At 38.7% G+C, this 57,671-nt stretch carries 43 protein-coding genes and 1 riboswitch (1 of these 44 only partly in view); of the genes, 27 read left to right on the top strand and 16 right to left on the bottom strand.

Annotation, left to right across the window (positions count from 1 at the left end; translation table 11 throughout):
• Positions 1-15: 15 nt before the first annotated feature.
• Positions 16-209, top strand: a riboswitch (cobalamin riboswitch).
• A gap of 171 nt (positions 210-380) precedes the next feature.
• From metE to P0Y49_12015, 16 genes are all read left to right on the top strand, one after another.
• On the top strand, positions 381-2,699 hold the full coding sequence (gene metE, locus P0Y49_12090) for a 5-methyltetrahydropteroyltriglutamate--homocysteine S-methyltransferase (GenBank protein ID WEK17536.1): 2,319 nt from the start codon (positions 381-383) through the stop codon (positions 2,697-2,699).
• 54 nt (positions 2,700-2,753) lie between these two features.
• Positions 2,754-3,776, top strand: coding sequence for a ketoacyl-ACP synthase III (locus tag P0Y49_12085; GenBank protein ID WEK17535.1), 1,023 nt, complete (start codon positions 2,754-2,756; stop codon positions 3,774-3,776).
• Positions 3,777-3,851: 75 nt separating this feature from the next.
• A complete protein-coding gene (locus tag P0Y49_12080) occupies positions 3,852-4,235 on the top strand; it encodes a hypothetical protein (protein WEK17534.1) in 384 nt (127 codons plus the stop codon).
• An 84-nt stretch (positions 4,236-4,319) separates the two neighbouring features.
• On the top strand, positions 4,320-6,626 hold the full coding sequence (locus tag P0Y49_12075) for a TonB-dependent receptor (protein ID WEK17533.1): 2,307 nt from the start codon (positions 4,320-4,322) through the stop codon (positions 6,624-6,626).
• A gap of 5 nt (positions 6,627-6,631) precedes the next feature.
• Complete coding sequence (locus P0Y49_12070) at positions 6,632-7,909, top strand: hypothetical protein (protein ID WEK17532.1); 1,278 nt, start codon at positions 6,632-6,634, stop codon at positions 7,907-7,909.
• A gap of 42 nt (positions 7,910-7,951) precedes the next feature.
• Positions 7,952-8,389: a hypothetical protein gene (locus P0Y49_12065; protein ID WEK17531.1), complete on the top strand. Its 438-nt coding sequence runs from the start codon at positions 7,952-7,954 to the stop codon at positions 8,387-8,389.
• Positions 8,386-9,024, top strand: a complete 639-nt coding sequence (locus P0Y49_12060) for an SCO family protein (GenBank protein ID WEK17530.1) — start codon at positions 8,386-8,388, stop codon at positions 9,022-9,024. Before P0Y49_12065 ends, P0Y49_12060 begins: the two co-directional genes overlap by 4 nt.
• Positions 9,025-9,346: 322 nt before the next feature.
• Positions 9,347-9,937 carry an RNA polymerase sigma-70 factor gene (locus P0Y49_12055; GenBank protein ID WEK17529.1) on the top strand — a complete coding sequence of 197 codons (591 nt, stop codon included), beginning with the start codon at positions 9,347-9,349 and terminating at the stop codon, positions 9,935-9,937.
• Between the two features lie 59 nt (positions 9,938-9,996).
• Positions 9,997-10,971 (top strand): FecR domain-containing protein, encoded by a 975-nt coding sequence (locus P0Y49_12050; GenBank protein ID WEK17528.1) that lies wholly within the window; start codon positions 9,997-9,999, stop codon positions 10,969-10,971.
• A 192-nt stretch (positions 10,972-11,163) separates the two neighbouring features.
• Positions 11,164-14,577, top strand: coding sequence for a SusC/RagA family TonB-linked outer membrane protein (locus P0Y49_12045; protein WEK17527.1), 3,414 nt, complete (start codon positions 11,164-11,166; stop codon positions 14,575-14,577).
• Positions 14,578-14,587: 10 nt separating this feature from the next.
• Positions 14,588-16,027, top strand: a complete 1,440-nt coding sequence (locus tag P0Y49_12040) for a RagB/SusD family nutrient uptake outer membrane protein (GenBank protein WEK17526.1) — start codon at positions 14,588-14,590, stop codon at positions 16,025-16,027.
• 11 nt (positions 16,028-16,038) lie between these two features.
• Positions 16,039-16,797, top strand: coding sequence for a DUF4843 domain-containing protein (locus tag P0Y49_12035; protein ID WEK17525.1), 759 nt, complete (start codon positions 16,039-16,041; stop codon positions 16,795-16,797).
• A gap of 5 nt (positions 16,798-16,802) precedes the next feature.
• The gene (locus P0Y49_12030; GenBank protein WEK17524.1) at positions 16,803-18,380 is read left to right on the top strand and encodes a PKD-like family lipoprotein; all 1,578 of its coding nucleotides are present in this window, start codon (positions 16,803-16,805) and stop codon (positions 18,378-18,380) included.
• A gap of 31 nt (positions 18,381-18,411) precedes the next feature.
• Complete coding sequence (locus tag P0Y49_12025; GenBank protein ID WEK17523.1) at positions 18,412-19,569, top strand: TlpA disulfide reductase family protein; 1,158 nt, start codon at positions 18,412-18,414, stop codon at positions 19,567-19,569.
• A 2-nt stretch (positions 19,570-19,571) separates the two neighbouring features.
• Positions 19,572-20,765: a TlpA disulfide reductase family protein gene (locus tag P0Y49_12020; protein ID WEK17522.1), complete on the top strand. Its 1,194-nt coding sequence runs from the start codon at positions 19,572-19,574 to the stop codon at positions 20,763-20,765.
• Between the two features lie 5 nt (positions 20,766-20,770).
• A complete protein-coding gene (locus P0Y49_12015; GenBank protein ID WEK17521.1) occupies positions 20,771-22,474 on the top strand; it encodes a trypsin-like peptidase domain-containing protein in 1,704 nt (567 codons plus the stop codon).
• A 54-nt stretch (positions 22,475-22,528) separates the two neighbouring features.
• On the opposite strand, the gene P0Y49_12010 is transcribed toward P0Y49_12015, so the two are convergent.
• Positions 22,529-24,310 (bottom strand): hypothetical protein, encoded by a 1,782-nt coding sequence (locus P0Y49_12010; protein ID WEK17520.1) that lies wholly within the window; start codon positions 24,308-24,310, stop codon positions 22,529-22,531.
• Between the two features lie 134 nt (positions 24,311-24,444).
• On the opposite strand from P0Y49_12010, the gene P0Y49_12005 reads away from it, so the two are divergent.
• The 4 genes from P0Y49_12005 to hemN all read left to right on the top strand — a co-directional run bounded on the left by P0Y49_12005 (position 24,445) and on the right by hemN (position 28,602).
• Positions 24,445-25,629 carry a PAS domain-containing sensor histidine kinase gene (locus P0Y49_12005; GenBank protein WEK17519.1) on the top strand — a complete coding sequence of 395 codons (1,185 nt, stop codon included), beginning with the start codon at positions 24,445-24,447 and terminating at the stop codon, positions 25,627-25,629.
• The gene (locus P0Y49_12000; GenBank protein ID WEK17518.1) at positions 25,630-26,688 is read left to right on the top strand and encodes a response regulator; all 1,059 of its coding nucleotides are present in this window, start codon (positions 25,630-25,632) and stop codon (positions 26,686-26,688) included.
• Positions 26,689-26,771: 83 nt separating this feature from the next.
• On the top strand, positions 26,772-27,260 hold the full coding sequence (locus P0Y49_11995) for a lactate dehydrogenase (protein WEK17517.1): 489 nt from the start codon (positions 26,772-26,774) through the stop codon (positions 27,258-27,260).
• Complete coding sequence (gene hemN, locus P0Y49_11990; protein ID WEK17516.1) at positions 27,238-28,602, top strand: oxygen-independent coproporphyrinogen III oxidase; 1,365 nt, start codon at positions 27,238-27,240, stop codon at positions 28,600-28,602. Before P0Y49_11995 ends, hemN begins: the two co-directional genes overlap by 23 nt.
• Positions 28,603-28,683: 81 nt before the next feature.
• On the opposite strand, the gene P0Y49_11985 is transcribed toward hemN, so the two are convergent.
• The 8 genes from P0Y49_11985 to P0Y49_11950 all read right to left on the bottom strand — a co-directional run bounded on the left by P0Y49_11985 (position 28,684) and on the right by P0Y49_11950 (position 36,948).
• Entirely contained in the window at positions 28,684-29,370 is a 687-nt protein-coding gene (locus P0Y49_11985) for a sulfite exporter TauE/SafE family protein (GenBank protein WEK17515.1), read from the bottom strand.
• Positions 29,367-29,792 (bottom strand): FixH family protein, encoded by a 426-nt coding sequence (locus P0Y49_11980; GenBank protein WEK17514.1) that lies wholly within the window; start codon positions 29,790-29,792, stop codon positions 29,367-29,369. Before P0Y49_11980 ends, P0Y49_11985 begins: the two co-directional genes overlap by 4 nt.
• A 3-nt stretch (positions 29,793-29,795) precedes the next feature.
• Positions 29,796-31,193, bottom strand: coding sequence for a cytochrome c oxidase accessory protein CcoG (gene ccoG / locus P0Y49_11975; protein ID WEK17513.1), 1,398 nt, complete (start codon positions 31,191-31,193; stop codon positions 29,796-29,798).
• A 1-nt stretch (position 31,194) separates the two neighbouring features.
• On the bottom strand, positions 31,195-31,992 hold the full coding sequence (locus P0Y49_11970) for a cbb3-type cytochrome c oxidase N-terminal domain-containing protein (protein WEK17512.1): 798 nt from the start codon (positions 31,990-31,992) through the stop codon (positions 31,195-31,197).
• Positions 31,989-32,156 (bottom strand): hypothetical protein, encoded by a 168-nt coding sequence (locus P0Y49_11965; protein ID WEK17511.1) that lies wholly within the window; start codon positions 32,154-32,156, stop codon positions 31,989-31,991. Before P0Y49_11965 ends, P0Y49_11970 begins: the two co-directional genes overlap by 4 nt.
• Before the next feature lie 22 nt (positions 32,157-32,178).
• A complete protein-coding gene (gene ccoN, locus P0Y49_11960; protein WEK17510.1) occupies positions 32,179-34,290 on the bottom strand; it encodes a cytochrome-c oxidase, cbb3-type subunit I in 2,112 nt (703 codons plus the stop codon).
• A 73-nt stretch (positions 34,291-34,363) separates the two neighbouring features.
• The gene (gene ccoS, locus P0Y49_11955; GenBank protein WEK17509.1) at positions 34,364-34,549 is read right to left on the bottom strand and encodes a cbb3-type cytochrome oxidase assembly protein CcoS; all 186 of its coding nucleotides are present in this window, start codon (positions 34,547-34,549) and stop codon (positions 34,364-34,366) included.
• Entirely contained in the window at positions 34,546-36,948 is a 2,403-nt protein-coding gene (locus P0Y49_11950) for a heavy metal translocating P-type ATPase metal-binding domain-containing protein (protein WEK17508.1), read from the bottom strand. The genes ccoS and P0Y49_11950 overlap by 4 nt, the downstream gene beginning before the upstream one ends.
• A gap of 186 nt (positions 36,949-37,134) precedes the next feature.
• On the opposite strand from P0Y49_11950, the gene P0Y49_11945 reads away from it, so the two are divergent.
• From P0Y49_11945 to P0Y49_11915, 7 genes are all read left to right on the top strand, one after another.
• The gene (locus tag P0Y49_11945; GenBank protein WEK17507.1) at positions 37,135-38,316 is read left to right on the top strand and encodes a DUF5706 domain-containing protein; all 1,182 of its coding nucleotides are present in this window, start codon (positions 37,135-37,137) and stop codon (positions 38,314-38,316) included.
• 22 nt (positions 38,317-38,338) lie between these two features.
• Positions 38,339-39,208 (top strand): SdiA-regulated domain-containing protein, encoded by an 870-nt coding sequence (locus tag P0Y49_11940; GenBank protein WEK17506.1) that lies wholly within the window; start codon positions 38,339-38,341, stop codon positions 39,206-39,208.
• The gene (locus tag P0Y49_11935; protein ID WEK17505.1) at positions 39,208-41,562 is read left to right on the top strand and encodes a GAF domain-containing protein; all 2,355 of its coding nucleotides are present in this window, start codon (positions 39,208-39,210) and stop codon (positions 41,560-41,562) included. Before P0Y49_11940 ends, P0Y49_11935 begins: the two co-directional genes overlap by 1 nt.
• A gap of 11 nt (positions 41,563-41,573) precedes the next feature.
• Positions 41,574-44,171, top strand: coding sequence for a hypothetical protein (locus tag P0Y49_11930; GenBank protein WEK17504.1), 2,598 nt, complete (start codon positions 41,574-41,576; stop codon positions 44,169-44,171).
• 84 nt (positions 44,172-44,255) lie between these two features.
• Complete coding sequence (locus P0Y49_11925) at positions 44,256-44,843, top strand: gluconate 2-dehydrogenase subunit 3 family protein (protein ID WEK17503.1); 588 nt, start codon at positions 44,256-44,258, stop codon at positions 44,841-44,843.
• A gap of 25 nt (positions 44,844-44,868) precedes the next feature.
• Positions 44,869-46,569 carry a GMC family oxidoreductase gene (locus P0Y49_11920; GenBank protein ID WEK17502.1) on the top strand — a complete coding sequence of 567 codons (1,701 nt, stop codon included), beginning with the start codon at positions 44,869-44,871 and terminating at the stop codon, positions 46,567-46,569.
• A 53-nt stretch (positions 46,570-46,622) separates the two neighbouring features.
• Entirely contained in the window at positions 46,623-47,072 is a 450-nt protein-coding gene (locus P0Y49_11915) for a thioredoxin family protein (protein WEK17501.1), read from the top strand.
• Positions 47,073-47,153: 81 nt separating this feature from the next.
• On the opposite strand, the gene P0Y49_11910 is transcribed toward P0Y49_11915, so the two are convergent.
• From P0Y49_11910 to P0Y49_11880, 7 genes are all read right to left on the bottom strand, one after another.
• Positions 47,154-48,428 (bottom strand): Calx-beta domain-containing protein, encoded by a 1,275-nt coding sequence (locus P0Y49_11910; GenBank protein WEK17500.1) that lies wholly within the window; start codon positions 48,426-48,428, stop codon positions 47,154-47,156.
• Between the two features lie 39 nt (positions 48,429-48,467).
• On the bottom strand, positions 48,468-48,659 hold the full coding sequence (locus P0Y49_11905) for a hypothetical protein (protein WEK17499.1): 192 nt from the start codon (positions 48,657-48,659) through the stop codon (positions 48,468-48,470).
• Between the two features lie 10 nt (positions 48,660-48,669).
• On the bottom strand, positions 48,670-50,046 hold the full coding sequence (locus tag P0Y49_11900) for a RagB/SusD family nutrient uptake outer membrane protein (GenBank protein WEK17498.1): 1,377 nt from the start codon (positions 50,044-50,046) through the stop codon (positions 48,670-48,672).
• Between the two features lie 9 nt (positions 50,047-50,055).
• Positions 50,056-53,430, bottom strand: a complete 3,375-nt coding sequence (locus P0Y49_11895; protein ID WEK17497.1) for a SusC/RagA family TonB-linked outer membrane protein — start codon at positions 53,428-53,430, stop codon at positions 50,056-50,058.
• A gap of 9 nt (positions 53,431-53,439) precedes the next feature.
• On the bottom strand, positions 53,440-55,746 hold the full coding sequence (locus P0Y49_11890; protein WEK17496.1) for a DPP IV N-terminal domain-containing protein: 2,307 nt from the start codon (positions 55,744-55,746) through the stop codon (positions 53,440-53,442).
• A gap of 69 nt (positions 55,747-55,815) precedes the next feature.
• Positions 55,816-57,417 carry a S8 family serine peptidase gene (locus tag P0Y49_11885; protein WEK17495.1) on the bottom strand — a complete coding sequence of 534 codons (1,602 nt, stop codon included), beginning with the start codon at positions 57,415-57,417 and terminating at the stop codon, positions 55,816-55,818.
• A gap of 191 nt (positions 57,418-57,608) precedes the next feature.
• Positions 57,609-57,671, bottom strand: the final stretch of a protein-coding gene (locus tag P0Y49_11880) for a S1-like domain-containing RNA-binding protein (protein WEK17494.1). It continues 786 nt past the right edge of the window; only the last 63 of its 849 coding nucleotides appear in the window; its start codon lies beyond the right edge, outside the window; its stop codon occupies positions 57,609-57,611.

Genomic DNA, 57,671 nt, shown 5'->3' with positions numbered 1-57,671 from the left:
ACAAGTTCTTTACTTTCTTCATCAACCGGTAATGGTTTTACTTAATTGTAGATTAATAGGGAATCGTGTGTAAATCACGAACTGTCGCGCAACTGTAAGTAACACAAAAAAGTTTTTACCCTTAGTATATCCACTGTTTTTATAATGAAATGGGAAGGATGGTAAAAATGTTACAAGTCAGGAGACCTGCCTTTATCGAATTGACAATGCTTTCGCGATATGAAGCACGAGTTAAGTTTGATGCATTTTTAAATACAGACATTTAATGGAATGCCTGTGTCCGTGCATTTCTATTTTTCTTATTTTTTATATCCGGCAGCATTGCGAAGTTCAGCAAAAGAGCTTTTAACTGATTTTTTCATCAATTAAAAAGCAAGAAAATGCTAACAAACAATCTGGGCTACCCGCGCATTGGTAGTAAAAGAGAACTCAAAAAAGCCTGCGAGCAATATTGGTCAGGCAAATCAAGTATTCAAAATCTGGTCCAAACCGGCCGGGAAATTCGTCGGCATAACTGGGAACTGCAAAAAAAAGCTGGTATAGATCTGATCCCATCCAATGATTTTTCATTCTATGATCAGGTGCTGGATTTATCCCTTACTGTTGGCGCTATACCTAAGCGTTATCATGAAGTCATCTTAAACAAAGGCAACTCGGAGCTTGATCTTTATTTTGCAATGGCGAGGGGCTACCAAAAAGATGGATTAGACATTACTGCAATGGAAATGACAAAATGGTTGGATACGAATTATCATTATATCGTTCCCGAATTTTTCAAAGACCAGCAGTTTAAACTGTTTTCAACTAAGCTGTTAGATGAATATAATGAAGCGTTAAGGTTAGGTCTTAAAACCAAGCCGGTAATTATTGGGCCTGTTTCTTATTTGTTACTGGGCAAGGAAAAAGAAAGCGGGTTTGACAGGATAGATCTGGTTAAAAATCTATTACCGGTTTATATTGAACTACTTAAAAAGCTGAAAGAACAGCATGTGGAATGGGTGCAGTTTGATGAACCTTTTCTGTCGTTGGACCTTAGGGATAAGGATAAAGTAGCTTTTAAATACGTTTATGTAGAGCTTAAAAAGCAATTCCCTAAACTAAAAATATTACTGGCTACTTATTTTGGCGCGCTACAAGATAATGCTGAATTGGCGACAACACTACCGGTTCATGCTTTACATATTGATCTGGTACGTAGTCCGGAGCAATTGAAAACGATTTTAGAGCTGATCCCTGCCAATATGAGTCTATCTGTAGGGGTGGTTGACGGAAGAAACATCTGGAAGAATGATTTCAAAAAGTCTTTGGGATTAATTGAAGATGCACTTGAGTATGTGGGAGACCATAGGCTAATCATTAGTCCATCTTGTTCGCTAATCCATTCGCCATGCGATTTAGATCTTGAAACAAATGGGGATACTTTACCCCCGGAAATTAAGGATTGGATGGCATTTGCTAAGCAAAAGGTTGATGAGGTAGTTGTATTGAAGCAGTTGGCTAACAAAGAAGCCGCTGCCGCCTCAAAGTTAGGTGCAAATTTTGATGTAAATGAAAAACGCAGATCCTCTGCTTTGACTCACAATCATGTTGTAAAGCAACGTATAGCAGATATTTCGGCAACAGATGATCAAAGAGCTAATGGGTTTTCTGTTCGCCAGAAGTTACAAGGAAAATCGTTAAAATTACCTTTGTTCCCCACCACAACAATTGGTTCATTTCCGCAAACACCAGAGGTGCGGGGCTGGAGAGCAAAATATAAAAAGGGCGATTTAAGTTTGGCTGAATACGATTTGTTAATAGAAAAGGAGACTGCTGAAACGATCCGTTTTCAGGAAGCTACCGGCATAGATGTGTTGGTTCATGGCGAATTTGAACGGAACGATATGGTCGAATATTTCGGAGAACAGCTTGCTGGTTTTGCCTTTACTAAAAATGGTTGGGTGCAAAGTTATGGTAGCCGCTGTGTAAAACCACCCGTAATTTATGGAGATGTATATCGTCCTGCAGCAATGACGGTAAGGTGGTCTGCCTATGCACAATCCTTAACCAATAAATGGGTTAAAGGAATGCTTACAGGTCCTGTTACGATGTTGCAATGGTCTTTTGTGCGGAATGATCAGCCACGATCGGAAACCTGTACACAAATTGCACTTGCAATTAGAGATGAGGTGGTCGACCTTGAAAAGGCTGGTATCAAAATCATTCAGATTGATGAACCCGCAATAAGAGAAGGGTTGCCATTGCGTAAAGAAGATTGGCAGATCTATTTAGAATGGGCTGTTCGTGCTTTCAGGATCTCTGCAAGTGGGGTAAAAGATGATACCCAAATCCATACCCATATGTGTTATTCTGAATTTAATGACATCATCCAGCACATTGCAGATATGGATGCAGATGTGATCACGATTGAATGTTCGCGCTCGCAGATGGAATTGCTCGATGCATTTGCTGATTTTAAATATCCTAATGAAATTGGTCCCGGTGTTTATGATATTCATTCGCCTCGTGTACCGGCTAAGGAAGAAATGGTTTCTCTGCTGGAAAAGGCTAAAAAAGTTATCCCTGCAAGTCAACTTTGGGTAAATCCTGACTGTGGTTTAAAGACCAGACATTGGGAAGAAACAAAAAAAGCTTTAATAGAAATGGTTGCTGCTGCAAAAGTACTGCGGGAATCTGTGGAAGAAGCTGTAACTTTGTAAAAAAAAGAAGGCAGGTGGCATACCTGCCTTCTTTACAGAATTACGTACGCACAAATGAGAATAAGGAAAAATGCGGTGATTACCGCGGTTGGAGGTTATGTTCCAGATACGGTTTTAAGTAACCATGACCTCGAAAAAATGGTGGATACCAATGACGATTGGATAGTTGCAAGGACAGGGATAAAGGAGAGAAGGATTGTAAACGACCCGAATATTGCTACTTCAGATATGGCCACGTTTGCGCTGAAGAGATTAATGGAAGATGGTGATGTTAATCCGGATGAAATTGATTGTGTAATCGTATCAACTTCTACACCTGATTATGTGATGGTAAGTACAGGAAGTATGGTATGTGAAAAAGCGGGTTTAAAAAATGCCTGGGGAATTGACACTAATGCAGCCTGCAGTGGCTTTTTATATGCTTTAACACTTGGTGCAAGTATGATTGAAAGCGGTCGCTGTAAAAAGGTGATTGTAATTGGCGCTGATAAGAACAGTGCTATAGTTAATTATACAGATCGTAATACTTGCATCCTTTTTGGTGATGGTGCGGGAGCAGTCTTATTAGAGCAAACGGAAGAGCCGGTAGGCTTGATGGATAGTTTTTTTAGAACAGATGGTACAGGTAAAGAAAATCTGATCGTTACTGCCGGAGGCTCAAAATTTCCTGCATCTCAGGCTACGCTGGATGAAAAGCTACATTATGTACGTCAGGATGGAAGGGTGGTATTTAAAGCTGCTATTCAAGGGATGACAGATACCTGTAATGAGGTTCTGAAGTCAAATGATCTGGTGAGTGCACAAATCGATTACTTGATTCCACATCAGGCAAATTTAAGAATCATACAATCTGTAGGTGATTATCTGGGTTTATCTGCGGAGCAGGTAAAGGTAAATATCGACCGCTATGGCAATACAACTGCTGCAACGATTCCTTTGTGCTTATGGGACTTTAAAGATGATTTTAAATACGGCGATAAAATGATATTGACTGCGTTTGGTGCCGGGTTCTCCTGGGGCGCAACGTATTTGAAGTGGGGGAAACTTCGCCAGTCTAAAAAAAGCCGACTTCTATAATTAAGTAGAAGGACGGCTTATTTTTTTGCATTTTATGCCACATTCATCAAGGATGATACTTATCTTTGCGCCGAAATGTTACTGAAACCAATTTCTGTATTGTTGCTGTTTAGCTTGCTGAGTGCAAACTTTGCGAACCTGTTTGTTTTTGCAGGGTTTGAGCTCAATCAGAAATATATTGCTGCAGAACTTTGTGTAAACAAGAATAGACCTGAGTTGCATTGTAATGGTAAATGTTACCTGATGAAAAAGCTAAAGCAGGCTCAGGATAAAGAACAAAAGCAGGAACGCCAGGCTCAGAAAACACAAATTCAAGATGCCGTAGTGGTAAATCCACAAGTATTTAAACGGTATGCATTAGCGGAAACAAAACTTCATATCCCTGGTTCAATGGGGATGCCGCAAAGTATTAAAAATTCTATATTTCACCCTCCTCAGGAAAAAAGCAACCTTTCTTAAGTCGCTATTTCTTACAGGCTCTACATACTGCCTGGAGTATCGACTAGTAATTTTCCTTTTTAGAATTTTTATATCATTTAATTAATGAGCCCATACAGATATTTTATTTTATCTATTGGCTTGGTGTTTTGCTTTTTGCATAGCCAGGCCCAAACACAGCCTATAAAAGGCCATATTTATGACTCTCAGACACGTGCACCACTTGCCGATGTAATAATCCTGAACGGGTCTAAGCAACAACTCGCAAAATCAGATGCAAATGGCTATTTTGTGATTAATGATTATCAATCGCAAGAGCTTGTACAAGCAGTTTTAGTGGGATATAAAGAACAAAATATAAAACTAAATCCTGATGATCGTGACCTCAATGTGCAACTAGATGCCGATGGAGTAAGTTTAAACGAAGTTAGGGTAGCAGGGTATAATAGCAATAAAACCAGTAAAGAAACTGCAGGTGCAATTGCGGTGATTACTGCAAAGGATATTAATCGGGGCAGTGCAGTCTCCCTGCAATCTGCATTAAATGCAATACCTGGTGTTCGCATGGAGCAGAGTACGCTTTCCGAGGCACGTATTTCCATCAGAGGAAATGGCGTTAGGTCAGCTTATGGTATTCGGAATATTAAGATTTATGTCAATGAAATTCCTGTTACAGAGGCCGATGGTACTACCCGAATTGAAGCGTTGGATGTAAATAGCATTGGACGTGCCGAAGTGATCAAGGGACCGGCTTCGAGTATTTATGGTGCAGGAACTGGAGGAGTAATTAACTTCCAATTACAACGTTCCCCTTATCAGGAACAAAGTCTGGAGGCTTCCGGATTAATAGGCGCCAATGGCTTACATCGTTTAGCAACTACTTATCGTAGTGGTGGTGACAAGGTGAACAGTTACGTTTCTTATGGATGGCAGGAGTATGATGGCTATCGGGAACACAGTAATGATATGCGAAGGTTTCTGACAGGAAACTTTCAACTCTTCCCAAGTGATAAACGAATTATTACCTTGTTGGTGAATAGAACTACACAACATTCGCAGATTCCCGGCTCCCTTACTGCTGATCAGGTAGCTGCAAATCCATTACAAGCTAATGCCACTAATTTGGATAAAGAAGCCGGTAGGTATCAAACCTGGACAAGGATAGGGTTAGGGCAACAGTATCGTTTTAATGATCAGTTTTCAAATACAACCAGTGTATTTACTTATTTCTATGATTTGAACCACCCACTTCCTTATGCTTATATCCGTAATTTTTATCAAAGTTATGGAGGGCGTACGCGTTTCTCTTATGATCCTGGTTTTAGTACTTTCCCTACGCGTTTTACCGTTGGAGCAGAATTCAATGAAGGATTAACAAAAGGTACTCAGTATGTAAACAATCAAGGTAAGGAAGGGGCTATTAATGGCAATGTAGATTATCAGAACACACAATATTCAGTATTCTATCAGTCAGAGACAGCATTAACTCCAAAGACTACTTTAACACTTGGATTGAGCTACAATAGCTTGCGTTACGATGTAAATGATTACTTAAAGCAAAATCAGAGTGGTCTTAAAAAGTTCAATCCACAGGCAACGCCGCGTATTGCATTAAGCCATACATTTAGTCCGGAGCTAAGTCTCCATGCAAGTGTAAGTACAGGATTTTCTCCACCCTCAAGCTCAGAGATCAAGAACGTGGACGGTTCCATTAATCCAACGCTACAGGCCGAGAAAGGGATAAACTATGAGCTAAATGCTAAAGGAAATCTGTTAAAATCCCGTCTGGAATATGATTTGGCTATATTTAAAATGGATATGAAGGGCGAGCTAATTGCCCAGTCTATACAGCAGGGAATTACGATTTACAATAACGCCGGAAAAACCAGTCATAATGGTGCGGAGTTATCCTTGTCATATCAAATCTTAAAACCGGAGGATCAAAATGAGGTATTAAGTCTGCGGCCTTTTGTAGCTGTTACTTATTCTGATTTCAAGTTTAAGGACTATAAAACGTTAAATGCGCAAAATGAGGTTACAGCAATCTATAATGGAAATAAGTTGACTGGTATCGCTCCCTGGGTATTTAATGCAGGGGTAGATATGGAAACTAAAGTAGGTTTGTATTTTTATGGAAGCTACTATTATAGCGACCGTTTGCCTTTAAATGATGCCAATTCAGCATATAACCCTTCTTATGAGGTTGTAAATGCGAAGCTGGGGTATAAGAAACAAATCTTTAAGTGTTTAGAAACAAATCTGTATGCTGGTTTGGATAACATCCTGAATAAAAGCTATAGTTCTATCGTTTCCTTAAATGCGGTAGGATTTGGCGGTGCACAACCTGCTTATTTTAATCCGTCACCTAAAAGAAACGGTTATGCCGGTTTAAATGTTAAATATATATTCTAATGAACATGAACAAGATATATTTTTCTTTGGTTATAGTTACTATGTTACTGGCTGCTTGTAAAAGCAAGCCGGTAACAAATGAACCTAAAATGCTAAATACTGCTGGAATAGCAGCTGTTGGGCCCTATTTTACTACGGATCATAAAGGAAATCCGGTATTGTGCTGGTCTGAACAAGACGGAAAGGATTCATTATACCGATTGAAATATGCGGTATATGATCAGCAGAAGGATGCGTTTGGTGAAGCGCTCACAGTATCCACTTCTGCCGGTTGTGGTGTTTCTGCAGAGAGTATGGCTAAGGTCGCTTTTAAAGAAGATGGTACTGTAATCGCCATTTTCGCTAAAAGATTTCCCGATGAAAAGAATCCGTATGCCGGAGCAATTTATTATAGTATGACGGAAAATGGTGGTAAAAATTGGTCGGATGCCAAATTTTTACATTCAGATACCAGCCACGCTTATGGGCGTAGTTTCTTTGATGTCGCCAAATTGAAAGATGGTGAATTAGCTGCAATATGGCTGGATGGGCGTTATGGTAAGTCTGTTAAAGGTTCAGCCTTATTTTTTAACCGGACAGAAAAGGGCAAGGGCTTTGCTACAGATACTTGTTTGGATAAAGGTACTTGCGAGTGCTGCAGAACAGATCTTTTAACCGATAAGGATGGAAATTTACACTTGGCTTATAGAAGTATTATGCTCCCGAATGTACTTGCGGGCAAGCAAGTCCGGGACATGGTTTATAAATTATCTACAGATAATGGTCAAACATTTACTCCTGCAAAGGTGATTAGTAACGATAACTGGGAAATTGATGGCTGCCCGCATTCAGGTCCTACGCTTGCTGTTGCAAACCATACGCTTCAGGCGGTTTGGTTTACTGCAGGGGGAAGTCCCGGTTTATATGGTACATCAGCTACTGATTCTGGTTTTCGTCGTCGTAATCTGATTACTGCATCTGGTAGACATCCTCAAATGGTGGCATTAGCAGATGGAAAAGCGGCTATGGTTTGCGAAGAGGTTGAAGAGATGGAACATGAACCGATGAAGATGGAACATTCACATTCAAAAGGAGGAATGATGAGTCATGCTCCAGCAGGTATGTCGAAGATTATTTTGAGAATTTTAAAAGATGGCAATCCGGAAAAAAGCATAGCGCTAACTAATGGGAAGCAAGCAGATCATCACGCTGTTTTAACTACTGTTAATAATGGAATGCTCATCGCTTGGGTACGAGAAGGAGAAAAAGGGTCAACAATATATTACACTGGTTTAAAGCAGTAATTGTATTTATTAAAAACACGTATTTTTAAACAAAAATCAAAAATGAAGAAATCAATTGGAGCACTAATTATCGCTATTGCAGCAGTAGCCTGTACGCAAAAGGCAGATTACAAAGTGGTACGCGATGAAGTTATGAAATTTCATGATGTAGTGATGGCTGATCATGGTAAAATCGTAAACAACCAGATGGCATTGGATACGATGCTGAAAGATATTAAAGGGCTTAAAAATAAGTTCCCAGAAGTTGATACCCTAAAAGAAAAAACAGAAATCACAGCTTTATTGAGCAAGTTAACAGTGGCAGAAGATAGCATGAACGATTGGATGCATAAATTTGAACCCGATGTAACCGGTAAATCAAATGAGGCAGCTGTACAGTATTTTGAATCAGAAAAATCTAAAATAGCTGCGATTGATAGTCTGTATAAAGTTGAGATCAAATTATCGGATGATTATTTAAATAAATTCAAGAAAAAATGAAGTGGTCCGGGCTATATTTAGTGTTATTGAGCCTGGTTCTTTTTAGCTGCAAGGACAAGCCAAAACGTTTGCCATTCTTACAACTGGAAACTACTGAGCGGACGGTTGAGGGTAAAAAAGTAATAGATTCTACCTTCAGGACCATACCGACTTTTAAACTGTTAAACCAGGATAGTACTGTAGTTACCGAAAAGAATTTTGACGGAACTATTTATGTAGCGGATTTCTTCTTTACTTCATGTCCAACTATTTGTCCGGTTATGCATAGGAATTTGCTAAAGGTATACCAAAAGTATAAAGGTAATCCGGAAGTTAAATTGGCTTCTCATACAATTGATGTAAAATACGATACCCCTTCAAGAATGAAGACTTATGCCAGAAAACTGGGCGTAGAGGGTACACAGTGGGAATATCTATGGGGTAGTAGGGATGAAATTTATGCTTTGGCAGAACGTAATTACCTGGTTGCAGCACAGGAAGATAAAAATGCTCCGGGAGGATTTGTTCATCAGGGTTATTTAGTGCTTGTCGACAAAGAAAAACGCATCAGGGGGGCGTATGATGGTACCCAAGATAAGGATGTGGCTCAATTAATGAGTGATATGGATGTGCTGTTAAAAGAGTATAAAAACTAATTTGAGGTTTTTTTAAAATTAAGCTGCTAGCGGTTGATTTTGTTAGCGTAAAAGGTCATTTTTAAAAAGTAAAAGCTTTATTTTGATGTGGATGTCAAGATAAGAACTTCGAAATTTAAGATTGGCCTTTTTTATTTGAAAATTTTGCTTTACTAAATGATTGACTTTGGTTTTTTTATAAAAAAGAACTTAAATTTAATTATTAAATCTTAAGTTGGCATTTATATACGAATATTTGAATTTAATCTACTAATTTAGTGGACTAATTTGCGGGGAATAAAATTAGCGCTCATTAATAGATTATATCGTATTTAATAGAGTAATGAAGGGGAATACAGATTTTTCAGAATTATCAGATGAAGAGCTTATCGGATTGATGAAGGCGCATAATCAAATTGCTTTTGTTTGTATTTACAAACGATATTGGTCTGAATTATATCGCTGTGCTTTTAAAATATTTCCAAATCAGGAAACCTGTGAAGATCTTATCCACGATGTTTTCTTGTTTTTATGGAACAAAAGGGCTTCTGTGGAGCTGAAATCGCTAAAAGACTATTTATACATTGCAGTCAAAAACAGAACACTTAATAAAATACGTTCTGAAAAAAACCTTTTAAAAGCAATAAGTGCTCAACCTGTGCCAGTTTCTTCTGAATCACTCACAGAAGATGAGTTCAATTCTAAAGAACTTGATAAAGTGTACAATTTAGCTCTTGATGGGTTGCCAGAAAGATGCAGGACCATCCTGCTGATGAGTAGAAAGGAACACCTCTCCAATAAGGAGATCGCTTCTAAATTAAACATTACGCCGAAAACTGTAGAAAACCAAATTACGATAGGTTTGCGCCAACTGCGTATTAAACTGGGTGATTTTCTGCTATGCTCAGGACTTCTATTTACTATTTTTAAATAAAAATCAAAATCCTTTGGGGGATAGCCCACTTTACTGTGTCTTTATATCAAAAGAATAATATGATTTTCTCATTTTTTAAAAGTAATAATCAAAAAGAACAGGATAAAGCAGCAGATGCGCAGAAACTGTATGATGTTGTTGATGCTTTTAAAAAAAATCCGGACTCATGGAATGAGAAATCGATGGGTGATGAAGAAGCGGCAGAAGAAAGAATACTAAATCGACTGCTTTTAAATATAAATAAAGAAAGTAAAAACAGACTTATCCTAAAAAGAATAGCTGTACTGTCCACTGCTGCTGTGCTTTTAGTTGGGATTTCAATAGGGTTTTTATTTAAAGATGAGCTACTGGATCAGCTGATTACCTATCCCCAGATTATTGTAGCAACAAAGAATGCTGAGCGTGAAAAAGTAACTTTACCGGATGGTTCTGTTGTTCTTTTGAATGCGGGTACCAGATTGAGTTATCCTGAGCAGTTTAAAAGTAAAGTGCGTGAAGTGGTCCTACTGGAAGGCGAAGCCTATTTTGATATCAGACATGACTCCAAGAAGCCATTTATTGTAAAGGCAGATAAAACAAAAACAACGGTACTTGGAACGGCTTTTAACATCAGGGCTTACAAATTTAACCCTAATGTTATCGTTACTGTATCGAGGGGGAAAGTATCTGTAGACAACCATTCTGCTGATTCAGGTCGTCAGCAATATTTTTTATTGCCAAATCAGCAAATTACTTACGCTAAAAAATCGGGCTTCATGCAGAAGAATGATGTAGAGGCTAAAGATGCATTAGGCTGGATGGATGGTAAACTGTTATTTGTGAATGAAAGCTTCAGTCAGGCAGCCAGTTTACTGGAGAATAAATACAATGTAAAAATCGATTTTGAAGATGAATCCATTAGCGATTATCACTTTTCCGGTGCATTTGAAGCATCAGAAAACCTATATGATGTGCTCAATCAGCTTGTTTTAACCAAAGGCCTGCAATATCATGTTGAAAATAAAAACATAAAAATATTTCACCGTAAACCATAACCACTGCAACAACCAACCAAACTATTGTAAAACTAAACCAAAAACTATGATTTAAAAAGCTACTTCAAACAAAAAACCGGAAAGTTAGTTCCTTTCCGGCTTCCAAGCTAAATCAGTAGGTAACGCCAATCACTATACTGATCTATTATGCTTTATCAATGTCTTTTTTAATAAAAAAACACCATCAAAGGTATGAAAAATTATGCTCGCAGTTTACTGCTTGTTTGTAACCCCCTGCGCGTCTTTCGGCGAAGTTCACTCAGTCTTTTATCTCTTTTATTGATTTTATGTCCATTTATATCTTCTGCGCAGAAATCAGAAGACACGAAGATCAGTGTAAGTTTTAATAATATCACTTTAAAACAGGCATTTTCGGAGATAGAGAACAAAAGTAAAATAAAGTTTATCTTCAATGAAGAAGCGGTTTCTCCTTATCGCGTGACCCTTAAATCAAAGGATGAATCTGTTAAACAGGTGCTTATCAACCTGCTTAAAAATACCAAACTCGATTTCCAGTTTAAAGAGAACAAATGCATTATTCTTGATAAAAAGAGCGTGAGTTCGGTAAAAATGGGGAGTACAGTAACTCCCCCTGGTCAGGTTCCAATGGCTACTGTGTCTATACGTAAAATACATGGTAAAATTATTGCATCAGATAATAACCTTCCTCTTCCCAATGCTACATTGGTTATCAAGGAATTTGAAGCGATAAGTACACAGTCGGATAGTAAAGGAGAGTTCTCCATCAATTTTCCGGCAAATGCAAAAACAATAGTAATTACGCATATTGGTTTTCTGACCAAAGAAGTTCAGATCAGCGCTTCCAATGAATATACTATTGTATTGGAAGTCGTTCAGCAAGATCTGAATGATGTAGTTGTAATTGGGCCATTTACCAGAAAAGCTGAAAGTTTTACTGGTTCGGCCGCTACATTTAGCCAGGAGCAATTACGTTCTGTAGGTAACCAAAACATCATACAAAGTTTAAAAGTGCTGGATCCTTCTTTTATCCAGATTGAGAATAATTTAGCCGGTTCGGATCCAAACACATTACCGGACATTCAAATTCGGGGCGCGAATAGTTTGCCGGGTTTAAAGGGCGACTATTCAGGTAATCCTAATGTGCCGCTATTCATCCTGGACGGATTTGAAACAAACCTGCAGAAGATCTATGACCTGGATATGAATCGCGTTGCGTCGGTAACTATATTAAAAGATGCCTCTGCCAAAGCCATATATGGTTCAAGAGCGGCCAATGGTGTTGTAGTGGTGGAGACCAAGCGCCCTGAAGCAGGTAAATTACGTGTGAGTTATACAGCGGATATCAATTTAACCCTTCCTGATCTTAGCAGTTACAGTTTAACCAATGCTGCAGAGAAGCTTCAGGTAGAGTTAGATGCCGGCAGATATAAGTCTGTATATTATTATTCTGATCAGCTTTTGGCAGAGCAGTACAACCGTACGAATACAGATATTGCCAGGGGAGTAGATACCTATTGGTTGTCCCAACCTGTGCGGACAGGCATTGGTCAGAAACACACCCTATCGATAGAAGGTGGTGACCCTTATTTACGTTACGGCGCTGATTTTACTTACAATAACATCCAGGGGGCGATGAAAGGTTCAGATCGCAAAACAACTTCCGGTAATATATTTCTTTCGTACCGTTTTAAAAATCTAATGTTTAAAAATACGCTGACGGTTGGTTTTAATAGGAGTGATGATTCTCCCTATGGTAATTTTTCTGCTTACACGAGGCTAAATCCTTACTGGGCACCTTATGATGATAATGGTCAGTTGAAAAAGGTATTGGGACAGTTCAGTACCGGATTCGGAACACCTATAAGTTATTACAACCCGCTTTACAATGCAAGTATCGGCACTAAGAACTTTTCAAAATATACGGATATAACCAATAATTTCCAGGCAGAATGGTCTCTCAGTCAGGCATTTAAAATTATAGGTAAATTTGGCTATACAAATCAGCAAAACTCAAGGGAGGATTTTTATCCCGCCAGTCATACCCGTTATATTGAGTATGCCGAAGCAGACTTTTTTAAACGGGGTGATTACACCATTACTGATGGTAATGATATTTCTATAAAATCGGAGGTAACCTTAAATTACTCTAGACAGTTGGGCAAACACTTGTTCTTTTTAAATGCCGGATGGAACCTGTACGAAACAAGTAACCAAACACATGGAACACGTGCGCAGGGTTTTTTGAACGACAGAGTTGACAATATCAATTTTGCCCTTCAGTATGCAGAAAATAGCCGTCCACTAGGTTCAGATGCCAAAACCAGGGAAACAGGATTGCTTTCTGCATTGAATTATTCTTACGACGATCGCTTTTTGGCCGATTTGTCTTTCCGTAAACAAGGATCAAGCGTATTTGGGGCAAATAACCGCTGGGGTAATTTCTGGTCGGTAGGTATTGGATGGAACCTACACAAAGAGTCTTTCTTAGAAAAATTGGAATGGCTTAACCAGTTGAAGCTAAGAACCTCAACAGGTTATACAGGAAGTCAGAATTTTAATCCATATCAGGCTATGGCAACCTATAATTATTATACGGATACTTATTATGATAATATTGTTGGTGCAAAATTAATGGCTCTGGCCAATAATGAATTGAAATGGCAACAAACACAAGATTATAATTTTGGTGTGGATCTAAGGGCATTGGAACGACTAAGTTTAAGGTTTGATTACTACATTAGTAATACCAATAACCTGCTTACTGATCTGCCCTTACCTGGATCAACAGGCTTTAGTACGATTAAGGAAAACCTTGGGGAAGTTCAGAATAAAGGGATAGATGCAACTGTAAGCTATAAAGTATTAAGCAATCCAAAAAATGGCTCCTTTTTAAGTCTGTTTTTCTCGGCTGGTACGAACAAAAATAAACTGGTTAAGATCTCCAATGCGCTTAAGAGCATAAATGATGAGCGGGAAGCAGCAAGGGCTGGAGCAGGTAATACCGCACCATTTATCAGGTATAAAGAGGGGGAGTCTACTACAGCCATTTACGTGGTGCCTTCCCTGGGCATCGACCCAACAACCGGAAACGAGATCTTTTTAAAAGCAAATGGAGAGAAAACCTACGTTTGGAATGCGAATGATCAGGTTTCGGTTGGAGATGCAACACCAAAAATAAGAGGGAGTTTCGGATTTAACTCACAATATAAAGGTTGGGGCTTAAATTGTGCATTTAGTTACAGACTTGGGGGAAAATACTATAATCAAACGTTAGTTGACCGTATAGAAAATGCCGACATAGAGTACAATGTTGACAGTAGGGTATTTACGGGTACCTGGAAACAACCAGGTGATGTAACCTATTTCAAACGTATTTCCGTTAAACCCAATAAAACCTATCCAACCTCCCGTTTTGTTCAGGAGATGAACGAATTGCTAATGTCATCATTAAATACTTCGTATGATTTTAAAGATGCTGCATTTTTGAAGAAAAGCGGATTACAGCGCTTAAGGGTTACACTTTTTACCAATGATATCTTTAGGATTGCTTCCGTAAAAACAGAACGGGGACTTGATTTTCCTTATGCACGTTCCCTTTCATTTTCTGTTCAGGCCACATTTTAATATGATTCAAATGAAAACAAAATTACTAGTTTTAAGAACCACTCTATCATTCTTGTTGCCGCTTACTTTATTATCCTGCAATAAGTGGTTGGATGTAAAACCAGATTCACAGGTTAAGGATACCGAACTTTTTTCTACAGAAACGGGCTTTAAGGAAGCCTTATCAGGTGTATATAGTTCCCTGACTTATGAACCACTTTATGGAAGGGAATTGACTTTTGGACTAATGGGTGTACTGAGTTACGAGTGGGATTACGCCAGTAGCAATTATGATTCTGATAAAACTTATACCTATAAAACCAACACCAATTCATTAAACAGAATAGATGCCATCTGGAATGGGTTATACAATTCTGTGGCGAATGACAACAAAATCCTCGAAGAAATTGATGGCAAGAAATCACTTTTTACAGGCGATAACTACAGTATCATTAAAGGAGAATCGCTGGCGCTACGTGCCTTTATTCATTTTGACCTGCTGCGGACATTTGGCGCTAGTTATGAAGAAAATCCAGCTAAGATTTCTATTCCCTACGTTACGGCAAGTTCCAAGAAGATCTTTCCACAACTTAAGGTTTCAGAAGTTTTAGATCAGGTGATTGCGGATCTTAAGGTGGCTGAAGAGTTGTTAAAGGTTGATCCTATACTTACAGGTAGGGCAGTAACTACAGCAGACGATAATGGCTATTTGATTAACAGACAGGTACACCTGAATTATTATGCAGTAAAAGGCTTGTTAGCCAGGGTATACCTGTATAAAAAAGACTATGTGAATGCACTGGCAAATGCGCTGGTGGTGATGCAGACAACTAAGTTTCCATGGGTTACACAAGCTAGTCTGGCCAACAGGGATATAGCCGATCTTACTTTTTCCACAGAACATCTTTTTGCATTGAATGTAGTGAGGATGAAATTAATTTCCGATAATGCTTTTACTTCAACTGGTAGCAGTACTTTTTACATTACCAGGGCCAGCTTGCTGGATTATTATAATAGTTCTCAACAGGATTATCGTTTTCTGTTTCACTTTACTGTTAATAATGATGGCAACTATTATCTGAATAAATATACACAGCTGACCAGTGCAAATTGGCCCGCCTCATATAAAAACAAACTGCCTTTGTTAAAGCTATCAGAAATGTACTTTATTGCTGCAGAATGCTTAAAAAATACAAATTACCCACAGGCGGTAACTTACATCAATGCAGTTCGAAACGCCAGAGGTTTAGCTGCTTCGTCAATCGCTGAAGCTGACTTTGAGACTGTACTGGCTGCTGAATATCGGAAGGAGTTTATTGCGGAGGGACAGCTTTTCTTTTATCATAAGCGTAAGAACAACGCCACCATACCAAAAGCTATAGGGCTGGATCTCGTAGCACTTAAAGCATATAAACTTCCAATTCCTTTAGCAGAAATGGAAAATGGAGTAGGAAGAATTGATAATCAATAAAATATAAGAACATGAAGACAAACATGATTTATCTACTGCTAATTTCAGTGACCTCACTGTTCTTCTCTTGCAAAAAAGCGACTGAATTGAGGTATTCTGATACGGATGCTATAAATGTATGGCTAGGTGTGAATGACTCCAGGCCTGATAGTCTGGAGTACAACTATGCATTTAAATCGCTGAATGAAGTGGATTCTATTCTTTTTAAAGCGAAGCTAACTGGGAAACTCGCTGATCACGACAGGACTTTCTTTTTAAAAGCAATAGCTGGAGATACTACCCGATTGAGGCCTGGTACGCATTACACTTTTGGTAAATATGTGATCAAAGCCAATACTTATCAGGCTATTTTTCCGATTTACATCAAGCGGTCTGCTGATTTTAAAACCCGGTCTGCAAGGATCGTTTTTGCAGTGTCTGATCAGGGGGAGTTGAAAAAAGGTCTGACTGAAATGACAACAATGACTGTGGTATTTAAGGATGCTTTTGCCAAACCGGCAAACTGGGATGTGGATATTTACCCATATACTAAACTGTCTACCTATTTTGGTGCCTACAGCAACGTGAAATTTCAGTTTATTACCACGGCAATTGGGCAGCCCCCAATATTTAGAGTGCTTAGCGCAGGTACCCCGGCATTAGGGGAGGTCAATTTTACAGAAGTTAAGTTTTATCAAAACAGCTGTAAACAACAACTAGCCGTATACAATGCGGCCCACCCAACAGACCCGATGAAGGATGAAAATAATCAAATTATCACTTTTCCATAATGATCATGAAAAGAACTGTATATATAGCCAGCCTATACTTAACATTGCTGCTACTATTTGGCGCCTGCTCTAAAGATAAAGGCAATTATGTCTATACTTCACTGGATAAAGTTACCATTGATGTAACCGGACTGGCCACTTCCTATTCGCTACTTCGTTTTGATACCCTTAGGATCAAACCCGTTGTGAAATACAGAGGAGAAACAATAAACCCGGATGCCCCGCAGTTTAAGGAATTGAGCTTCACCTGGGAAATGTATCCCACCCAGATCAGCAGAACTATCCAGGAAAAATATACCATTGGTAATACTATACCATTGAAAGTGGCTTTGGATGAAAAAGAGGCAGTTTGGGAAGTCTTGCTAACAGTAACCAATACCAATACAGGGGTAAAGGAATTTGCCAAATTTACAGTAGCAATAACACCTTCGCTGGCCGAAGGCTGGATGGTAATGTATGAAAAAGATGGTGGCACAGACGTAGGGATGATTGTAAATAATGAAATCTCTAAAACCAATACCAGTGAAAGAGTTTTATATGATCTTTATTCAGCTTCTAACAATGTACCACTCGAAGGCACACCCGGATCTATTATTTCTTCTTATGCCAGTGGGCCAGCTACATTAAAAATATACGCCCAAACCAGCGCAGACGTTGTTTCCATAAACCCGACCACATTTCAAAAGATTGACGATTTTTCTACCATTTTCTGGAGCAAACCTTTGGTTAAAGCACCTCAAATGATAAAGGCCACAGAAAAACGTAAGGAGTTTGTCATCAATAACAATAAATTGCATATCATAGATTACCTTATTTTAGGTAATGGTCGACGGGCTTTTGAAAATCCTTTAAGTGGCAATTACGGTACGCTGGCCCCCTGGGTAGCTAGTACAACTACTGCATTTGATGCCGTAGTATACGACCAAACCAATAAAAAGTTTATGAAAGTGATTGCAGGTGGTACTGAAATTATTCCTATTGCCACTACGCAAACTCCTGCTGCGATAGGATTTGACGTTAACAATGTGGGGATGGAATTTGAAATGGCAGATCTGGGTTATTCCACTATTGCAAATAGTGGCTGGGAAAACATGATCATGAAAGATGCTGCAGGTAAGCGATTTTTGACGATCGCAGATTTTAAAACCGGTGAAATTTCTACAATAGGAAAGGAAAAGTATGACATGAGTAACTGCCCTGAAATTGGTGCCATCAATTCTATTACCGCAAGTATGAGCTCCAGGGTATTTTATTATAGTTCCCCAAGCCATGTTTACCAGTTTGACTATACGGCAGGCCTTACGCCGGTAAGATGGAATGCTCCTGGAAATGAAAAGATCACTAATATTGCCTTGCAAAAACATTACAATACCAATGCCGCTTTAGGGGTAGTCCTCTACAATCCTAAAAATTTCTGTAAGATCCTGTATGTTGCCACCTACAACGAAACTACTAAAATAGGATCCGTATACCAGATGGAAATAAATCTTACAAGTGGGGTGATCACGCCGGGAACAGAAAAGAAATATACCGGTTTTGGAAAAATTAAGGCTATGGCATGGAAACCATACTTTATCCTTTAATGCGATAAATCATACATCATATAATAAATACATGAAACACAGAATAACATTAACATTGGCACTGGCCTGTTCATCTTTAATGAGCACAGCGCAGGAAAACTTTACCATTAAAGGTAATTTACAAGGACAAGGTAGCGAGAAAATCACTTTAAGAGGTCCTCAGGGAAATATAGAAATCGAAGCAAAGAACAATGTTTTCGAATTATCAGGGCCTGCGGGGAAAGAACCATTTGTAGGGTTTATGGATACCGGTGTTGACCGAAAGCTTTATCTGGGTGCTGGTAAAACAGGAATGTATATGCCGGCCCAGCCTCTGGATGTTGTATTAACTGCAGGGACCAAATTGACGATTACAGGAACAGCGGAAGATCTGAACCTGGCCAGTGTAACAGGCGATCCACTAAATGATAGTTTCACGCTATACCGTAAAATATTGGAAAAGGATTTAAGAGAGATGCAGTCGCTGCAAAAACAAATGATAGAGATCCGTATTATGGGTTTAAAAGATGGTCAGCAAGAAATCATGCAGAAGATGGTAGAAAATAGAAAGGCCATTACCGCGAATCGCAAGAAGTTTATTAAAGAGCATCCCGATGCATTTTCGAGCCTGTATTATTTATCTATCGGGGGTAAAGAGTATTCTATAACAGAGTTGGAAGAAGCTTATAACGGATTGTCTGCTACCTACAAAGGAACACGATATGCCAAATCAATTAAAGACAGAATTGAAGCCGGAAAAGTTATATCATCAGGTGGACCAGCACCTGATTTTAGTAAACCTGACGCAAATGGCAAAGTGGTTAGCCTCTCACAATTTAGGGGGAAATATGTATTGCTGGATTTTTGGGGTAGCTGGTGCGGACCTTGTCGTGCTGCAAACCCTCATCTTAAAGAACTATACAAAATGTATGCAAGTAAAGGCTTCGAAATTTTGGGTGTAGCGAGTGAAAAAGTAAGTGTTCAGGCACAGGCGGAAGATATGTGGAAAAAGGCGATTGAGAAAGATGGCCTTACCTGGACAAACGTATTGAATAATGAAACGTCTATGAAACAGGATGTAGTACAGATGTATGCTATTGAGGGGTATCCAACTCAAATTTTATTGGATAAGGATGGAAAGATTGTAGCAAGATGGCTTGGGGCAGCAGGTAAAGCCTTGGATGATAAGTTAAAAGAAATTTTCAACTAACGATGAAGCTAACAGTTAAAAAAAAGATAGTAGCCGTATTTTTCGGCTTGCTAGGTTGTGGTATCCTTACCGCACAGGCACAAGTAAAAAAAGAGATATTGATTAAAGGCAAAGTAGCAGTACTTAATCCGGAAGTTTTCAAAAAGTACAACATGGTCTGGTTGTATAAAGGAATTGGTAAAGGGAAAAGGATAGTGGATTCCGTAGCTGTAAATGCAGATGGTAGTTTTAGCCTGCGCGTACTGAAGCCAACAACTCCGGCATTGTATCAATTGGATATTTTAAAATGGCAAACCGCTTCCTTTTGGTCAGATGAAGATGTTTATATCAGTGCCAGAGGCTATGATACAGCTAGAGTGAAAACCAAAAATTCCGGTTACATTGCCGTCGAAAGTAAGTCACATGCCACACAACTGATCAATTCAGTAGTTTATAACCAATATCTTGCAGAAAAAGAAATGAACCTGCTTACGGAGGAGAGTTATGCTGCTTTTAACCACAAAGCCAAAGATTCTACCTGGCTTTATTATTTGCGTTCAAAGGGCTTAATCAAAAGCAAGAATGAAAATGAGGCGCTTCGGTTAAAGCAAATGATCAAATCAAATGAAGACAATCCAGCTTTGGTCTATTTGGTAGCGATGTTGCCAACAGAAAAAGATAATACTTTTTTTGAAACCACTTTGAATAAGCTGATCGTTCGTTATCCACAGATGGAAGAGGCAAAACAATTGAAAAAGGAATACCTGGATAAAAAAGCCATTCGTAATTCTTTAAAGACAGGTAGTGAAATACCCACAATTGTTTACAATAATCCTGATGGTAAACCTGTAGACGTTAAGTCTTTTAAAGGTAAGTATGTACTGATAGATTTTTGGGCTAGCTGGTGCGGTCCTTGTAGAAAAGCGATTCCAGAAATCAAAACACTTTATAGTCAATATAAGGAAAAGGGATTTGACGTGCTAAGTGTTTCGATAGACACGGATAACGCAGCATGGAGAAAAGCGATGTCTGAAGAAGATATGCCCTGGACGCAGGTTTTGAGTCCTGATAAAAATAAAACACTGGCAGATTTTATGATTATGGGTGTTCCGACACTTTTCCTTGTAGATAAAGAAGGTAAAATTGTAGAAAAGTATACCGGATTCAGTGCCAAGCTAAAAACACAGCTCGAGGATATCTTTAAAGATAAAATTTAAGGTTTGTGAAAAAACAGTATTTGTATATTGTGTTTGTCTTGCTGATTACATGTTGTCATACAGCATCCTTTGGACAAAATTTTAACAGAAAAGAGTTTGAAGCTACTATTCGGAAGGGCATCGAAAAGGCATATGGTGCATCGGTAAGAATATGGGGCATAGATACAGTAACAAAACGACAAAATAGTGCGCAATTTAGTGGTGTTGTTGTAGATACAATGGGACATATTTTAACTGCAGCACATGCAATTGTTCCCGGTAAAAGATATAAAGTTATTTTTCCAAGCGGAAAAGAATTCCTGGCAGAGGGGATGGGAAAGATGGGGTTTGAGCCCAAGACAGGAAGGCCAGATGCTGCTATGATAAAGATCATAGAAAAAGGAAGTTGGCCCGTAGCAGAAATGGGTTGGTCATCCAGCCTGAAGGTAAATGAACCTTGTATCAGCATTGCCTATCCAACAACGCTAAACCAGCCTTTACCAACTATCAGAGTGGGCAGAATTTCAAATCCGCTCACACCATGGGGTTTTGTGGAGTCTAGTTGTAAGATGGAACCTGGAGATTCAGGAGGCCCGTTGTTTGACTACATGGGGCGGGTGATAGCATTACATAGCCGAATTGATAAGTCAGAACTGATAAACTTTGAAATTCCGGTGGATACTTATCGGAAGTATTGGACGGCTTTAAGTGTTGCTGACACATACGAAGCTTATCCTAGTCGGGAAGATGGCATTAAGAATGATCCCTTATCGGGAAATATCATCAGTTTTGAGGAACTGGAAAATCTTACGACTACTTTTTCGCGGCCAGGAGCCCAGTTCGAAGGAAAAGACTTACGTGTTAAAAGCATGTTAAAAGGTGAAGAACAACAGATTTTTAGCACCGTTATTTTGCCGGAGGGGAAGGTGTTTAAAGATTTAGCTAAAGAGGGTAGTATCTTATTGAGTAAAAGTTCTATGGTAGGTGAGCAAATCATGGTAGCACAGGGCACTGAATGGGTTAAGGCTACTGTTATTGCAAGAGATAAGGAAAGTGATCTCGTATTGCTGAGGATTGCTAAAAGACTAAAGAATGGTATTAAGTTGACATCTGCAGATACTTCCGGATCGGCTTTCAGTGATTTGGGGAGGTTTTTAATCTCTCCTTTAAATGGGCAGGATAATAGGGTCAGTGTATTGGGAAGTGGCTATTTTAAACAACCTATAAAATTCAGTTCCGGATATTTCGGTGCATCGGCGAATTTTAAAAATGAACAAATTATTCTGACCAGGATCAATCCTGATAGTCCTGCTGAAATCGCTAAATTACAATTGGGCGATCAGATTACCGGCATTAATGGAATACCCATTAATAAGCCTGAACAATATGGAGCTGAACTTATGAAATATGCCCCCGGTGATACAATAACTATTCAAGGCATACGCGAAGGTAATAGCTATAATTTAAATGTGGCTTTAACAAAAATGCCTGTGCGTTTTACAGTTCATCCTGCAGATCAGTTTGACGGTGGGAAAAGCTTTAGACTAGATGGATTTGAACAGGTTTTTGCGCATGATGCAATTCTTAAACCAGAAGAATGTGGTGGGCCGGTTTTTGATTTAGATGGAAAGTTTTATGGTATAAATATCGCAAGATTTAGCAGAACATCATGTTTGGTTATATCCCCTAAAACGATCTATGATTTTGCACTTAAAAGTTTGCAAAACTAGAAAGTGATAGTAAATCCGGGTATTAATGCGGTATGGATCATACCCGGATTTACTTTATATTTTACAACCAGCCAGGCTATTTTCTGCCTGTTTCAATTGTTGTTGCATTTCGCTGATGGCGATGTTACTTTGTTTCTTTAATTCCGGTAGCAGTTCTTTATAATAGGCAATTCCATGCTGCAGCTGCTCTTTAAATTTAACAAAGTATTTAGATTTTTTAGCACTTAGCTCATCCAATTGCGAGGAAATGTCTTTCTTTAAATAATCAATATAAAGGTTTAATTCATTGATGAATAGGTTTGGTCGGTTTACAGTGCTCAGTAAATCAGCTCGTCCGTAAATATGGCTTACCATTTCTTTCAGACTGTATTTTCCGGAGAAATAGGCGAGGTTAGGACCTGGACAGATACTAACAGCTTTGCTCTCTTTAGGCTTCAGCATATCATTTTTTAGATAAGCAGAAGCACATAAACCTTCACACAAGCAAACTTTTTCAGTAATGGCTCTAAATTGTTGTTGATAGGCCGTTTCAGACAAATCCTGTTGTTTCAATTGCTTAATTTTTTGGTGTTGGTATTCCCGGGAAGCCGTGCAAATAGGTAATGTTGTAAATTCAGTATTGGTGCACAAAAACTTCTTGGTACATGGACTACCCGGTCTACCTTTTTCTATTCGTTCCAGTCGCTGTTGCTCAATGCTGCTATTTTTAAAATTGTTAAAAAGTACGCCAAGAGGAGATGAATTACTCAAGTAGAAATCATCCTTTCGGGCATTTGCGAGGCTGTTTAGTGTAACATCATCAACATTTGTGGCCTCAGGAACCAGTAAAAATGGACTTCCCCAACCGGCAGCATCCAGCTGATAATAATTGAGCAAAAATTCATGCTCATCAGCTGTACCAATGCCACCCTGAGCCGTAATTCTTTGTGCAGGGTTAATTTGCGGAATTATGTCTTTTATAGTAAGTGCAGTACAGTAAATAGAATAGAGTTCAAGATATAATTCAGCGCGTTTTTCTTTAAATTCTTCAAGGATAGGTCCCAATAAAAAGCCTTCGGTCGCAAAAGCATGTCCACCGCAGTTTAAACCAGATTCAACTCTAAATTCGGAGACCCACAAGCCTTTTTTTGCCAGCATTTTTGCCTGTATAGTTGCCGAGCGGAAATCACTTACTTTAAGGATAATGCTTTTACTGATTTTGCCGGATTTATCTGGATAAAATCCAGTACATTTTTCCATATAAGTATAAAGCCTTGGGTTTAATCCTGCAGAAATAATCACGGCCGAATTTACATTGCTGTTGGCAAAGCCGCGCATGGCAGCCAGGGCGTCTGTATAATCATCATCAAGATACTCATCATCCGTATTGTAATTGGCTTTGTCTACTTTCGACATGATATTTACATCAATACTCCCGGGTTTAATAGCAGATTTAAGGATATCTTCAGCCAGTTTTTTCTGCGTGACATCGGTTATTTTCAGCATGTCAGTAAACATTCTTTTTAAGGAAGAGGTATCAGGCAATAATTCAAAATATCGGTTTAAATCACTACCAGTTTCAAAAATCCCCTGCTTTAATATTGCAAATTGCTGATTAACCAGTTTGTTCAGTAAATTTAAGTAAGCCGTAATTCTTAAAGCCCGGCTGTCTGGTTCTTTTTTATCGATTATAACGTAACTTTCATTGTTCTTTTCCGAGTGGAATTTTCGCATACGTTCGGTAAGCTCATCGTCCACAATAGAAACGACAGAGGAAATACCATATTTAGCAACTTTTAAAGGGGTGTCTATTGAATAACCCAGTCCCAGTACTGGAATATGAAAAGTATGGTTCATGAAATTTATGAATGATTTAGGCTACAAATTAGCGTACTATTTTTAGCTTAAAATATGATTTAGATCACTTTTTAATCTGATTTGCGCGATAAGTTCATGATTGATAAAATTTATATATTTGTGAAAATAAGGTTATGGAGCAACTCAGGTTATTAGAAGCAATTATTGAAACAGCTATTGATGGTATAATTACTATCGATAAACGTGGAAACATTGAAAGCCTGAATCCTGCGGCGCTTAGACTTTTTGGTTATACACTGGAAGAAGTAAAAGGTCGAAACATAAAAATGTTAATGCCCGAACCGGACCAAAGTGGACATGATGGTTATTTAAACAGGTATCAGACCACAGGAGAAAAACGTATTATTGGCAAAGGTAGAGAGGTACGTGGCTTAAGAAAAGATGGTGGAACATTTCCTTTCAGACTTGCTGTAAGTGAGGTTCAGTACGATGACCGTATAATTTATACAGGGTTTATACACGATCTTTCCAAAGAAAAAGAGGCTGAAGAGCGGTTAAGAGAGTATGCTGCCGAATTGGAAGAACTGGTTGAGGAACGAACCAAATCTTTAAGAAAAACAGTAAGGGCATTAAGTGAGGCTAAAGAAGAAGTAAGTTTATCTTTAGAGAAGGAAAAGGAACTGAATCAAATGAAAAGCAGGTTTGTATCTATGGCTTCCCATGAGTTTAGGACACCGCTAAGTTCTGTTCAACTTTCTTCATCGTTGATTGAAAAATATGCTCTGCCATACAGTAATGTAAACATCAGCAAGCACGTAGGTAAGATTAAAAATGCAGTAGGTAACTTAACTACAATTTTAAACGATTTCTTATCGCTCGAACGCCTGGAAGCAGGAATAGTTGAACCTACTTTTGTTCCGTTTGATTTGGTAAAGTTATCGGAAGAAGTCACCGAGGAAATGCAGATGATTGCGAAGCAGGAGCAACATATTATTTATCAGCATACAGGCTTGGAAAGTATAGTAAGCCTGGATCAGAATCTGATCCGGAATTGCATGATCAACCTGATTTCTAATTCCATTAAATATTCAGGTGAACATACATTTATTGAGTTCAATACAGAGATCAATGATCATCAATATATCATCACAATAAAGGACAATGGGATCGGAATCCCTGAAGCTGATCAGAAGCATTTGTTTCAGCCATTTTTCAGAGCCAATAATACAGGCAATATACCGGGTACAGGGCTTGGATTGAATATTGTGCTCAGATATGCTACTTTAATGAATGGAACGCTTCATTTTGAAAGTACAATTAACAAGGAGACTACTTTTAAACTATCTTTTAATAAATAGATGAAGAAGACGAGGATACTGATCATAGAAGATAACGAAGACATCAGAGAAAGTATTGCAGAAATATTAGAACTTGCAAACTATGAAGTGTTTCAAGCCCAAAATGGGAAAGTAGGAGTTGAAATAGCCACTGCAAATTTTCCTGATCTGATACTTTGTGATATTATGATGCCTGAACTGGATGGTTATGGCGTTTTGTATCTTTTAAATAAAAATCCTAAAACTGCAGCAACACCTTTTATTTTTCTTACAGCAAAGGCAGACCGTGTCGATATGAGGAAGGGAATGGAAATGGGGGCCGATGATTACCTGACCAAACCTTTTGATGATGTAGAATTATTGAATGCCATTGAAAGCCGGTTAAGTAAGAAAGATAAGCAGGAGATTTTTTATAGTCAATCGTTGGAGAAGCTTACTAGTTTGGTTAGTCATACATCAGGTATTGCCGAACTCGAAAAAATGATTGCTGACCGGAAGGTACGGAATATAAAAAAAGGACAGGTCATTTATTACGAGGGTGATGATGTTCTGGGTGTTTATCTGGTATTGGCTGGAAAAGTCAAAACAGTGAAAATGAGCCTGGATGGCCGGGAATTTTTGACAGGTATTTATGGAATGGATGAATATTTTGGAATCCCCTCACTGATTAGCCAGGAACCTTATAGCGAAACAGCGGAAGCGTTGGAGGATGCGACAGTATGTCTGTTACCTAAAGAGATGGTTGAAGAACTATTAAATAAGTACCCGGATGTGACCAGACAGTTTATTCATATCCTTTCTAATAATTTACTCGAAAAAGAAGAACAATTGCTGCAACTCGCTTACCATTCGGTAAGAAAACGTATGGCGGATGTATTGGTGAGACTATGCAGGCAGGAAAAACAAGCTGAGGAAATGAACTTAAAAATTTCCAGAGATAACCTTGCTGCTATGGCTGGTATGGCCACTGAAACGGTAAGCCGAATACTTGGTGACTTCAGAGATGAAGGGATTGTGGATAAGAAAGGAAATCAGATTGTTATATTGGATGAACCACGGTTGCAGAATATGAAAAACTGACGAAGATCATTTTTCGTACTGACTGATATCATTCCCTGAAGGAGAATTGCGCGTTAAATTTGATTATTAATAATCAAATTTGCATGAAAGTCGTTGCCTACAGTATAAAATTATTTGAGAAGGAACCCCTGGCAATTGCCAATCATAAAAAGCACGAAATAACCCTGATTTCTAATGTGCTGAATGCCGATACTGTAAGCTATGCTACAGGAAAGGAAGCTGTAATTGTATTTGAAGATGATGATGTATCTGCAGCTGTGATCAATAAGCTTGCAGATATGGGAGTGAAGTACATTGCTACTCGGTCCACTTCGTCTGATCATATTGATCGGACAACCGCCACTGCCAGAGCCATAAGAATTGCAAATGTCCCATCAATGGCCTTAACCGGTCTCACTGAGGCAGAATTGCCAATGGCACTCGCTGAAGAAACTATCTTAAATCTGGACAAATGGCAGCAGAAAAAATGCCTTGGCTTAGCTTGCGTTTGTTCAAGATCCTGTGATCAAGTAAACCATTCATCCTTAAATAATCAAAATCATCATTCTCATGAAAACAAACACGCTGATTGAAAAGTATCACGTGGCTGCACCACGCTATACCAGCTACCCAACAGTTCCTTATTGGAACGAGCATAGTTTTGATATAGACAAATGGAGCAAAACAGTAGTCAATGCATTTAATGAAAGTAATTTTGATGATGGCATTAGTTTGTACATTCACTTGCCTTTTTGTGAAGATTTATGTACTTATTGCGGATGTAATACCCGGATTACTAAAAATCACGACGTAGAAAAGCCTTATATTGATGCTTTACTTAAAGAATGGCAGCTTTATCTCAACCTTTTTAAAAGTAAACCGTTGATCAGAGAACTCCATCTTGGCGGTGGTACACCAACATTTTTTAGTCCTCGCAATCTCGACTTTTTAATTAGGGGGATATTGAGAGACGCCCAGTTACATAAAAATGCAGAGTTTAGCTTTGAAGCTCATCCAGGAAATACATCGGAAGCACATCTTTTTACACTGAGTAGATTAGGGTTTAAAAGATTAAGTCTTGGTATTCAGGACTTCGATCCTAAGGTTCAATTGGCAATCAACAGGGTACAAACAGTGGCTCAGGTCGATGAGATTACACAATTGGCACGTCAGACCGGATATCATTCTGTTAATTACGATTTGATTTACGGATTGCCACACCAAACGTTTTCGGGGCTGACTGATACACTGGAAGAAGTGTTGAGGTTAAAGCCTGATCGTATTGCTTTTTATAGCTATGCACATGTACCATGGATTAAACCCGGGCAACGAAGATATACAGAAAATGATCTGCCTTCACCTGAATCTAAACAGGAGTTATATGAGCTAGGTCGGAAACTACTGAAAGAGGGTGGATATACGGAAATTGGTATGGATCACTTTACATTGGCTACAGATAGCCTTTACCAGGCCGAAAAGACAGGTACATTACACCGCAACTTTATGGGGTATACCCATCAATACAGCAAGATGATGCTCGGTTTAGGTGTTTCTTCAATTAGCGATACCTGGAATGCATTTGCGCAAAATGTAAAAACAGTAGAGAACTATATGGAAATGGTAAATAATGGCGAGTTTCCTGTATTTAAAGGCCATATTCTAAGCGAAACCGATTTGTTGATCCGTAAGCATATTCTAAATATCATGTGTAAAGGACATACTTCGTGGACAGTATTGGATCTGGAAAATGAAGCTTTTGCAGAAGGATTGAAAAGAATGCGTTGGCTTGCTCAGGATGGATTGGTATTCCTTTCTGCCAATGAGCTACAAGTAACCCCATTAGGTAAAAGATTTCTTCGAAATATATGCATGACGTTGGACGTACGTTTATGGGAAAAACAGCCGGAAACTCAATTGTTCAGTATGGCTGATTAAGGTCAATACTCTGCAAATTTAGTGTTCTCAGATTCCTAATCTTACAGGCTGGTCTTTCGACTGGCCTGCTTCATTTTATGACTATTTACAAATGCTGGTACCTTTTTCTGAACCAGCAGGGCTTAAATAAGGGATATCCAGTGTCAAGCCTCTCAATATGAACCATACGCCAATAAAAAGCATCAGGTAAGGAATAGCATGGTTAAGCTTTCGTCTAAATACCGTTCCGGTAAAGCCCAGCCCAAGGGTAGCAATAAACATCAAAGGTAATGTGCCCATTCCAAACCAAAACATATAAGTAACCGAGCCTTGAACACTTTCCGTATTTAATGCACCTGCGAGAGCAATATACACAAAGCCACAAGGCAAAAAGCCATTGATAAAACCTATAATGAGATGATTAGCTTTATGCTTAAGGGCATAATTAAACATACGGTTAAATGGAGCAAGTATAAAAGATGGATTGTTCCTTAAAAAACTAAGCTTAAACAATCTGGAGCAAGCTGCCATGATAATTAATATACCACTTAAAATACTGATCCCTTGCTGAAAACCGGCAAGCCAGATCTGTTTGCCTATTAAACCAATTACAATTCCTAAGCTACAATAAGCAATAACGCGTCCTAATTGATAGATGAGTTTGTCTACCACCAGAAAAAGCCCACCTTGCTTTAATGATGGAACAGCAAAAGCCAGGGGGCCACACATGCCAATGCAATGTACGCTCCCTAGCAGCCCAATCATAAACACAAGTTTTTCAGTGTTCATGGTATAATGACCTCCTGTTCATTTAAGTAAGCTTTACCTTCATTTGTCCAGGATATAATCAATCGCCATTGGCCTTTTTTTATTCCTTTTAAAGGAATCTTTACGGTATTGGTAGCATCTGTTTGTATGGAAACCTTTTTGTCCATTTTCTGATCAGCGTTCCGTACCAATTTAATATCCCCATCCGCTTTGCTTTTAAATAGAAGGATGATGCTATCATCTGTAATACTTATCGAAGGAGCAGCATTATCGATTTTTACCTGTTCTTTACGGCTATAGTCCTTATCATAATCTAAGCCTTTTTCATAATAATCAGTATCCACCAGCGCATCGGTTTTGCTGTTGATCATCAATACCGAAAGCACAATAATAAAGCTCATAAAGCAAAGCATTCCAATTACTAATTTTGTTCCCCAGTTCATTTTTTAATTGTTAGGTGGTGCAATAAATGTGGTTTTAAAGTGGTCAACAAGTTTGCCATCGGCAACCAATTTAAAGCCAATTTCAGATTTATATGTACTGATCTCATTTTGTGGAAGTATGACAAAGAAGGTGAGTTTAGCCGACCCTCCGTAGGCAATAGAATCCGGTTTCTGGATGTATTGTATCTTTGCTTTTGGATTATTGGGTACAACTTCGAATTTGATGTTTCTGTTTGTTTTGTTGATCAACTCTGCATTGTATAAGTTGCTGACTGTTTTTTCTTTATCTCTTAACTGATACAGTGTTCCTCCAGCCCTTAAAATCGTGGTTTTTACATCACTTCTGGTCATTAATAAATAGGATAAAACGCTAATCAGAATAACTAAAACAGCGGAATAAGCATAGATACGCTTGTTGATATGAAAAGGTTGCTTGGTCTTGATTTCATCTTCCGATTTAAAGCCAATCAACCTTGTCGGGCGGTTAATCTTTTCCATTACCATATCGCAGGCATCAATACACGCAGTACAGTTAACACATTCCATTTGTGTGCCGTTGCGGATGTCGATACCTGTAGGGCAAACATCTACACATAGTTTACAGTCGATGCAGTCGCCCGCCAGATTTTCTTCTCCTTTAATACGTTTTGCTCTAGGTTCACCGCGCTCATAATCATAGGCTACGATGATGCTTTGGTTATCTAATAAAACACCCTGTAACCGACCATATGGACAAACTACAGTACACACCAATTCACGTACCCGGGAAAACACGAGGTAGAAGACAAATGTAAAGACAGAAATGGACAGAAATCCAGACAGGTGCAGGGAAACCGGTTCTGTAATGATGATGCTCAAGGCATCAGCTCCAATAATGTAAGCAAGAAAAATATTGGCGATGAGAAAAGATATGCAAAGATAAATGCCATGCTTTAATGTCTTTTTAAAGATCTTTTTAGCATTCATGGGGCCTTCATCCAGTTTTTTCCTTTTTAGATGGTCGCCCTCAATCCATATTTCAATTTTGCGGAAAACCATTTCCAGAAATATGGTTTGCGGGCAGGCCCAACCACAAAATACTCTCCCAAATACAACCGTAAATAAAACGATGAACACCATAAAAGTGAGCAAAGCCAGTACAAACAGATAGAAGTCCTGAGGCCAGAAAACGACCCCAAAAAGTACAAACTTCCTTTCCAAAACATTGAGCAGAATCAGCTGTTCGCCATTAAATTTGACAAATGGGGCCGCAAATAATAAGGCTAGAAAGAAATAGCTAAGTACTGATCGATATTTATATAGCGTTCCTTTTACTATCCTTGGATAAATCCATTTGCGGCTTTTCCCATCATCCGTTAAGGTCGAAATCTGGTCTCTGAAATGATTTGGACTTTGCGACATATTATTCTTTTTTACCCTGAGGAGCTTTTGCTCCCGGTGGGTTACTTCCTTTTAATGACATTACATAGCTGGTGATGTCTGAGATCTGTTTTGCATTCATGGATTTCTCCCATGCGATCATTCCTTTTTCCGGAACGCCATATTTAATGGTTTTAAAGATGTCCTTCACTGTTCCGCCATGTAGCCAGTAATCATCAGTTAAGTTTGGTCCAACAATACCCTCACCATGTTCGCCATGACAAGGTGTACATACATTTTTAAATAAGGCACCTCCAGCTTGTAATACAGCCTTATCTGTCGATGCTTCAACATTATTCTCGTTGATTTTATTGGCGCCACCACCGCCAGGTTTTTGTAGCAGAGCAATGCGGTCTTCTTCAGCTTGCTGCAGCTCTGTCGCATATTCTTGCTCCTGGGATTGGCCCCAGCCCATCACATGGTAATTAAACATATAGCCTACAGCAAACAGTATCGTTCCATAGAAGAGGACCATAAACCAGGCAGGAGTGGGGTTATCCAGCTCTGAAATGCCATCAAACTCGTGTTCCATAACCAGATCTTTCTCTTCAGAAAGTGGTCTAAGTCCCAATAGCCAGGTCCACAAGGACTTTTTCTCCGGTTGTGCAGCTGCCAGCTCTTCCTGTGCCAGCCGATGTTTTTCTCTTTCCTCTGCAGTAGCGAAGTAGGTAGGGTTTAGGCTTTGCTGCACATAGATTTTGATTACCCTCAAAACCAATATGGCAGCTATTAGTATGCTTACTGCAACAAACAGTAAGGCCCAGATTAATATATCATTCATTGTACATCATCTTTTAAAGGGAGTTCGCTCATATATTTAACTTCTTCCTTTTTCATATTGAGCAACAATATGGCTACCAGGATGAAAAAGAGCATGAAAATTCCAAGGGAAGTCAGTAAATAGACCTGGTTTCCGCTGGTTTGATTTAAAAATTGTTTAAACATGGTATTATAGGTTAGAGATGTATTACTTTGCTTTAATATCTGTTCCAAGTCGCTGTAAATAAGCGATCAATGCAATAATCTCTTTGTCGCTTTTTACCTTAATGTTATTCTTTTGCAGATCTTCAGCGATTTCTTTAGCCTGTATGTCCAGATCACGGTTTGCTTTATGCTCATAACCTTCGGCATAAGGTACACCCAGCGTACGCATCGCATTGATCTTGCTGCGGGTAGTTGTTGTATCTAAAGTTTGTGTAATCAGCCATTCATACGGAGGCATAATACTTCCTGGCGACATGGTTTGTGGATCGAGCAGGTGATTAAAGTGCCATACGTTACCATATTTACCACCTTCACGCTGTAAATCAGGTCCGGTACGTTTTGAACCCCACAAATGTGGATGATCATATACAAATTCACCCGCCTTGCTATATTCACCATATCTTTCGGTTTCGGAACGGAATGGACGGATCATCTGAGAGTGGCAGCTTACACAGCCCTCTTTGATGTAAACATCGCGACCTTGTAGTTCCAGCGGTGTATATGGTTTTACGCTACTGATGGTAGGAATGTTAGACTTAATGGTAAACGTTGGCATCATTTCGATAACTCCACCAATAAGGATAACGATTAATGAAAGCACCAAAAATACCATTGGTTTACGCTCCAATACGCGGTGTAGTTTTTTATCAGAACCCTGAGCAACATATTTTTCGGGCAATGGCATAGCTTCTGCAGGCTCATTGGCTAATAATTTGCCTGTACCTACAGTTTTGAACAGGTTATAGGTCATCACAATCACACCGATCAGGTATAGTGCACCACCTATTGCCCTTAATACATACATCGGAACAATTTGTAGTACCGTTTCCAGAAAGTTAGGGTACCTTAGCATACCTTCTTCCGTAAATTCTTTCCACATTAAGCCTTGTGTAAATCCGGCGAAATATAGCGGAACGGCATAGAATATAATACCCAATGTACCTATCCAGAAGTGGAAAGAAGCTAGCTTTTTAGAGTATAATGATGTTCTGTAAATTCTAGGAATCAGCCAATATAAGATACCAAATGTAAGGAAGCCATTCCAGCCAAGCGCACCTACATGAACGTGTGCTACTATCCAGTCAGTATAGTGTGCAATCGCATTAATTTGCTTCAAAGCCAGCATTGGACCTTCAAAGGTTGCCATGCCATAAGCCGTTAAACCAACCACCATAAATTTAAGGGTAGCGTCTTCACGAACTTTGTCCCACGCACCGCGTAGAGTAAGCAAGCCATTGATCATACCACCCCAGCTTGGTGCAATCAACATAATAGAGAATGCAACACCTAAAGATTGCGCCCAACCCGGAAGTGAGGTATACAGCAAATGGTGTGGACCTGCCCAGATGTAAATGAAAATGAGCGACCAGAAATGGAGAATACTCAGCTTATACGAATATATAGGTCTTTGAGCCATTTTAGGCAGGAAGTAATACATCATACCCAGGTAAGGGGTAGTTAAAAAGAAAGCAACAGCATTGTGGCCATACCACCATTGTACCAGTGCATCCTGAACCCCTGCATATAAATAATAACTTTTAAAAGCTGATATAGGGAGCTGGAAAGAGTTTACAATATGTAGTACCGCAACAGTAACAAAGGTGGCAATGTAAAACCAAATGGCTACATACATGTGCTTTTCTCTTCGTTTGATGATGGTACCAAACATATTTATCCCAAATACTACCCAGATGACAGTGATTGCAATGTCGATTGGCCATTCCAGCTCGGCATATTCATGGGAGGAGGTAAAACCTAAAGGAAGTGTAATCACAGCAGAAACAATGATCAACTGCCAGCCCCAGAAATGTATCTTACTTAATACATCACTAAACATCCGTGCTTTAAGCAGGCGTTGTAAAGAGTAATAAACCCCCATAAAGATGGCATTACCTACAAATGCGAAGATGACCGCATTGGTATGCAATGGTCTGATCCGTCCGAAAGTGGTGTACTGTGAGCCCATGTTTAATGCAGGCTTAAAGAGTTGCATGGCAATGAGCAATCCAACCGTCATGCCTATAATACCCCATACAATGGTGGCTATGGCAAAGTTTCTGACGATCTTATTGTCGTAGTAGAATTTTTCTGTCATGTGAAATTAATGAAAGGTTTGTGGATGTAAAATTACCCGGGAGCCTGGGTTATTGGAATGATGGATATTTGAGTTAAATATGATCTTCGTCAGTTTTATCAATTACTTTTTGCTCGCTAATGTCATCGTCAAAAAGTATCCGGACACCAGGCGTATAAGTGTCGTCATGTTGTCCGGTTTTGCTGGCCCAGAAAAAGGCCGCAAGGAAGATAAGCGCCAGTAAAATACTACAGCCTATCAGAAAGTAGATCATGTTCATAACAATTTGTTTTTACGTGCATAGAGCCTTGCTGCTATGCTGGTGAATGAAATAATGGTTATGGTGCTGATTGGCATTAATATAGCTGCGATAAGCGGGGATAATAAGCCCTGTATTGCAAAATATAATCCTAGTGTGTTGTATAGTAGCGATATGATGAAACTGATGTGAATGATCTTTACCGCATCTTTGGCCTGTTGGATAAATTGAGGTATCTGATGAAAAGCAGCACCATCCAATATGGCATCACAATCCGGAGAGAAATTGTTGATGTTATCCGTTACGGCAACACCAAGGTTGCTCTGTCTTAATGCTCCGGCATCATTTAGTCCGTCTCCGAACATCAATACTTTTTTGCCCGAATTTTGAAGCTTCTTGATGTAGTCGAGCTTGTTTTGTGGACTTTGTCCAAATTGCATCTGTTGTGCACGAGGGAAAAAAGGGATAAGTGTTTGCTTATCATGATCCTGGTCGCCTGATAGCAAATGTAGGTCGGCCTGTTTGCTTAATTTAAAAGTCAGATCTTTAAATCCTTCGCGCCATTGCTGTTTGAAGGTGAAATATCCAAGGTATTGGTCATTGATCATCACGTGGACACTGCTGTTCATTGGAGAGATGATCAGCGGGAGACCAAGGAAAGTGGAACCTCCCAATTTCACTTTATTTCCGTTAATCGTGCCGCTGATTCCTCTTCCAATTTTTTCTACGTATTCATCTACAGGGTAGACCTTGCTTATATTTAATAGTTTTACCAGTTCCCGACTTAAAGGGTGACCGGAGTTTCTGGCTAAATCGCTCAGTAACTGTTTCTCTTGTTCAGTAATGTTTCCCTCGAAGTTAAAACCTGCTGCTTCAGGATTGGTGATTGTTCCTGTTTTATCAAATACGAAAGTATCTATGCGAGCCAGCTCTTCTACTACAGCGGTACTTTTTAAATAGAACTTATTCCTGTCAAAAATGCTCAGGACTGCCGCCAATGTAAAGGGAGTACTCAGAGCCAATGCACATGGACAAGCGATGATGAGTACAGCTGTAAAAGAGGCGACTGCCTTAGTGGCATTACCATCATAAAGCATCCAGAAAGCGGCGGAACCTATGGCGATAAGCAACAATAGCACACTAAAATATTTGCTTGCAGTATCACTAAACGTTTTGATCCTGTTTTTATCAGCAAAAAATGCTTCATTGTTCCATAGTCCGGTCAGGTAACTTTGCGATACAGGTTTGACCACTTCAAGTTCAATTGCACCTAAAAGCTGGCGACCACCGGCATATACAACTTCACCCAAAGTTTTCTTTACCGGTAAAGATTCACCCGTTACAAAGCTAAAGTCGATCTCTGCTTCACCCTTTAATAGAATTGCGTCGGCAGGAATAATTTCATTGCTTCTGATGAGCATTCTGTTGCCTAGACTCAATTCGTTTAATGGCACCGGCTTTTCCTTACCATCCTTAATCAAGGTTACTGCAACGGGAAAGTAAGACCTGTAATCCCGCTCAAAAGAAAGATGATGGTAGGTTCGCTGTTGCATCCATTTCCCGATTAATAGAAAAAAGACCAACCCACATAAGGTATCAACAAAACCGGCGCCCGTGTTGCTGGCGATTTCCGCAAGAGAGCGGATAAACATCACTGCAATACCTAAAGCAAGAGGGAAATCAAGGTTTAATACACCTCTTTTCAGATTGTTATAAGCAGAAATAAAATAGTCCTTACCACAGTAAAGTACTATCGGTACGGCAAATACCATATTTAACCAACCAAAGAAGGATTTAAACTGTTGTTCCAGATCCGATAATCCGAAGTATTCCGGAAAGCTAAGTAGCATTACATTCCCAAAGCAAAAGCCGGCAACCGCTATTTTGGTAACCAGTGTCCTTTCTGAAAAATTAGCTTGTTGCTTTTTTACTACATCCTGCAGGCTAATCAAAGGCTCATAGCCGATAGAAACCAGTATCTCGACAACAGAACGTAAAGAGGTTTGCTCGTTTTTGAAAGTGACGGCCACCTGTTTCTTTAAAAAATCAATTCTGGATTGAGCAATAGCAGGATTTATTTTATATAGGTTTTCGAGTAACCAAATACAAGAACTGCAGTGAATGGCAGGAATATATAGTGTAATCGTTGTTATTTTCTCATCAGTGTAATCTACCAATTTAGCCACAATTTCAGGCTCATCCAGATATTCAAAATGCTTTGACTGGACTTTTTGGGATTGGCCCGGTACATCATTATAGGCATAGTAATTATCCAGATTATGATTGGATAGGATTTGGTAAACACCTTTACACCCTAAGCAACAAAACTGTTTATCGTCGTATAAATACAAATTTACAGGTAGATCATCTCCACAATGGTAACAATGCGTTTTTGTTTTGAGTGTTTTTTGCTGCAACATAGATCAAATCAATTTTGACCAAAGTTCAGTCAAGGTGTCACTTTTTGCTATGACTAAAGTCACCACCAAATATGATACTAATCATTTTTTTAGTAGCGTGATTGTACAGTAAAATTAAAAGCCTCATATTTATGCATGGAATGGAACATGGTGATCATGGGAATTTTTACTATAAAAATATAAGAGATGCAGTACAGGGAAATATTAGATCAGCTTCGTACCCATGTTGCAAGCTTATTCCTGGCGCAAAAGGACGAGCGCTTTGTTTATCACAATTTACATCATACAGAACAGGTAGTTGAAAATGCAGCTAGAATAGCTGATCATTATCAATTATCAGAGCAGGATTTTTTTATTGTAACTGCGGCAAGTTGGTTTCACGATATAGGCTATTTGTTTGACTGTAATCAGCACGAAGCCAAAGGCGAAGGCCTTGCTACCGATTTTTTAACGGAAAAGGGCGTAGATAAAGACACAATTACTTTAGTTGGAGGCTGTATTATGGCTACAAAAATGCCTCAAAATCCTGTTGGCTTGTTGCAGCAGATTGTTTGTGATGCAGACTTATTCCATTTGGGAAGCGATAGTTTTAAAGAAAGAAACAGGCTGATGCGTAAAGAGGCAGAAGCCTTTTGCAATAAGGAAATTGATAAAAACGAATGGCGGATTAAAACCATAGCGCTTTTTAAAGCCCATCATTATCATACAGATTTTTGCCAGCATTTACTAAACGATAAAAAAGCACAGAACCTTGCCGAAATGGAAAACAAGCTAATAACCCAGACAGCAGAAGGGACAACAGCCGTTTCAAAAGCAGATAAAAAGAAAAAGAGTGATAAACCGGAGCGTGGGGTCGAAACCATGTTTAGGGTTTCTTCTGCAAATCATCAACGATTGAGTGATATGGCCGATAATAAGGCCCACATCATGATATCTACCAACTCCATTATATTGTCGGTGATTTTGAGTTTACTGCTGCGCAAGCTGGAAGATAACCCACATTTGATCATTCCTACAATGCTATTGTTAATAGTCTGTGTGGTAACCATGGTATTTTCAATCCTGGCTACCCGCCCGTCAATCCCTGAAGGCGTATTTACCCCTGCAGATATCGAGGAAAAACGCGTAAACCTGCTCTTTTTTGGTAATTTTTACCGGATGAGTCTCGCGGATTACCAAAATGGAATGCTTAAAATGATGGATGACAGAGATTTTCTTTATGGGAGTTTAATTCGGGATGTATATGCTCAAGGGGTAGTCCTTGGCCGTAAATACCGCTTGTTAAGAATTGCCTACAATGTATTTATGTTCGGTATTGTAGCTGCCGTTTTAGCTTTCATCATCGCTTCGGCAGTAGTAACTATGTAAGGATAACTAACTAAACATGCTTATGAGACGATTTTACCTCAACTTTTTATACATCACCATTGCCTTATCCATTTTTGGATCATACGCCTGTAAAAACCCAGTCAATAAATATACCAGCCCTAAAGGCTACGATTTTAATAAACCCGAGAAATTTAAAACGCCCTCAAGTTTGCTGGAAATATCTGGTATAGCCTTTTATAATGGTAATAGTGATACTGTTTATAGTATTCAGGATGAGGACGGTAAGTTGTTTCGGCAGAAATGGGGTGTTCCAAAGCAATACCACATGAAATTTGCAACTAAAGGTGATTTTGAAGATCTGGCTATTTTTAAGGAAACTGTATTTGTGCTGAAAAGTAATGGTACGTTATATTCATTTCCCTTTTCTGAAGCCGTAAAAAAATCCTCCGATAAAGTTAAGGAAAGGAAAAAGCTGGTTCCAAAGGGCGAGTATGAAGGCTTATATGCGGATATCCAAAACAATAAGATTTATGTTTTATGCAAGAAATGCGATATAGACAAACAAAAAGAACAAGTTACAGGCTATATTTTCGATTATAAACCTGAAACGGATAATTTATCCCCGGCAGGTACCTTTAAGCTCAACTTAAACCAGATCAAAGCGCTTGATCCTAAGCTAAAACCAAGCTTAAGGCCCTCTGCATTAGCGAGGAACATCAGGACAAATGAATGGTATGTGCTGTCATCTACCAATAAAATGTTGCTGGTCACTGATGCCAATTGGAGAATTAAAGAAGCTCATCGTTTAAACTCATCAACGTTTAATCAACCCGAAGGAATTGCTTTTGATAATGCGATGAACCTGTATATATCTAATGAAGGAGATGAGATTACTGATGGCAATATTTTGAAATTTAGATTACATAAATAATGCAAGCCATAACGCTAAATCTAAATAAGGGTATAAATGGCTCCGGTCAGGAGCTTGTTGGCGCTAATATAAAGCTCTCTCTACGTCCTTTTATTAATTATATTGAAGGGAGACTGGAGACCGAAAAGACTGCTAAAATCAATTTTTACAGATATATACTCGAAGAGTTTAATAAATATCCTGAACTTAAATATCCGATCTCTAATGAAGATGCAGGTAAATATATTTCGCTTTTTGAACTGATCTACACAGCTTTATCGCCTATCATCAATGATGAAAAACAACAATACTGGGCATTAGGTACGCCCATATCTCCATGCTTTCATTATGGTACAGACGCTTTTTACAGCGTTTTGATGGACGCCACAAAATGTAATCTAAAAACAGATCTCAGCCTGCCCTCTAAAAAGGAAATGGAGAAAAGCTTGTTGTCTGCATTTTATAATATCATTATGGAGCGGTTTTACAACTTCTCCTTAACCGGTAACCAGTTGGTTATTCATTCAATTATAGATCCTGATACACGTTTACTTAAATATTACAGGCTAAATGTAGATACCCGATTTTTGGATATCACGACCAGCATTAAGTTGCCGGAGTATAACCTAAAAGATGTTAAAGATTACATCAAAGATGAAAGAAATACCCTAAAGATCTTAACTAAGCTTATCCCTCCTCAAATATTTACTATAGAAGGGATTTCGATTGTTACCTTAACCGATGTTACAAGTGAATATGCATTGGATACAGTTAAAAATCTGATCATAGATCATAACGAATCGCAGCAAGGATTGCATACCAAAGAGATCTCTACGGCCTTAAAAACACTTGTGGGGACGGATCATATTGATTTTGGTATGATTCCTTACATCAAACTAAATAACAAGTTACAGCTCAGCGAGCTTTCAGGTTTCAACAGTATTTTAATTCAGCTTGGAAGAGAGCATGGTCAGGATGAAATGGAACACAATGGACTGATTGAAGATTATATCAAAAATCCGCGTACTTTAATTTTTCCGGAGATCACTGAAGAGGATCAACAGCAATACCCAACGTTAAAACTCTTGGGGCATGAAGGCATTAAAGCTTATGCACTCTTTCCATTGTATTATAATGCCCGTTTTGTTGGATGCCTGGAATTGTATACAAAAGATTCGAGTCAGTTTAACGGAAACACACTAAGTAAAATTGAGGCCGCATTTCCATTGTTAGCACAACTGTTTCAGAATGTCATTATCGATTTCAACAACGAAATTCAGGATGTAATTACAGATAAGTTTACCGCTTTACAGCCTTCAGTAAGATGGCTCTTTCATGAAGCTGCTTATAATTATATACAATCAGGTGCTAAGGATAGAAATTTTCCCATAGAACCTGTGTTTTTTAAAGATGTATATCCATTTTATGGTGCCATAGATATTAGAAATTCAAGTATTCAACGTAATGGCGCTATACGAAGAGATTTGTATTTCCATTTTGAAACGCTTGAAAATACATTAAATGCGATAAAGGAAAGGTCTGCAGCGTGTATTGAAAATGAAATCCCCGAAGGAGTGTCTTTATGGAATAACAAACACCTGGATGAACTATCCGATCGGGAAATCTTTAAAACGGAAGACTATCTACAACGACAGATACCAATTTCTTTACAGCATCTAAAAGCTACCTATCCCGAAGTTGGAGATATTGTAGATGATTATTTTAAACTGATTGGGGATAAAAGGAAAAGCTTTGAAAATAGGGATCGTTACGAGAAAAGTATGCAAATGATTAACGTAGCGGTAACCAGACATCTGGATGAGTTTAATGCTGAATTGCAAAGTATTTATCCTTGTTATTTCGAGAAATTCAGAACGGATGGTGTAGAGTTCGATATCTATCTTGGTCAGTCTATTTCACCAGGAATTGCCTTCTCTCAAAATATGGTTCACGATTTTAGGTTAAGACAACTGCGTATACTTGCCGAAATAGCACGTACAACAAATAATTTAGGTCCTTATTTTTCTATCCCATTAGAAACTACGCAGCTTATTTTTGTCTATGAGAAGCAGATCGATATCAGTTTCAGGATTGATGAACAGCGGTTTGATGTAGAGGGTAGTTACAACATCCGCTACCAGATGGTAAAGAAACGGATCGATAAAGCGTTGATTAAAGATACGAACGAACGGCTTACACAGCCTGGTAAAATAGCGATTGTATATTTTAACAGTGCAGAGGCCAAAGCTTACCATGGCTATATTAAAAAGTTGCAGAATCAGCGCTTATTGAATGATGATCTTGAACATCTTGAATTGGAAGAGCTGCAGGGTGTAGAAGGATTAAAAGCGCTTAGAATAGGGGTTAAATATTAAATAGCTAAAGTATGTATTTAAAGAAGACGCTTTTTGCAGTGTTATTGTCAGGTTCTGGTCTTGTGGTATCCATGGATATTAAGGCTCAGGGACTTGCCTCGAAAGATTCCATTACGATTGCAGTTGCACCCGAATATAATAATGTTAGCGGTTTTCATCGGTTCTGGTTAGGCGAAAGTTATCGTAAAATATGGGCTACGCCTGTAAAAATGCGCATCATAGATCTTCAGAAAGAAAAAGGAGGATTAACCATTGTAAAGCTTGGAGGAGGGATGCAAACCCGTTCGCTCCGCATGGTTGATCCTACAGGTAAAGAATGGGCATTGCGTACAGTTCAGAAATATCCGGAGCGGGGACTGCCAGAAAATCTGAGGGCAACTATAGCTAAAGATATTGCCCAGGATCAGGTCTCCACCAATCACCCTTTCGCAGCTTTAGTTGTGCCCGATTTAGCAGGTGCATTGGGTTTAGGACATGCTAAACCTGAAATAGTCTACGTGGGCGACGATCCCGGATTAAAAGAATATAGAAAAGATTTTGCTAATGCTGTTTACCTGATTGAGGAAAGAAGTCCTTTTGAAGAGAAGACCGACAATACCGAGAAGGCTCAAAAAAAGATCCAGAAAAATAATGATACGCAGGCAGATCAGCGCTTAACCCTACGGGCAAGGTTGCTCGATTTCTTACTGGGTGATTGGGACAGACACGAGGATAACTGGCGTTGGCTGGCAAGGGAGGATGGCAATGAAACCGTCTATGAGCCGGTGCCTCGCGACCGGGATAAAGTGTTCTATAAAACGTCGGGAGTATTTCCCTGGGTATTGAACCATCAGTGGCTTAAAACGCATTTACAGCCTTATAGCGATAACATCAGGGATGTAGACCATTGGAATTTTAATGAGCGCTACTTTGATCGGTACTTTTTAAATGAACTGACGGAAAAGGATTGGCAGAAAGAGGTCAAATATGTGCAACGCAAACTTACTGATCAACTGATCCATGAAGCATTCAGGAAAATGCCAGGCACTGTATTTAAGCTATCAGGGCCAGAACTAATCCGATGTTTTACCTCAAGACGGGATAAGCTGGATACACTTGCTATGCAGTATTACAGATTCTTATCCATAAACGTTGATATACCCGCATCTGGTAAAAAGGAAATTTTTAAAGTAAAGAATCTGGAGAACGGTGATGTAGAGGTGATTGTTCATAACATCAATAAAGAAGGAAAACAGGGCAGATTAGTTTATAAAAGAACTTTTAATAAGGGCGTAACCAAAGAGGTGAGGTTGTTCGGTATAGGTGGAGAGGATACCTTTTCTATTGAAGGATCATCCGCGTCACCTATCCGTGTACGTTTAATTGGTGCTGAGGCAGCCAATAAGTATAAAATTGCAGCTGATGTGAAGAACAGACCTTTCATCTATGATAGACCAGATGGAGGAAGTGAATTCCCCGATAAATCCCAGGCCAAATTCAGGTTGTCGAAAGACTCGTTGGTTAACCGTTTTGATAAAAACAGCTTTCTGTATGACCGTTCCGGGGTTCTTGTGAATGGCGGTTATAACATTGATGAGGGAGTACAGATTGGTTTAGGTTACATTATCGAAAAGCAAGGCTTCAGAAAATCCTCTTATGCACGCAAACATGAGTTTTGGGCCAACTACAATACAGGTAGAAGATCATTTATATTAGATTACGTGTCTGATTTTAAGAAGGCTATCGGCAATAATGATCTAACCATACATGTCAATCTTCTTGGCCCTAATAACCTGAGTAACTTCTTTGGATTAGGTAATAACACTACGAAAACGCACCCCGATTTTGAGGCCGAAGGGCTGGACAGAGAAGCAGGTATCGCTTATTACAGAAACCGTTACAATTACCTTAATGCTGATATTAAGCTGGGACGGCAAATTGCTAAAGGCTTAAGAGCTGATGGAGGTCTATTGTTCTCTTATTATGCGAGTTCAGCTGCTGCCAACGAGAAAAGGTTTTTAAATGATTACAATGCTGCAAATCCGGGTCAGGAAGTTTTTTCTGATAAGTTGTATGGTGGCTTAACTGCCGGATTAACTTATGATACCAGGGATAATGTAGCTATACCTAAAAAAGGCATTTATTGGAAAACATCTTTAATAGCACAAAACCGATTGGATAAAACCAGTGATAGTTACGGTGCATTAAGAAGTGAATTCCGCTTCTATATCAACCCCGGGAAATCGGGATTTGTGATTGCCAATCGTATCGGTGGAGGAACTACCCTGGGAGATCCTACCTTCTTTCAGTCTATGCAACTGGGTGGTGTGAACAGTTTACGAGGATTCAATACCAACCGTTTTACCGGTACCACTATGTTTTACAATAACTTAGATTTAAGATTAAAGCTCTTTAACTTCACTTCTTATCTGGTTCCAGGAACCGTAGGTATGGTCGGTTTTACTGATATAGGCCGTGTATGGGAAAAGGGAGAACATTCTGACAGATGGCACCAAGGTTATGGCGGCGGTTTGTATATAATGCCCGGTGAAGTCATTTTACTACAGGCCAGTGTAGGAGCTTCAAAAGAAGCAAGTATGCTGTATTTGTCTATAGGGTTTAACTTTTAAAAGTAAGGTGTTTTATTTTGAATGTTGATAAATAACCCCTAATTTGAATACCAATTTAACCACACCACAAACCATACTAAAACAATGAACAGAAGAGAAGCGCTTAAAAACACCGCGGTCTTGCTCGGAACCGCAATTTCGGCAACAACCTTCGGTGTTTTATTTGAAAGTTTTACACTTCCGGAAAATGAAAAGAACTCAATTTCATTCTCTGCAGATCAGGAAAAAGTATTGGCAGAGTTTGCAGATATCATTATTCCGCCTACAAAAGACGCAGGGGGTGCTAAGGCAGCCGGATTAGGAAGTTTCATACCGATGATGATTACCGATTGTTACCCTGCTAAAATGCAGGAGGCTTTTGCTGAAGGCCTGAAAGAGATGGAAGCTAAATCATTAAAGGATTTTAATAAGGATTTCTTATCCCTTACCGTAAAGGAACGTGAAAAATTAGTTGGTGACTTAAGAACCGAAACCATCGAAAAACTAAAGGCTGATAAAGCTGCAAAAAGAACTGGTGTTACCTATTTCTTCGTGCTGGCAAGAGATCTGACCATTTTGGGGTATTATGCCTCCGAAATAGGTTGTACGCAGTCGCGTGAATACATTGCGATACCGGGCCGCTATGATGGTGCTGCAGATCTTAAACCGGGACAAAAATCCTGGGCTAGTTAACGTTTTAATATTAAGGAAACCAATCATGAATATAAATACCGACTTAAAGAAGGAAAATACATACGATGCTATTGTAATAGGATCGGGGATAAGTGGTGGCTGGGCTGCAAAAGAATTAACTGAAAAGGGATTAAGGGTATTGATGCTGGAGCGTGGAATGAACGTTGAACACGTAAAGGACTATGATACAGCTATGAAATCTCCTTGGGAGCTTAAACATGCAGGTCGATTGACCGAAGAGCAGAAAAGAACACACCCTGTTCAGAAAAGAGACTACCCATATAGTGAGGCCAATGAAAAATGGTGGGTAAACGACCTGGAATGTCCTTATACGGAAGACAAACGTTTTGATTGGTACAGAGGCTTTCATGTTGGTGGTAAATCGTTAATGTGGGGGCGTCAAAGTTATCGCTTTAGCGACCATAACTTTGAAGACAATGCAAAGGATGGGCATGGTAATGACTGGCCAATCCGTTATAAGGATATCGCACCTTGGTATGATTATGCAGAACGTTTTGCAGGTATCAGTGGACAAGCAGAAAACTGGCCTTTGTTACCTGATGGACAATTCCTGCCACCAATGGATTTAAATTGTGTAGAAAAATCTGTTAAAAAGAGGATAGAAGAACATTATAAAAAATCCCGGATCATGACTATCGGTCGCGTAGCCAATTTAACAGTTCCACACAAAGGTCGTGGCAATTGCCAGTACAGGAATTTATGTAGTCGCGGATGTCCGTTCGGGGCTTATTTTAGTACGCAATCTTCCACTTTACCGGCTGCAGAGGCTACTGGAAGGTTAACATTAAGACCATATTCTATCGTAAATCACATCATTTATGATAAGAATACTAAAAAAGCCAAAGGAGTAATGGTGATTGATGCTGAAACCAACAAAACGATGGAGTTTTATGCAAAGATTGTTTTTGTAAATGGTTCTACACTAGGTTCTACCTTTATCTTGTTAAATTCTACTTCAGAGGCTCATCCAAATGGCTTAGGAAATGGAAGTGGTCAGTTAGGACATAACTTAATGGATCATCACTTCCGTTGCGGTGCATCAGGTGAAGCCCCTGGCTTTGAGGATAAATATACTTTTGGCCGTAGGGCTAATGGAATTTATGTGCCTAGGTACCGTAACATAGGTACTGATAAACGTGATTATCTACGTGGATTTGGTTATCAAGGTGGTGCAAGTCGTAAAAACTGGCAAAGTGATGTTGCAGAGCTTGCCTTTGGTACTGATTTAAAAGAAAAAATGAGCAGTCCTGGTGCATGGACGATGGGACTTGGTGGTTTTGGCGAGATGTTGCCTTATTACGAAAATAAGGTATATATCGATAAAACCAAGAAAGACAAATGGGGACAGCCTGTATTGGCTATTGACTGCGAATACAAGGAAAATGAGAAGAAAATGCGTAAGGATATGATGAACGATGCAGCCGAAATGCTTGAAGCAGCGGGGATGAAAAACATCAGAACTTATGACAATGGTTGTTATCCGGGAATGGCAATTCACGAAATGGGAACAGCCAGAATGGGCAATGATCCAAAAACATCTGTATTAAACAAATGGAACCAAATGCACGAAGTAAATAATGTATTCGTAACAGATGGTTCTTGTATGCCCTCTATTGCTTGTCAAAACCCTTCATTAACTTTCATGGCCTTAACGGCCCGCGCATGCGATTATGCAGTTAAAGAACTGAAGAAAAAGAATATTTAATTAAAATGCTATAAAAAAAATGCAATTCACTTATAAATTTAAATTACATTCCGATGCAAACTAAAAAAATACTATTATCATTCCTTCTTTTAGTTCCCTTAACTTTAGCTTATGGCGCAGCTGCCTCATCAATTAAGCCAGTATATAAAATTGAAAATAATGCCACATCCTCTAATAATTATTATCCAAAAGTTACCGACCTCAAGGCATTTTTAAAGCAAAGTAATATTACGATCATTCTTTTTAATGCACATTGGAGTGGCCCAGGAAAAATAGCCTCTGCTAAATTTAAAGCATTAGCCACTAAGTATAATGATAAAAAAGCAAATTTTGGCGTCATTGATATTGATGTAAACGAGGAAGATGTGAAGGTCTATGCTTCGGGAACAGTGCCAACAGTAATCGTTTTTGCGAATGGATCAAGCGTAAAGAGTTTTACAGGTGGCAAAGCGATCAAACTTGATCTTGAATCTTATCTTTCATCATATATATTACAAAATTAAATCTTTAAAAATCACATAAAAAAGAGGGTGATCATCTTATAAAATGGCCACCCTCTTTTTTATGTATTTAAATAAATGAGATTAGTTTACACGTTCAAATTGATAACGTATTGGCATATACCTAAATACTGGTACATCTCCGTAATATTTATATTCATTGTATGTGTTGGCTAAGAAACTTGTTGGTTCATAATCTATTATTGTGACTTCAAGAATCTCTTTTCCAGCTTCAGTAAATACTCTTAGTCCTAGTTGACCTGGACGTATATTTTGCTTAGTTGCAGAAAAATTTACGTTCATTGCCGACAATTGTACCAATTGCATTTTTACTTTAGGATACCCCGAAACTTCTTGCAAACGTTCATCTACTTCGCCTAAGTTGGTAACAGCAGCATCTCTGAAATAGTTTTTAACATCACCAGTCATTTGTACAGTTAAACCATTTTCACCAAAAATAAGTAAGTCTTTATTTGTATTCTTACTAGGTAATGTTGCTGGATCATCATTAAGGTAAGTTGTATTTAATACTAACCAGTCTATATTACTAAAAGCTTTGTATTTCCATGTGCCAATTAATCTGGTGTAGTTGCTCCCAAAAATAGATACTTTAGTTGTTGCAAAGTTACCCGCAACATAGTGATTGTTGATTGCTGCAAGTTTTAAAACAATCAAATCTTTTCCTGCTTCTTGTTTAAGGAATTTAAGTTTAATAGTTCCTTTTGATTTTCCTGCAGGAACTACAATTTCTTTCGTTCCGTCAAAGCTAAAGTTTACGCCTTCAACAGCAGTACTACCTTGAGCAAGTTCTACAGGGATTCTCATTTCTTTTTCCGCTACAAAACTTCCAACTCCTGTTTGTAACGTCAAATTGATCTCTGCGGTTTCTGTCATAGTTACATTTGGATACTCAAAAGAGTAAATTAAAATGTCCTTAGGTTGAATAGAAACTTCAGTAAATAATAAGTTTCCTGAGGTTGCACCAGCAGGCATAGTACCTAGCTCAACTTTGAATGATTTGTTTTTATCGAAAGAAGCAGTGGTGGTAACTTTCACTTCAGCCGAATTGGTTCCTGCTGCAATTATAAATGATTCCGCAGAAAGTGTGTAGTCAGTTCCTTTAACAGCGCTACCACTTATTGTAAAAGGAATGGTGGTAGTTGAATTTACATTAGCAGAAGTTATCACTTTTAAAGTAACCTCTCCAGATTGTGGAATGCCGTATGAAGCTTTTTCAAATTCGATTTTGACATCTGGTGATGCATTGTCTTTTTTGCTGCAAGCTGTAAGTCCGATAGCTGCAATTAGAAATGCTGTAAAAGCATTTCTCCATTTTAATAATCCTGTTTTGTTAAACATAGTTGGTTTTTAATTTATTATTTATGTGTATTTAGTTGGCTATAGCTTGTCCCATTCTGCACGTTTGGCATCCAGAATTGCCCTTTCATCGTTAGTTAAGAAAGTTGGCGCAGGTATGGTGTAATCGAGGATATAACCACTTTGTCTAGGTGGTACCTCATTTTCTTTTTTGCAGGCAGCGGTAGACATCGTGACTACTATAAAAGCCGCTAGTGTAAATTTTTGCTTCATTTTTTATGAATTATTTAATGTAACCTGGGTTTTGAATAAGGCTGTTGTTAACCTGGATGTCTGCTCTTGGAATTGGGAAGGTATACATAAATGCTTCCGTAGTGTATTTACGACCATTTGATGCTGCCCAAAATGATGGTCTTCCATTTCTTTTCAGTTCAAAAAAACGATCCCCTTCTGCATAAAGCTCTTTTCTTCTTTCATTTAAAATGGCTTGCATTAAAGGACTAAGCGGTATGCCGGTTGCATCTTGGGTGATCAAGCTGTTTGCTTTAACTGGTGGTAGGGTGGCAAGTGTATAAGGACCATACTTAGGAATCCTTTTCTTACGAATCATGTTTAAAAATTCCAGGGCTTTTCCATCATTAGATTTATGCGCATAAGATTCTGCAAGAATCAAACACATTTCGTCGGTACGCACACCAGCAAAGAGATTTTTAAGGTTGATACGCTTAGCGCCAAAAATGATTTTAAACCTTATATCTTCTTCCTTCTCCGCAAATAGATCATAAAATTCTTTAGCCGCAGGGCGTGATTTTATCGTATTCATATTGGCATTGTAGGATAAGTCCGATGAGTTATCACTGAAAATATAAGAGCGAAGTAAAGTATTGCCTTGTTGTGTATTTTTACTTTGGATCATAGTTCTGTAACTAGCTGTATCCAACATGGGATGTGTGGCCAATAGTTCTGTCGATTGGCTAATCGCTTTGTCCCAGTTACGGGTCCAGAAGTGTAAACGGGCAAGATAAGCGCGGGTTACGTCTTCTGTAAAACGGAACAATTGGTCTTTAACATGAAATGATATAGACCTGTTTAAGTCCTGCTCAATTTGATTTATCGTTTGTCCATAGGTACTACGCAATGGTTTTTCCTCCATATCAAAACTTGTAACAAGAGGTAAACCTAGTTGGTCATCGCGTTGATAAGGTTCACAAAATTCACGTAGTAACAGATAATAACTTATACCACGTATGGCATAAGCAGTTCCTAAAACCGTTTTACTCTGCTCATTATCTTCTGGTTTCAGATTATCAATGATGATATTACAATCACGGATACGCGCATACAGATTTGAATAACGTGTTTGCTGGTTATTTAGTTGTTGGCCTATATAAATGGGAATAACGCTTCCCTCTGGGTAAATGGTAAGGTTAGCATCCAGATTATCTGCATAATATTCCAGAGATGATACTCTACTACTATTGCCAATTAATGGCTCATCAGTCCCATAATCAATCTCGTTTAATCTCGTGTGCAGTAATGAAGCAAACTCATCCGCAGTTTTAGGGATAGTTTTACCATTAGGCTTGATGTCAAGAAATTGCTTGCAGGACGTAAAAGTGGCTAGCAGAGGCAAAAGGGTAAGGATATAAAATCTTTTCATATTTGTAAATTATAAACCAACGTTAATACCAAAAGAACAAGATCTGGTAAGTGGGTAGACTGCACCCGGTGTTTCAGGATCTATACCTTTATAATTGGTAATAGTAAATAAATTGGTTACTGAGAATGAAAAACTTAAAGATTGTAGGTTCATGCGTTTAACCACGTTAGCAGGAAGCGAATATGCACCGGTAACAGAACCTACACGTAGGTAAGAAACATTCTGCATCATACTTGCATCAGTAATGGTACTGCTAGTAGGGTTGGTTAAACTCAATAATAATGGAGTTGCATGAGCATCAATTAATCTAGGATAACCAGTTGTAATTGGGTTTGATGGTGTCCATCTGTTTGCCCAATTTCTCGAAACATTTACATGATTTAAGTATAAGTCATTTTCCTGTGTTGGTAGTGTTTCTGTAGTAGTTCCATTTAATGAGCCAGATGATAACGGTGGACTAATCTTTTCAACAATTTTGCCCCCTATAGAATAATTACCGCCAACACTTAATGAGAAGTTATTATAGCTAGCTGATGTAGAGAATCCTCCGGTTAAAGGAGCTGTTTTAGTGCCCAGATAAAATAGGTAGTTGTTGTAATTGGTCAAATCCGCGCGATCAGTTATTTTAGCATCCGGACGTAGTTCATATTTATAAATGCCGGTTTCAGGATCTATACCAATTACTTTCCCAGAGAATATAGAACCTAAAGGATAACCCACTAGCTGTCCTTCACTAGTTTTCATTGAGCCACTAGGTGTTGTAAATTTCGTTAGCTTATTAATATTATAAGCTGCATTAACAGAAGTGCTCCATGAAAAAGTTTTATTTTTAATATTCAGCGTACTTAAAGTAAGTTCTAAACCCTGATTAGTGGTTTCAGAAGTATTAAAACTTTGAGAGTTGAAACCAGTAGTGGAGGGTACCCTTAACTGGCTAACCAGATCAGTACTTTTTCGGTGATATACTTCAACCAAACCATGAATGCGCTCTTTTAACAAACCAAAATCCATAGCAGCTTTCATATCTTGAGTTTTTTCCCAACGCAAATTTGGGTTGGGTGCATTACCAATATTTCCCATTCGGTAATAATCATTATATGTTTTACGGAAGGCGTTAGAATAATCCATTACCAATTGCGGATATACCCCCTTATTTACGTTTCCTGTGTAACCTGTTGATACTTTAAAGGAAAGTGAGCTGAATATGGGCTTAAGACTTTCAAAAAAAACTTCTTGATCAGTATTCCAAGAAAAGCCGAGTGACCAGGCCGGGTTAAATTGCTGGTTGCTACCAAAGTTGTTAGAACCATCTGTACGGGCAGTAACACTGGTAATATATTTTTTATTATAAGCATAGTCAACAGAAGCATAAAAGGAAGCAAATGCTTCTTCAGACAAACTTTGTCCGGCCAATGCATCCATCATAGCTGCGTAAGTGATTAAGTCATTATAATCAATTTTATCACTGTTAATTGGCTTCGGTGGTATAGGCATAGAAGAGTTCCCGGTAATTTCATCATATCCGTAACGTTTTGTGAAGATATTTTTCATTTGTTGTCTTCTAATCTCGCTACCTGCAAGTGCGCTGATATTGTGTTTCTCGCCCAATTTTTTATCATATTGAAACTGTCCGCGCAATAAATAACTACTATTGTTTGAGGTGGATTGAGCAATAGAACCATAAGTTCTTTGCGAACTTACACCATCAAAATATAAACGATCCTGAAAAGCAGCATTAGTGTAACGTCCGTTAATATTTTCGTTCCTGTTATCCGTATATGAATAAGAGCCCAAACCAATGAACTTAAAATTATCGGTAAATTTATATGAAATATCAGCAGTTACTGTACTGGAAAAGTTCTTGGCAATACTTGAAGTCTCATTAATTTCGCGAAAAACATTGATTCCATTTGGTGGGGTAAGAAGGTCATATCCGCCACCGTTTATTTTTTTTAGGTTAAAATAAGTGCCATCAGCCTTGTAATCACCATTTGCATTATATGGATGCTCATAAGGGTTGGCAAAATAAGCATATTCAAACAAATTTTGGCTGGTAGATGGCCCTTTTGCTGTTTGATAAGAGAGATCGAGATTGAAGCCGATAGACATCTTTTTATTCGGTGTTAAGCTCAATTTTGAATTCACATTATACCGATCAGCATTGGTTTTTCGAACCAAACCATTATTGTTGTTATAACCAGTCGAAACGTAATAAGTATTCTTGTCAGAACCGCCCGAAAATGAGAGGTAATGACTTTGAGAGAAAGAGTTTTTAAATAATTCCTTAAACCAGTCAGTAGATGTTTCCCCTGCCTTTGCAATTATAGCATCTTGTTCTGCCTTAGATAGACCAGCGTATTGGCCATATCCCGAGCGAACCATTCCAACCAAACCTATAGTCGGATAATAGCCTTTGTTTGTAAATCCATCTAAAGAAAACTGATCCCAAAGCTGTTGTTCCCAAGCCAGTTTTTCGGTCGAATTCATTAAGTTGTTATCGCGCTGTGGTGCCAGAGTTAATGAAGCATTAGTAGAGTAGGAGACCTGCATCTTTCCTGCAACTCCCTTTTTAGTAGTTACTACGATAACACCACCTGCTGCTCTTGATCCATAAATAGCTGCAGCTGAAGCATCTTTCAATACCGTTACCGAAGCAATATCATAAGGATTAATACCTGCAATACCACCAGAAAAGATTGTATTAAAATCTCCTGCCTTAATCTGGCTGGAAGTGATACTTGGAATGTCCTTTTGCAAAGGTACACCATCAACTACCCACAATGGTTCAGCATTTCCAGTGATGGTATTCGTACCACGGATACGGATGCTTGCTGATTGACCAGGTCTGCCACTTATTGAGGTTACTGCCAAACCGGCTACCTTACCTTGCAACAATTTATCAATATTTTGGAGAGGTTTATCTTTAAGCTCGTCGCCATCAACAATAGCTACGGAACCGGTAGTTCTTCGAGTGGTGGTTTGGTTGTAACCAGTAATCACCACTTCGCCAAGTGAAGCATCGGACGATTTTAGTACGATTACCATTGACCTGTTGCTCTCCGCTTTTACCTCTTTAGTTACCATGGCCACATAGCTTATGTGAAGTAATGATCCTTTAGGAACGATGATGGAAAAATAACCATCCGTATTGGTGCTAATACCTTTACGAATAGACCTGGCCATTACAGAAGCACCTGGAAGAGGATTGCCTTGCTCGTCTTTAACTATACCTGTGATCGTAACCACAGCAATTGAATCGCTTGTTGTGCCTAACTTTTTTACATTCTGGGCAAAGGCTTCAGCACCGGGAAATGCAAGGAGCATGCCGGTAAAAAAGCTAAACCCAAGAATTTTTAAGTTCTTGAAAGTAGATTTTTTATTCATGTATTTAGGTTAATTGTGTGATACAATGTCTATATCATTGCTTTTGACACCTAATAGGTTTTCCATAAAATAGTACCTGATCAGGTTGATAAAATATTTGTCGCCCAGGCCATGATCCTTTCCCGGGAGTACCATCATGTCAAATCGTTTGTTCTTTTTAATCAGCGCATCCGCAAGTCTAAATGTATTGGCAGGATGTACATTTTTATCTACATCACCAGTAATTAAAAATAGCCTGCCTTTTAAGTTGCCTGCAAGGGCAGAAGTAACTGGTATATTGCTTTCAAATCCATCCTTCTTTAACCATACACCATGGTAGGTTTCGCCCCACCATTGCGTGTAAATGTTTGAGTCGTAATTTCCAGAAGCAGCTACGGCTACCTTATAAAACTCAGGATGTGTTAGCATAGCTGTTGCCGTCATAAAACCACCGCCTGAATGACCATAAATTCCAACCCTGTTCAAGTCAATATAAGCACGTTTGGCCGCCAGTTGCTCTATCACATACTTGTCATCAGCCAATGCATAATCGCGCAGATTACCATAACCAAAAGTATGGAAAGCCAGCCCGCGAAGTGGGCTGCTACCCCTGTAACCTACATTAATGACAATAAAGCCCATTTGTGCTAACGACTGGTTATAATTATCGTCAATGGTAAATTTCTTTGGAATATAATCTTCCTGGGGTCCCGGATATACATTGCTTATGATCGGATATTTTTTAGTGCTATCCATGTTAAAAGGCTTATAAACTACCCCGTACAAGTCAGTAACCCCATCCGCAGCCTTAACCTTTATCATTTCAGGAATTTTCCAGCCCATTTTTAAAAGCTCCGAAGCATCATCCCGACCAAGTTCCATGAGTTGCTTACCCTTCATATCCCTCAACACTGTAATGGCCGGTTGATCAATCCTTGAATAAGTGTCGATCAAGTATCTTTGATTTTTAGATATGTTAATATCATGATAAGCATTGGCAGGTGTAAGTAATGTAAAGCCAGAACCATCAAACTTTACCTTGTAAAACATACGGTAATACGGGTCGGTATTTTTCTCACGGCCATACCCTTCAAAAATCATAGATCGGCCAGCAGGATCAATAGAAAGAATTTCTCCACTTACAAAGTTACCGCTGGTTATAGTATTTTTTAACTTGCCATTCCTGTCGTACAAATAATATTGACCATAACCCGTTCTCTCCGACCACCACAAGATGTCATTTCCATTATTTAAAATGCGGCAATTAAATAGTTGATCATTAAAATGCGGTTTGGTAGTTTCTGTAATCAGTTCAGTTACCTTTCCCGTTTCTCCATCCAAACGACATAGATCCATCTGGTCGTTGGTACGATTTCTCCTTAAAAAGTAGACTTCGCACTGAGGATCATTTACACTCCCACCAAACAATAGGGTACGCCCATTGGTAATTGTCGATTGCATGATGATCTTTTGATCCGGATATTTGGCAATATCTAGTTTTTGCGCTTTGCGACTAGCCACATCAAATACAAATAGTTCGTATTGACTGACGTCTTTATCGCCCGGCATTGGGAATTTATAGGTGCTAACCTGTGGGCGGGGTTTAGCCAGACTATTAATGATAGTCATTTCCTGTACTCGCCTTTTATCTTCGCGAAGAGCAAACAGTTTTTTAGCATTTTTAAACCAATATAACATTGGGCTACTTTTCTTATCATCAGTAGTATTGCCTGATGAAACAAACGAGTAATAAGGCTCACCATCAGTAGTTAGTTGCGTAGCCTCTTTTTCATTACTTTTTTGAAGATATACATTATGCCTGTAGCCATACACGAACCAGCCGCTATCAGGGGATAATTTTTTCCAGTATTCTATTTTATTAGGCTGGGAGAGGCTTTTTGGGACAATTTCTTTCTCTATTTCCTTAAGCTTATTATCTGGGCTTTGGTATTCATAGCGTTTTCCCTTATATATGAACCTGAAGTTATTCGTGTTTTTTGGATCAATGTCGAGCGTATAAAAAGAAAGATCTTTCGCTAAGGTTTCTTTACCAGTTATTTTACTTAAGCTATTTGCCAGTAGCTTGGGATCGTAAAGTGGTTTACGAGTACCCTTGTCTGCATCAACCAAATAACAAACGGGTAAGTTTCCAAGAGTGGCACTATAATAAAACACTGCGGTCTTGCCAAGCCAGTTTGGACTAACAGATGCGCTTTTGAGGTATTTGCCCAACCGGTCGCCGCTGTATTTTTCAGCACTGTCAAGCATTGAATTTTGTGCATTAAGCCTGCCTGTATATAAACAGGCAAGAAATAATAAGGTAAATTTATTTAGCATAGTTACGCGCTTTCACGCTCCGTTCTCACAGATCGTCTTCGTTATTAAGTTCTTAAGGGTAGGGGTGCTTTAAACTTTGGTTTTCAGCATTTGTTGAGCCATTTTCACAGCCTGGTAAGCATTTACGATACCGGCACTGGTACATAAGTTTTCAAATACAATTTGATCTTTTACCTTGCCAGGTTTGCTGGTCAAATGCCCTTTACGAGAAGTTACAGATGCCAGTAGAATTGTTTTAATCTGCTTGGCAGATAATTGAGGGAAATACGACCATAATAAGGCTGCGACACCTGTAACTATAGGTGCAGATAAACTGGTGCCGTTTGCAATTTGATAACCGTTATTTAAACCGGTAGAGCGAATACTTATACCAGGGGCGAAGATGTCTACATTAGCAGCACCATAATTGCTGATGGCTGCTGCCTCACCAGTAGGAGTAGATGCACCAACCCTAATCAGGTTTTCCGCTCTTTTTGTGGCAGATAGCATGCCCGAAGGATATACCATTATACTGTCTACATTTTTACCTTCATTGCCAGAAGCATGGAATAGTAAAACACCTTTTTTATTGGCATATTGAATCGCTTCATTTACCCACTGGCTATGCGGTGAATAGTATTTGCCAAAACTCATGTTGATTAATTTTGCACCATTATCAACTGCATAATAAATTGCAAGTGCAATATCTTTATCATATTCATCACCATCAGGAACAGCCCGTACGCCCATAATAGCTACAGAATCAGCTATGCCGTCAATACCGATCCCATTATTTCTTACTGCTCCAATTAAGCCGGCTACAAAAGTACCGTGGTAAGAATCCTTTTCAAAAAGATTAGCATTACCATAATATTTATCTTTGATATTATCAGCATCGCCAATCAAATCTCTAGGGCTGGTTTTATCATCCAGGCTTTTAATTCGGTTTACTACCGTTTCATTTTCCTGCAGCTGATTACTGTATATATCTTTCCATAAATCATTATTCTTATACTTGAACATGCTTCTTGAAACCACTCCGTACTGTTCATTTATTGCTGAATCGGCAATTTTAAGTTTCATTACATCAGCAACCATCGGTTCATGATCAAACTTAGTTGCTTTTATTACCGAGTCTGTAATTCTGAATGCATTAGTTATCAACGCAGTGTATTGACCGAACTTAATGTATGAGTTTATTTTAGCTTCTGCACGAACAGTACGGAAGTAGACATATTCATTTTTCTCTGCTTCAGTTTTAAGTTGTTCCGGTTTAACATTTTCGAAACGCGGCTTTAAACGCTTATATTCTCTGAAAGCTTCAGTACCTGTTTTTACCAGGGTTTGACCATTTTTATTACCTAGGAAATTCCATCCATTCACATCATTTGTATAACCTTTAGCACCGGGTCTAGGGTTTTTCCATATCCGGTCTTTCAGATCCTCATGATTAATATTTAAATCTGCGTCAATTACAGCAACGGTAATCTTTTTAGGTGTTAGTTTTAGGCTATCCAGAAACTTATGTGCCTTATCGGCAGAAACACCATAAAATCCTGTTTGATCTTGTGATAAATAATGCCAGTTTGATGGCAATGTTTGTTTTTTTGCGGTTACTTGTTGCGCTTTACTGATTGAAAAAGATGAAGTGGCGCAAAAAAATGCGAAAAAAATGAAATTCTTTGAGTACATTGTTCAAAACTATAAAAAAAATAATTCAGATGAAGGACTGTTACTCCTTGAGTGATCTCATTATAGCCTGTAGTATGTTTAAACGAATTTTAGTTTGTTGAAATTTTATTTTATGACGGTAATCTGATATATTGTTGAAGATTAAACACAATAAAGCTGTCACTAAGTCGTTACATCGCTGCAGTTTTAGATTATTCTGCTTCGTTATCGACAACTAATCTAATCTCATGATCAGAAATGGTGATCAATCTTTC

Source organism: Candidatus Pedobacter colombiensis, assembly GCA_029202485.1.
GTDB classification, from domain to species: Bacteria; Bacteroidota; Bacteroidia; order Sphingobacteriales; family Sphingobacteriaceae; genus Pedobacter; species Pedobacter colombiensis.
This window is presented reverse-complemented; position numbering and strand designations above follow the sequence as displayed.

What these genes read in the sequence shown, in the direction of transcription:
- P0Y49_12050 (WEK17528.1), top strand. Translation starts at nt 9,997, where the DNA reads ATGATTTTCTCATTTTTTAAAAGTAATAATCAAAAAGAACAGGATAAA.
- P0Y49_12020 (WEK17522.1), top strand. Translation starts at nt 19,572, where the DNA reads ATGAAGCTAACAGTTAAAAAAAAGATAGTAGCCGTATTTTTCGGCTTG.
- P0Y49_11930 (WEK17504.1), top strand. Translation starts at nt 41,574, where the DNA reads ATGTATTTAAAGAAGACGCTTTTTGCAGTGTTATTGTCAGGTTCTGGT.
- ccoS (WEK17509.1), bottom strand. Translation starts at nt 34,549, where the DNA reads ATGAACATGATCTACTTTCTGATAGGCTGTAGTATTTTACTGGCGCTT.
- P0Y49_12060 (WEK17530.1), top strand. Translation starts at nt 8,386, where the DNA reads ATGAAGTGGTCCGGGCTATATTTAGTGTTATTGAGCCTGGTTCTTTTT.
- P0Y49_11945 (WEK17507.1), top strand. Translation starts at nt 37,135, where the DNA reads ATGCAGTACAGGGAAATATTAGATCAGCTTCGTACCCATGTTGCAAGC.
- P0Y49_12030 (WEK17524.1), top strand. Translation starts at nt 16,803, where the DNA reads ATGAAAAGAACTGTATATATAGCCAGCCTATACTTAACATTGCTGCTA.
- P0Y49_11950 (WEK17508.1), bottom strand. Translation starts at nt 36,948, where the DNA reads ATGTTGCAGCAAAAAACACTCAAAACAAAAACGCATTGTTACCATTGT.
- P0Y49_11920 (WEK17502.1), top strand. Translation starts at nt 44,869, where the DNA reads ATGAATATAAATACCGACTTAAAGAAGGAAAATACATACGATGCTATT.
- P0Y49_12085 (WEK17535.1), top strand. Translation starts at nt 2,754, where the DNA reads ATGAGAATAAGGAAAAATGCGGTGATTACCGCGGTTGGAGGTTATGTT.
- P0Y49_12005 (WEK17519.1), top strand. Translation starts at nt 24,445, where the DNA reads ATGGAGCAACTCAGGTTATTAGAAGCAATTATTGAAACAGCTATTGAT.
- P0Y49_11985 (WEK17515.1), bottom strand. Translation starts at nt 29,370, where the DNA reads ATGAACACTGAAAAACTTGTGTTTATGATTGGGCTGCTAGGGAGCGTA.
- P0Y49_12000 (WEK17518.1), top strand. Translation starts at nt 25,630, where the DNA reads ATGAAGAAGACGAGGATACTGATCATAGAAGATAACGAAGACATCAGA.
- P0Y49_12025 (WEK17523.1), top strand. Translation starts at nt 18,412, where the DNA reads ATGAAACACAGAATAACATTAACATTGGCACTGGCCTGTTCATCTTTA.
- P0Y49_12055 (WEK17529.1), top strand. Translation starts at nt 9,347, where the DNA reads ATGAAGGGGAATACAGATTTTTCAGAATTATCAGATGAAGAGCTTATC.
- P0Y49_11935 (WEK17505.1), top strand. Translation starts at nt 39,208, where the DNA reads ATGCAAGCCATAACGCTAAATCTAAATAAGGGTATAAATGGCTCCGGT.
- P0Y49_12080 (WEK17534.1), top strand. Translation starts at nt 3,852, where the DNA reads ATGTTACTGAAACCAATTTCTGTATTGTTGCTGTTTAGCTTGCTGAGT.
- P0Y49_11965 (WEK17511.1), bottom strand. Translation starts at nt 32,156, where the DNA reads ATGTTTAAACAATTTTTAAATCAAACCAGCGGAAACCAGGTCTATTTA.
- metE (WEK17536.1), top strand. Translation starts at nt 381, where the DNA reads ATGCTAACAAACAATCTGGGCTACCCGCGCATTGGTAGTAAAAGAGAA.
- P0Y49_11905 (WEK17499.1), bottom strand. Translation starts at nt 48,659, where the DNA reads ATGAAGCAAAAATTTACACTAGCGGCTTTTATAGTAGTCACGATGTCT.
- P0Y49_11980 (WEK17514.1), bottom strand. Translation starts at nt 29,792, where the DNA reads ATGAACTGGGGAACAAAATTAGTAATTGGAATGCTTTGCTTTATGAGC.
- P0Y49_11900 (WEK17498.1), bottom strand. Translation starts at nt 50,046, where the DNA reads ATGAAAAGATTTTATATCCTTACCCTTTTGCCTCTGCTAGCCACTTTT.
- P0Y49_12040 (WEK17526.1), top strand. Translation starts at nt 14,588, where the DNA reads ATGAAAACAAAATTACTAGTTTTAAGAACCACTCTATCATTCTTGTTG.
- P0Y49_12035 (WEK17525.1), top strand. Translation starts at nt 16,039, where the DNA reads ATGAAGACAAACATGATTTATCTACTGCTAATTTCAGTGACCTCACTG.
- P0Y49_11915 (WEK17501.1), top strand. Translation starts at nt 46,623, where the DNA reads ATGCAAACTAAAAAAATACTATTATCATTCCTTCTTTTAGTTCCCTTA.
- P0Y49_11940 (WEK17506.1), top strand. Translation starts at nt 38,339, where the DNA reads ATGAGACGATTTTACCTCAACTTTTTATACATCACCATTGCCTTATCC.
- P0Y49_11910 (WEK17500.1), bottom strand. Translation starts at nt 48,428, where the DNA reads ATGTTTAACAAAACAGGATTATTAAAATGGAGAAATGCTTTTACAGCA.
- P0Y49_11995 (WEK17517.1), top strand. Translation starts at nt 26,772, where the DNA reads ATGAAAGTCGTTGCCTACAGTATAAAATTATTTGAGAAGGAACCCCTG.
- P0Y49_11970 (WEK17512.1), bottom strand. Translation starts at nt 31,992, where the DNA reads ATGAATGATATATTAATCTGGGCCTTACTGTTTGTTGCAGTAAGCATA.
- P0Y49_11925 (WEK17503.1), top strand. Translation starts at nt 44,256, where the DNA reads ATGAACAGAAGAGAAGCGCTTAAAAACACCGCGGTCTTGCTCGGAACC.
- hemN (WEK17516.1), top strand. Translation starts at nt 27,238, where the DNA reads ATGAAAACAAACACGCTGATTGAAAAGTATCACGTGGCTGCACCACGC.
- P0Y49_11885 (WEK17495.1), bottom strand. Translation starts at nt 57,417, where the DNA reads ATGTACTCAAAGAATTTCATTTTTTTCGCATTTTTTTGCGCCACTTCA.
- P0Y49_12010 (WEK17520.1), bottom strand. Translation starts at nt 24,310, where the DNA reads ATGAACCATACTTTTCATATTCCAGTACTGGGACTGGGTTATTCAATA.
- P0Y49_11895 (WEK17497.1), bottom strand. Translation starts at nt 53,430, where the DNA reads ATGAATAAAAAATCTACTTTCAAGAACTTAAAAATTCTTGGGTTTAGC.
- P0Y49_12045 (WEK17527.1), top strand. Translation starts at nt 11,164, where the DNA reads ATGAAAAATTATGCTCGCAGTTTACTGCTTGTTTGTAACCCCCTGCGC.
- P0Y49_12070 (WEK17532.1), top strand. Translation starts at nt 6,632, where the DNA reads ATGAACAAGATATATTTTTCTTTGGTTATAGTTACTATGTTACTGGCT.
- P0Y49_12075 (WEK17533.1), top strand. Translation starts at nt 4,320, where the DNA reads ATGAGCCCATACAGATATTTTATTTTATCTATTGGCTTGGTGTTTTGC.
- P0Y49_11890 (WEK17496.1), bottom strand. Translation starts at nt 55,746, where the DNA reads ATGCTAAATAAATTTACCTTATTATTTCTTGCCTGTTTATATACAGGC.
- P0Y49_12065 (WEK17531.1), top strand. Translation starts at nt 7,952, where the DNA reads ATGAAGAAATCAATTGGAGCACTAATTATCGCTATTGCAGCAGTAGCC.
- ccoG (WEK17513.1), bottom strand. Translation starts at nt 31,193, where the DNA reads ATGTCGCAAAGTCCAAATCATTTCAGAGACCAGATTTCGACCTTAACG.
- ccoN (WEK17510.1), bottom strand. Translation starts at nt 34,290, where the DNA reads ATGACAGAAAAATTCTACTACGACAATAAGATCGTCAGAAACTTTGCC.